Source organism: Sphingobacterium griseoflavum, assembly GCF_014653155.1.
Lineage (GTDB): Bacteria > Bacteroidota > Bacteroidia > Sphingobacteriales > Sphingobacteriaceae > Sphingobacterium > Sphingobacterium griseoflavum.
The window spans coordinates 115,343-173,013 of sequence record NZ_BNAF01000006.1; the positions used below are offsets into that span (position 1 = coordinate 115,343).

Sequence of the window (57,671 nt, forward strand, 5' to 3'; positions counted from 1 at the left end):
CGACCGAATGGAGTGAGCGAGTTTCTAAGGTGTTAATTTCATCTTGTTCTACGTAGCTTGCGCGACGAACCACTTGTCTGGAAACATCGCCCGTCATCTGATCCGAACCTCTCCTCAGATAATTTCCATGCCAGGGGTTAATGAATTTAAGCGCATAGAAAACGAAATCTTTGCTACGCAAGATTGAATCTGCATTTGCTACATTTTTCATCCTTAAGGGGATAACATATCGGTTAGACAAGGCATGGGGATCTGCAAAAAATGCATCGGTCAATGCCACCTGTACGCCGCCCATAATATTGCCGGGCGAGATGATGATTTGATTGGACGTCAGGCTGTAATAGTTGGCAGGAAGAGGCTCAAGTTTTGAACCATTATTGGGAAAATAAAGCCCGTCCAATAAACTGTTAGCCACCTCGACATCGATGACTACATTTTTTTTATTGTCGCGTGTGCCGCCTAGCGTAGCCTTTATTTCCACTTTATGTTCGTTGTCCAATGTGTTATCGACCACCGCATCGTTACCTAGTACGATTGTGCGGACGGGGTATTGATTGGCGAAGTACACGGTTTGGTAATCGAAATCAGGTAATTCGATCGCCTCATTTTTGCAGCTAATGAGGCAGCTTAACAGCATGGTCATTCCTATATTAAATATCTTGATTTTCATCTTTGTTTGCTTTTAAAAAATTGGTTAATTATTCCTATTCCCAGCCCGTATTTTGTACAAGGTTGCTATATTTTAAAATCTCGCTAAAAGGTATCGGTCCATAATACATATGGGGTTGGTAAGATCTTACTTCGACAGCGATCGGCGTATAATTAACACCGTTGATTTGTATTCCGCGCGCCGTTTCGTTCAACGTCAGTTTCCAGCGGCGAAGATCCCAAAAGCGGAAGCTCTCAAAGCAAAGTTCGAGTCGACGTTCATTGCGAATCAACTCGCGCATCTTTTCCTTGTCTGTGCGGCACTCTTCTAGGAAGGGGTCGTTGTTCGTGGTGCCCACACCTGCCCGTCGGCGTATGGCCCGGACAATGTCATACGCGGAAAAGGAATGCGAGCCCATACCCGTCGGACCCCAAGCTTCGTTTGCAGCTTCTGCATACGACAAATAGAGTTCTGTATACCGGATACGTGGTGTATACCGATTCCTACCTACGATATTATTCGGTGTTCTATTGACGTCCATTCGTAGGCCTTTTTTCATGTAGTAGCCCGTACGTGTAGAGGTTTCTAACCTGTTCAATGCATCGTCCGTAGTGGAGTTGATCCCAGTTGTGATTGGCGTATTATTGACGCCCGCTGTATTACCGTTATAAATAATATAGTGCCGTAAGCGAGGGTCTCGTCCCGCATAAGGATCGTTTTCGTTGAAAGTGCTGTTGGGATGATCGATTGGATATCCGTTTGCCATGGGAAATGCGTCTACTAGGTTTTGTGTCGGATTTGTCAATCCTTGTCCATAAAGTGACGGCGGGTAGTTCTGTGCTTCGCGATCGCCGTTATTGGCTTGGACATTTTCCCGCCAAATTATTTCTGGAGGATTGATACCATCGCTTAAACCATCGATCTCGTTGATATTGTTGTAAAATGTTAATCCATTTGCTGGCAAAGCATTAGTGCCGCCTTTGTACTGAATAATATCAGCGGCTGCGTTTGCAGCATCTTCCCACGTCGCGGGATTCGACGCGTGCTGAAAAGCGGGACTGGCCGCCAATAGAGCTGCCCTTGCACGGAAAGATTTTGCAATAAGGCCATTGAACAACTGGCGGCTGTACCGACCCATAACACGGTTATAGGTCGATGCATTTTGCGTGATACCAGCGAAGCGTTCCGGAATTTGCGACGCATGGGCAACATCGCTATATTCAATGGGCAGGAAATGCTCTGCACTATCCAAATCGAGGTATATTTGCTGCAAACAAGCGGCAAAGTTGTCGCGAGGCATGTTAAAATCTGCGGTAGTAGGTAGGAATTCCGTGACGATAGGCACGCCCATCAGCTGTCCGTTGGACGTCGGTCCCCCATGGTTCCGCAGTAGATAATAGTAGTAAAGGGCTCTTAGACCATACGCTTCTCCTCGCAGGCGGATGTTAAAAAGGGCGTTGGCCTCTTCATCTTCAGACCATTTAATTCCCTGCGAGTTTTCCAAAAACTGGTGCAGGTAGAGTAAGGAAGCGTAAGCCTGATTCCAAACACTTAACGGATTATTTGCGGCGCTCCAAGAACCCGTGGCCATTTGTAGGAATGCGTTGGAGCGTTGGTTTGTCACGGCATCATCCGTCGCAAAATCACTCTGGTTGTAGTAGGAGGGAATGGTGCGGTAGGCCGTCGTGACAAAACCTTGTGCGAAGTGCGTATCGATAAACATCTGTTCTGCATTTCGAATATTTTCTGGATCGGGTTCTAACCATTTTTCGCAACTTGCCAAAGCAAGTGCACAAATACCGATCATCAACATGTTAATTTTCATAGAACAATTCGTTTGATTAGGATTAAAAGAAAGCTTTAACACCGAGGTTATAAAACCGCATTTGTGGCGCACTTCCGAAGTTGGTTTCCAGCATTTTTCGCTCGTTGGATAACACGAGAAGATTATCGCCGTTCACATAAATGTTCATCCTGTTGATGACATCTGAACGGTCAAAGAGACTTTCGGGCAGATCATAGGTCAGCTGCACACGATTGAGGTTAAATCTATTTGTTTTGAAAGACCAATACGTAGAATTTTGGAAGTTGTTGCTGCTACCCGTAGTCGTTAATCGAGGATAGGTGGCCGTGCTTGCCGTTTCTTCCGTCCAGCGATCCAGCACGACTGTCGAATACTTCGTGAGACCACCGACCCAAAAATACGGGTTGTTTTTAAAACCTAAACCTCCAGTGTGTCCAGAGCCAAGAGCAAAAATGGTGAAGTTTTTCCATTTAACGGTCAGGTTTAATCCATAGCTGAATGGATTGGCAGCGAAGCCGTTACGGCCCAAGTCAACTTGATCTCTCGTATCAATAATACCGTCGCCATTCACATCGCGGTATTTAATGTCTCCCGGTTTCAGTTCGCCTCCAAAGTTTTGGCGCGCATGCGTCCGTATATCATCCTCATTTTGGAATAATCCTTCTGCAATATATCCCCAAGAAGCGTCGATTGGACGCCCGGTGCGATACTGGTAGCTATTTTCGTAAACTTCGTCTCGCTGCGTGGCTTTCGTGTCGTAGAACATGCCTACAAAGCCTAGGGAATACCCCAATTGACCAATTTTACTTATTATATTTAATGAAAAATCAACGCCTGTACGGAGATCATTATTGAAATTAAGCCATGGCAGAAACTCCCCATTACCCTGTAAAAAGTAGGAAGGGAAGATGGTTGCATTCCCGCGGGTAAGCAAGCCATTGGTGTGTTGTCTGAAGTAGTTGGCGTTTAATTGCAGACTGTTGTTCCACAACCAAGTATCTAACCCAACGCGGAACTCCCGGCGTTCGACGAAGGAGAGGTTGGGGTTTGCGCCGCGACCGGCGAGTACGGTTGCTCCGCCACCTCCGGTCGTTCCTCCATCTCGCCATTGATACCATGCACCCAAGGCTCCTTCCGCCGTGCTATTACCGTAATTCTCGCGATACAAGTAATAGTCAGTGATGTCCAAATCCTGTTTTAGGGAAGCGTAGGATGCCGTTAATTTTAAGTCGTTGACGAACGAAGCCTGATTTTTAAAAAACGTTTCCTCGCTGATGCGCCAGCCTACCGTCACGCTCGGTGACAAGGCCCTTCGATTGTCCATAGGTAGCTTTGCACTATGCACAACAGCGCCCGAGGCATCCAAGTAGTAGCGTTGTTTATAGTGATACCCCAGTTGTATACCGACATTCGTGTTTCGGAAGGGTTGATAATCGCTTCCACCTTGGTTGGTGTCTACATCACTCGAAAATTGTCTCATGTATCCCCATCCCAGTAACGTACCATGTATGTGGTGGTGCTCATTGAACGTTCTCTCGTAATTGAACTGCGAGGTAATCGACATCGTTTGGTAATACAGGGCTGTACCGATAAACTCATTGGTACTATTCCCATCGTTACCAAACTTGGTCAATGAAGTGATAATTTCCGAACCATCAATGGTTTGCCAATGTGGCTGATAGGTCGCATAAGGGACGTTGTATCCTTCGGTATAGCGGGTTGTATAATCCATACTGTACCGCGTACTAAAGCTTAAACCCGGTGTCAGTCCACTCAGATCGGCGTCGGCGCCCACGTTGAAGAGAAACGTGCGGTTTTTATTTTTGATGTATCCAGACGCAATCATTTGTGATAAATCGTTGGTCTGCAGGTTAGAAAGCCCGCCCAGCAGATATTTTCCGTCAATGATGTGATTGCTGTTTTGAACGATAGCTTGAAGATCAGGATTCGAGAGATCAAGCCTGTCAATTGGGACAAAGGGCGCAAAACCATCATGGTTGGGACGAAGGTTGGCGGTAGCAGCCCAAAAATTACCGCGCGCATAATTATTGTCGGAAATAATGGCTACAGCATCGGTAGATGCTTTCAACCACTTGGTCAAATTTACATCGACATTCGTCCGGATATTAAAAGACATATCTTTGTTGTTTTTTGCTTCACCAAGTTTGAGGATGTCATTGACATGGGTCATACCCAAATTGGTGTAATAACGAGCACGATCATTTCCTCCAGAGATTTCAGCGGTTACATCGGATCGAGAAGCATACTTTTTTATGTATTCGTCGGAAAAGAGGTTGAGGTCTGGATAGCGATAAGGATTTGAGCCAAGAGATGTGTTATAGATGGCCTCGGCCGAGTAACGTTCTGTTAAACCATCATTTCGGGAAGCTTCGTTATACAATGTCATGTATTCTGCCGCGTTTAAGTAGGATGGATAGCGTTTGGGTACCAACAGGCCTGTATTCGCGCGGATATCTATGCTCAGCGGCTTTATAGATCCCCGGCGTGTATTGATCAAAACAGCTCCTTTGCTACCAGCACTTCCATATAGGGCTACGCTACTTGCGTCCTTTAGTATCGTGATAGATTCAATTTCCACCATACGCACATCTTCGGCACGACGTGGGATTCCATCGATCAAGATCAGTGGTGTCTGCCCCCATACTGAGCCTGTATATCCTCCTATGAAGCTTTGCAGGTTATCCAAGCTATGGGTCGCATAATTTTTCTCCATGAGCGATGCGACATCAACATGGCTGACAGCACCCAATATATCCCGTTTGGGCATCTTTCCAAATGCCACATGTATCGTGCTGTCCAAAGCGCTGTTCGGGCGACTGCTAGCGACTTCTTGCGCCTGTAGTCCGGCAACCTTCCATAGTAAAGTAAGAAGGATACCCCAAGCTTTTATATCTTTTTTCATCATTTTTTTCAAATTTTCGTTACCATCCCGGATTTTGTGGGAACTCTCCATATATACTCACATCATCAATAAGGAAGGGGAACCAATAATGTCGGTCGGTATACTGTCTTTCAAATAATACGGTCTGCCGATAATTCCGGACGCGGGCATTGCGTGGGTCTGCATAGATGTCAGCATTTGCTGTGGCCCGATCAAACTCAATTCCTTTTTTTAAGGTATAAGGTCGTTCAGATAATAGCAGCCAGCGGCGCAGATCCACAAATCGGTGACCTTCAAAGGCGAGTTCTACCGCGCGCTCGCGACGGTATTCCTCCCGGAAAGCTTCCTGTGAAGCGATAAAGCGCGGAGCAACGTGTCCCACGCCCAATCCAGGTCGATCCCGTATAAAATTGATCGCATCTACGGCCGTTTTTGTATAAGATGGGGCTTTGCCAGTGGGCGAATTATATCCTTCCGAAGCGGCCTCTGCATACATGAGGTAGACATCCGAAAGGCGTAATAAACTTAGTAAAACAGCATTTCCCTCGGCGAAGCCTTCCCATTCATTCATTTGTTTGGAAATGAATTTTGAAAACATATAGCCTGTAAAGACCGCCTTTAAAGGATTGAGCGTTCGGTAAAGGCCTCCGGAAAATAGACTTGCATATTGGCGATATTCGTTATTGCCCACGATTCCGCCGTTATTCACGGTTTTTTCGCCGTCGATCATGATGTCATGGTAAAATCGTGGATCGCGGTTCCGCCAGGGGTATTCCGGATCGTAACCCGACTCGGGGTCAGCCTCCGTGGGATTGGTTATGGGAAGGCCATTCGCCATGCCATAGAAATCTACGTAATTAGCTGTCGGATATACTTTGATTCCAGAATTGTTAATGGTCGGAGGACGATAATCATTGACTTGGTTCCAACGAAATCGGTTATCCGAAACATTCGCTGGGTTTTCCATCATAATGGCTTCGGTATAGCGTTGATTATCCACCACAGCTGAGCCTGGAATCGCGAAATTTTGATTAAAGGTATAGAAAACCCTGGAGTAATGGGAGAACGGTATCAACTGGTAGTATCCCGTGGATTCCACCAAATTAAGGGCTTCCGCAAATACATCGGCGGCACGTTTGCAGTAACCCGTATCGTAGCGCGCCTCACCAGTAGATTCTTTGTTCATTAAAGGGCTTCCGGCAAGCAATAGATTTTTGCCGAGAAATCCCAATGCCATAATTTTATTCGCCCTGCGGTCGTAGTTTCCTATGGACGGCCCGATAGCTGTTTCCCCCCAGGATGCGGGCAGTAAATCGGCAGCTTTACGGAGATCCGCGGCCACTTTTTCGGCTGTTTCATGGTAATTTAAACGAACGATTCGAGGTGCCTCATCGGGCGGTAACACCCGGTCAATATAAGGCAGACCGCCCCAATACTGCATGAGCATAAAGTGAAACCAACCGCGAAAGAAGTAAAGCTGGCCCTCAATTAAACGTCTTTCCTCTGCAGTAGCTTCAGTCAAGAGATCCAGATTTGCCAATCCGATGTTCGCTTTCCTTATCGCGTACCAGGATAGCCCCCAAAGATTTCCTTTATTCTCCCGCACCTGATTGTTGGGGTTTCCGCCGGATTTAAACCAAGAGCCGAAAATAGCGTTATTCCAAGCCCAATAATCCCCATGGTCGATATTGTAGGCAAACAGCCTTGTTTCCGTCGGTTCCCACATTTCTTCATCACCAAAGTTCCAGTTGCTATGGGAGCTTATGGAAGTAATTACTGGCACGCAATTGTACAATTCTTCGGTAAAGCCCTGAAAGTTCCGGAAGTCTTTAAAGGCTTCTGTGTCATCAATATCTGCCAGCGGCGATTTATCGAGGTATTTTTGACACGAAGCCGTGCCGAAGCAGATAGTCAACGCCACGATCGGTTTCCATATATTCTTAAAATAATGTTTCATTTCATCGAAAATTAAAAGGTGATGTCTAAACCTAAATTAAAGCGCCTCACGGTAGGGTAGGCGCCACCTGAAGAGCCAGATGCAAAATTTGATTCCCTGTCGTCAGGCATTTTCGTCCATAACAGCAAATTGTTACCGTTCACATAGAGGCGACATGCATTGACACCAAGCCTATTGGTAACAGCGCTATTCAACGTGTACGCGATTTCGGCATTTTTTAAACGCAAGTACGAGCCGTCATAGATGTAGCGGGTGCCATTTCCACCTTCTGGGACGATTGTTCCCCAGCGTGGGAGCGGAAGGCTGCCCGCCGGATTTTCTCGCGTCCAATATGTGCCCTCTACAAAGGCGACATTAGAACCCGAATAGGTATTGAAGGTAGGGAACTGCACATTTCGGGATACATTGTTTACGCCATAGAACTGCAAAAACAAGCTCAAGCCTTTCCATTCCGCTCCAATACTGGCGTTGTAGGTGTTATGCGGTGATCCCGAATATCCGTATGGAGCAGTGTCAAAACGATCAATAATACCATCTCCATTAAAATCTATGATGTTGTAATCCCCGGGTAGCTTCAGATGGTTGTTGGATGTCCGTTCGGTACTGCCATAAATGTCGTCCCAACTGGCAAGATGACCATGGTCAATATGGCTTCTCGTTTGCCCTAGCTGCCAGCCGGCTTGTTTTTGATAGTTGGGCAACAAGTCTGGGTCGTCGCGGAAAAGCACTTCGTTCACAGCATGCGTGATGTTGGTGTTTATCCATAAGCGGAATCCACTCGCAAATCTTCGGTTAAAATTTAGCTCGAATTCGTAGCCTTTTCCACGCATACTGCCCAAATTAGCTTTAGGCGCCGCTTGCCCGAAATAGCTTGGAATTGCACGTGCGTCGCCATTTATAATGATATCTGTTCTTAAGTCCCGAAAGAAATCGACGCTACCTGAAAACATACCGTTCAAGAAGGCATAATCCACACCGAGGTTACGCTTTTCGACGTTTTCCCAAAAAATGTTTGGGTTGCCTAGATCGCTGATCCGGTAAAATGGGAAGGGTGTATTTTGGATGGGGCTTCCCATTTGTGCATTGCCACCATACACCCATTGATCTCTATATAACCAACGACCACTCACGTTGTCATCGCCAATCTTACCCCAAGATGCTCTAACCTTCAAGTTGCTAATGAATGGCAATTTTTTTATAAATGCCTCGTTGCTTATAATCCATCCTGCCGACAGCGAAGGGAAGAAATCGAAGCGATAGTCCGGCCCGAACATCTCCGAACCGTTGTACGCGCCATTCGCTTCAAAAAGGTAACGCGAATCATAGGCATAGGTGGTACGAAAAACCCAATCTTCGCGGTAGCGCGGAAACATGCTACCGGTTGCAAATTTTTCACGTAAAAACAATCCCATTGCGCCCACCTCATGCTTATGAAATTGCCTATTATAGTTTAGTTGTGCGGAGTAATTGATGCGCCGGTAAGTGGCCCCTTTATCCAAGGCACCGGAAGCGGTAGTCCATCGTATCCGATTGGCGTAATCCAGTTGTGTGCTGCCATCGAACTGTGTTTCCCAAACCGTGTTACCCGTTTCTGGATCGATCCATTTTCGAGGCGGACCGTTGTACAAGTCATTTATCCCTCTTTCATGTTCAACGAAGGTATTATCGAGCGAATAATTTGCCCGTAAGCTCAATCCTTTTGTGAGCATACTCAACTCTTGGTTAATGATGAAGTCGGTGGTCAATTGCGTATTGGTACGCTTTTCCAGTCCTGATACCGCAAGATTGTATACGGAATTAGGAACGTCAGCGTTGCGTAGCGCATACCAAGCCCATGTTCCATCGGCATACACGGGACGCATGGCGTCTGGAGCCGTACGATAAGCCGAGGCCCAATAGGCATTATCGTTATTGGAATCTGCTCCCCAAGGAAATTGGCGAACACCGTTTGAGCCGAATAGCTTCGTGGATAGTTTGGTGGTACGTGTTAGGCTGAAGTCCAAGTTACTGCGTACGTTGACGCGATTGTAGCCATAGTTTGACGTATAGCCCCGGTTGTTTTCGAATGACTTAAATAAATCACCCTCCTTCACATAATCTACCGAACCGAAGTAGGTGACGAACTCTGTACCTCCAGATACGTTAGCATTCGCACCGTATGACATGGCATGTGTGCGGAATAGTTCTTTCTCCCAGTCTACGTTTGCATAGCGATCCCATTCTTCGGCATTGGCCGGAAAGCGGTATTTTAACAGGATCTCCTCTGGCCGCATGTTTCCCCAACCGATTTCTTCGACCAAAAGTTCATTTTCTACGACCCTATTGCGCAGCGCGAGCGCATCGTATGAATCATATTTCGCGGGTAGCCGTGAAGCAACCTTTGCGGTGGTATTGACGCGACCTTGGATCGTAGCTTTTCCGGCTTGGCCCTTTTTTGTTGTGATCAAGATAACGCCATTAGCTCCTTTTACCCCAAAGACAGCCGTCGCCGAAGCATCTTTCAACACGGAAATACTTTCCACCGATCCAATGTCGATAGCACTCATCGACCGCTCGACACCGTCGACCAAGATCAACGGGGCGCTGCTGTTCCATGATGTTTGTGCACGGATCAATATCTCCGGGTCTTCTGCGCCCGGCATTCCTGATGAGCTGGATGTCACAAGTCCCGGTAAATTTCCTGTTAATGCCATGCCTAAGTTTGTCACGCCGCCGGTTCGCTGCAAGACCTCGCCAGAGGTTTGCGTTATGGCGCCAACCAGACTCTCCTTGCGCTGCTTGCCATAACCTACGACTACGGTTTCTTCAATTTCGACGCTTCGGTCTTCTAACACAATGCGGAGCTCGTTTCTACCATTTATTTCTACTTCAATGGATCGGTATCCGAGATTGGAGATGACTAGGGTGTTTTTTCCTGGCGGCACAAGAATGGTGAACGTACCGCTAATGGTTGTAGAAACACCGACGCTTGTCCCCTTGATACTAACGGAAGCGCCCTCAAGAGGTGTTTGTTGTGCATCCAATATAACACCTTTTACCTGCCGTTCTTGTTGAGACATTGACGGCATAGGGCGCGTAAAGCATAGAAAAAGAAGGAATATTGCATATCCATAGTGGTGCCATACTCTTTTCCAACGCCTAATAAGTGCAATGGGAATTGTTTTCATCATAGCATTGACAATTGATTGGTTAGTCTTACGTTTTAGGTCTTTATTGTATAATTTGGGTAGCAATGTTATATCGAGCTGTTAAAAAAGTGCTTTTAAGCCTAGCTCGATATAGGCATTTATGCCTACGGGTCAGGTAAACTGGTTATCATATGTTTATAATTAAATTTGGTTAACGGTGCTTATTTTAAGTCGTCAGAAAACAGAAGAACCATGACATTCTCTGTTTTCTGACAACTCCGAAATAAATGTTTATAATCTGTAATCAAAGGTACAGGGACACCGCTAGCGCTGGTGGTATATATGTCAAAATAAATGATAAGAATGTCTAAAATGCTTTAAAATAGTCTTTTTTAACATATTTGATCGCGGTCTAAAGGTTTTATTTAATATTTTAGACATCAATACCAATCATAGATCATGAGAAAACCGCTAATCATCATTATTTGTATATTTCTTCATTTAACGAGTTTAGGACAAGAGTGGCCAGTTTCGTTTCAGCGGTACTATTCAAAGGATGGCTTATCTTCCAATACGATATACGCGATTCTGCGCGACAGTTATGGATTTATTTGGCTTGGCACAGAGGATGGGCTGACACGGTTTGATGGATCTTCGTATAAAGTTTATCGCTACGATGCAAATGTCGAGGAAGGCCTACAAACCAATCACATCACGTCATTGTGTGAGGATGCGAAGGGTCAGATTTGGATTGGTACGAATGGTGGAGGTTTAAGTTTCTACGACCGAAAGATGGATGAAATTAAAGCATACACGCATACGCCCGAAGGTAGGCCAATCAGTACGGCCATCACGGCACTTTCGACCGATAAAAATGGCAATGTCTGGGTATGTTCCTACGGAGCAGTGTTTGTAATCAATGTGCGTAATCCGAGTCAGCCCTGTTCCGAAGCGTATAAAAAAATCCAACAAATCTTTTCTGGGGCAGTGTCACGTTACGTTTACAGGGATCGAAGCAACAACATGTGGCTTTCTGCAGATGGATCCATTTATAAGTTTTCTAGTGATCTAAAAGCGGTAAAGCACGATGAACTGCTTGAGCAGAACACGTCAAACGCCAACGCTTTCGAAATAACTGCGATCACCGAAGATACACGCGGACGGATATGGGCAGGTTCCGGAAATGGCCTGTTTTACTTGGATCAGGATGGGGCTGTATTTACCCGGTTTAACCATTCGAACGGCAAAATGGGAGCAGATAATAGGATGGTTTATGCGCTAGCTGTCGACGATAAGGGAGGCTTGTGGGTAGGTACAGATAACGGATTGGACGTTATAGATACCGACGATTTCACGGTGCGGACGTTTTTGCCAAAGCCCATGGATATCCGTAGTTTGAGCCATAAATCTATCCGATCGATACATGTAGATCCATACGGTATCTATTGGGTGGGAACATTTCAGGGAGGACTCAGTAAATACGATACCAATCTTAGCCAGTTTAACTTGAAAAGTGTGGATATATTACACGACCAAAGCTCAGGAAAGAACATGATTACGTCTTTCGCAGAATATGGTGACCGCGTATTGGTCGGTACGGATGGAGCTGGGGTATTCCAATATGTCCGTGCATCTGACCATCTGAAGCCCCTCCATATTGGCCGAGCTGCGAATAAAAAGTTCGAGGATCTGACGGTGATGACATTGGAACGCGGCAGCGAAAACCTGTGGATCGGTACCTATCAGGATGGGCTGTTCCAATTGGATCTTAAAAAGGACAAAATAACACATTATCCTGCAGGTGCTCAGGCCAACCAGTTAACCAATCCGGATATCTTCTGTCTAAAATCAGATCGTTATGGCCGACTTTGGATTGGCACAAATGGTGGGGGGATCAATGTTTTGGATGCGGGAGGGAGCATCGCTAAATATACTGCTGCAACTCGCGGCACGCAAGGCTATCCTAATCCGCCGGGGAATTTTATACGTGCCTTCGCGGAAGACAAGCGTGGGAATATGTGGATTGCTACATACGGTTCAGGCGTATCGATGTATAATTCAGAAGGCCGAATCAATCACTTCTTTGACAAAGAAAAAAATAATTTGCCCAGCAATTATGTATTATCCATCCATATCGATGCCCGACAGCGCATATGGATTGGAACCAATGGCAACGGAATCGGTTTATTGAGACCTGGACAAGATCAATTTGAAAGCCTATCTGAAAAAGATGGATTGATCAATGGCGTGATACAGAGTATTGTTGAAGACAAGTCGGGACGAATATGGTTCAGCACCAACAAAGGCTTAAGCTGCTACGATCCTGATAATCGCGTATTTAAAAATTATACCCGATCGGCAGGACTCCAAGAGGGGGCTTTCATGCTGGGCTCCGGATTAATACTATCTGATGGCGAGATGTTTTTTGGTGGTCAGAACGGGTTCAACCATTTTTATCCCAATCAGCTAAAGATGAATACGAACCGCGCAATCGTTGCATTCACAGACCTTAGAATTGACAATAAAATCATTCAGCCTTCGCAAGACGGCATACTGACGCAATCCCTCTTAACGGCACAAGAAATACACCTAGAGCATAAGCAGAACTTCTCTATTTCGTTTACCGCGCTAAACCTGACGGTTCCAGAAGACAATCAATACCAATACCGTCTAGAGGGTGTTGACAAAGATTGGATTCCCGCGGGAAAGGAGCGCAGCGCATATTACACGAACCTTGACCCCGGTAAATATGTTTTTCAGGTAAGGGCTAGCAATAATGATGGTGTTTGGAACGACGAGATCAAGTCCATTGATGTATTTGTTGCGCCACCGTGGTGGCGTACGGCATATGCCTATGTTTTTTATGTGATCCTGTTTTTTGCGATATTATTTTTTATTCGCGATCGCGGCATTAGACGGTTAAAACAAAAATTTGCTTTGGAACAGGAGCGTATTCAAGCCAAACAGCAAATTGAGCAGCAACAACGGGAAGCTGAAACGAGGCATGAGCTCGACCGTATGAAAATAAAATTTTTAACTAATCTTAGTCATGAGTTCAGAACGCCTATTTCGTTGATTGTCGGCCCTGTCGATAATCTGCTGGCCATGGAGTCCTCGAATAAGCGCTCAACGGAGCTTAGCCTAATTAAACGGAACGCACGTCGTTTGCTAAACTTGGTGAATCAACTTTTGGATTTCCGGAAAATGGAAGAACACGAAGTGAAACTCCATCGTGCGGAAGGCAATTTTGTCGCATTTATTGAGGAAGTCTTTCAATCTTTCAAAGATATGGCGATGAGCAAAGGAATCGACTATTCTTTCGCTACAACGAAAAAAGATCTTTATTGCGTGTTCGACCCAGACAAGGTGGAGCGCATATTGTTCAATTTGATAGCAAACGCATTTAAATTCACACCGAAAGGTGGAGATATAGCTGTTTCTTTGATCAACGTGGTTACGGAAGGTGATCAGGTTCGCGTATATGTTCAGGTAAAAGATACGGGAATCGGGATTCCGGAGAAAGAACAACAGGCCATCTTCGAAAGTTTTTTCCAACATGAAACGCAGGGCAACGTGTTGAACCAAGGAACAGGAATAGGACTTTCTATCGTGAAGACTTTTGTAAACATGCACCAAGGCGATATTGAAGTACATAGTTCAGTCGGAAATGGTAGTGCCTTTCTATTCAACCTGCTTTTGGATCGGGCTCGGGAAATTCCTTGCGATAACGTCGTTTCGGAAGAATCGGATCAAATTTATGAAACGGGAAATATGGAAGTTGATGTGATTCAAAAACCTAGCGTATTGATTGTTGAGGACGACGAGGATTTCCGATGCTTCCTAAAAGAGTCTTTGGAACGCGATTATCAGGTTTACGAGGCATCCAATGGAAAAGAAGGCTGGCAAAAAGCCCTATTCCATCACCCCAATATCGTGGTGAGCGACGTACAGATGCCGTTAATGAACGGAATGGAGTTGGCATTAAACCTGAAGCAAGATAAACGAACAAAACATATCCCTGTTATCCTTTTGACGGCCTCACAGGTCGAAAATGGACTGATATGCGGATTGGAATCTGGAGCAATAGACTACATCACCAAACCTTTTGACAATGCTATGCTGTTTGCTAAAATCAACAGCTTGTTGATTTTAAACCAAGCATTCAAAGATGTGTACAGCAGGCAAGTTTCCATGGTGGGCCCCGAATTGGAGATTGTTTCCGAAAAAGATAAATTCCTGCAGAACGTACTCAGTTACGTATACGCAAACATGGACAATCCGCAACTTTCTGTAGAAAGCTTAAGTGCGCATTTAGCAATTAGTCGAGCGTCGCTATACAATAGGTTGCTGGAGTACTCCGGGATGACACCGGTAGATTTTATACGCTCTGCTAAACTGGAACGGGCTGCGCTATTGCTAGAGAAAAGCGATAAGAATATTGCGGAAATTGCTTACGAAACTGGTTTTGCAAATCCGAATTATTTTACCAAAGTTTTTAAAAGTAAATATCAAATGACACCGTCCGAGTTTATATCGGCAAAGAAAACAAAAGTGAAAAAAGTTTGACGGTATGCTTGCATGTGATGTCGGATAAGATATAAGCTGGTTTAAACATTTTTACCTCTATTTTTTTCATATGTTTCAGCCAAAAGACAGTTGATAAGCTACCTTTGGTTATCCTGCACGGCTTAAAATAGCCCTAGAGGTGTAGACCTTTAACATATCAGCAAAAGAAACAGTCGGTATAGACCAACTAAATTTCGATGTCGATAATAGGGGCATAGCAATAAAATGCCTATAAACCGCTAGTCAAAACAGTAAAACCGACTATGATAAAAATAACATGTATAATCTGCGGAGCCATATTATGGTGCGCGACTATGAAAGCCCAACATACAGCGCCGGTAGGATTCGACCTGATAAAGGAAGGTGCTTCTTACGGTGTAGTGGACAGTGTCGCTTATTTTTCTAAAACGGTAGGCACACAACGAAAAGCGATGGTCTACCTGCCGCCCAAATATTCCGACAAGAAAAAGTATCCTGTACTTTATCTTTTGCACGGGATAGGGGGGGATGAAAAGGAATGGCTCAATCATGGCGCGCCGCATATCATTTTAGGTAATTTGTATGCGGATAGAAAAATCGAAGAGATGATTGTTGTGTTTCCCAATGGTCGAGCTATGCTTGATGATCGAGCAACAGGTAATATCATGGCGCCAGAAAAAGTGGAAGCATTCGCTACATTCGAAAAGGACTTACTGCAGGATTTGATCCCTTTTATCGAAGCGCATTACCCTGTGAAGAGCGATCGCGAGCATCGTGCCATTTTCGGCCTTTCTATGGGGGGCGGGCAAGCGCTTAATTTTGGATTGGGAAACCTGGATTATTTCGCATGGGTAGGAGGCTTTTCGTCAGCGCCAAACACGCGTGTCCCTGAACAACTAATGCCAAGACCACAGGAAGCCAAGCAAAAACTAAAGTTGTTATGGATATCCTGCGGTGATCAAGATCGCTTGATCGGCAATAGCAGGCGTACACACGAATACCTCATCGAACATGCTATTCCGCATGTATTTTATATCGAACCAGGTGGACATGATTTTAACGTGTGGAAGAATGACCTCTACATGGTTTCCCAATTGCTTTTTAAGGAAGTAGACTATAATAGGCTGAAGGATATAAGTCCCATTAATTATTCAATGGACTAAATACGTAAAGATCGTACATTGAACGAGTAATCTCAAAAACAACTTATGAACCTAAATCGCGCCATCTTTTTTTCTGTATTATATGCGAGCATATCTTTCTTATGTACGTATCCTGTTTTTGGACAGGGACAAGCTTTGAAATTGTGGTACGATAAACCCGCAAATGCTAAAATTTGGGAGGAAGCCTTACCTATCGGAAATGGCCGGTTGGGCGCAATGATATACGGGATACCCCAGCGCGAAGAACTCCAGCTTAACGAAGAAACAATATGGGCAGGTGGACCCTACCGAAATGACAATGGTCATGCGAAAGGCAAACTTCGAGCGGTACAGCAAATGCTTTTTCAAGGAGAGACACGCGAAGCAGAAAAGCGAATCAATGAGGATTTTTTCACCAAGACGCACGGGATGCCGTTTCAGACCGCAGGAAGCATTATTTTAGATTTTCCTGGCCACGAAGAGTTTCAGGATTATTACCGCGAATTGAACCTAGAGAACGCTGTGGCATTAACGCGATATACCGTCGACGGTGTCCAGTACACGCGAGAGACGTTCTCATCTTTTGCTGACGATGTCATTATCATGCAATTAACAGCCAGTAAAAAAGGAGCATTGAGTTTTGATCTTAGCTACACCAGTATGGCAAAGCATCGGATCTTTAGCCACGCAAACCGTTTAATACTCGAAGGCAGGGGTGACGACCATGAAGGTATTGCTGGTCAGATAGTTTATCAGACGCATGCTGCAGTAAAGTCCCGTGATGGAAAAGTTAGTCTCACAGGGAACAAATTAAGCGTCCGGGACGCTACATCGGTGCGACTATATATCTCTATCGGAACGAATTTCGAGGATTATACGTCTGTAGGAGCTGATCATGTGCAGCGTGCCGATTCCAAATTGCAGGAAGCAATGAAAAACTCTTATAAATCAGCAATTAAAAAACATATAGCGGGCTATGGCAAGCAGTTTAGCCGGTTTAAACTACATCTAGGACAAGCAGAAGAAGCTATGGAGAAACCCACTCCGGTTCGTATACAGGAATTTCAGCGTACACAGGACCCATCACTCGTCACCTTATTGACGCAATTCGGTCGGTACTTATTGATTTGTTCCTCGCAGCCCGGAGGACAACCGGCAAACTTGCAAGGTATATGGAATAACTCAACGCAACCTGCCTGGGACAGTAAGTACACGATCAATATTAATACGGAGATGAATTATTGGCCTGCAGAAGTCACGAATTTATCAGAAACACATCAACCGCTCATCCAGATGGTCAAAGAACTGAGTGAAAGTGGAAAAGGTACCGCGAAGATATTGTATGGTGCCGATGGCTGGGTAGCGCACCACAATACGGACATATGGCGAGTTACGAGCCCAATAGATTTTGCGTCGGCGGGAATGTGGCCTACCGGTGGGACTTGGCTGACACAACATCTGTGGGAACATTATCTATACACAGGAGATAAGTCCTTCCTTCGTCGCATATATCCGGTGATGAAAGGAGCTTCCGATTTTTTGCTGACCACACTTATTCCTCATCCGGCGCATCAGGAAAAGGGCTGGATGGTATTAGCGCCTTCGATTTCGCCGGAACATGGCCCGCTGTCAGCAGGTGTCACGATGGACAACCAACTGGCCTTTGATATGCTGACACGTACTGCACTTGCCAACGAAATATTGCAAGAGGATGTCGATTACCGGAAAAGACTGTGCGCGATGGCTAAGCGTCTGCCGCCGATGCAGATCGGTAAGTATACACAGTTGCAAGAATGGCTAGAAGATCGCGACGACCCGAAAAATGAACACCGACATGTATCGCACCTCTATGGACTATACCCCGGCAATCAGATATCACCCTACCGCACGCCTGAATTATTTGAGGCGGCGCGAAACTCACTTAACTACCGGGGAGATTTAGCTACGGGCTGGTCTATTGGATGGAAAATCAATCTGTGGGCGCGTCTATTGGATGGAAATCATGCGTATAAAATTATCAAAAATATGTTGACGATTTTAAACAGTGACAATAAGGACGGGAGAACCTATCCGAATATGTACACGGCGCATCCGCCATTTCAGATTGATGGAAATTTTGGACTGACCGCTGGTGTTGCCGAGATGCTGCTTCAAAGTCATGATGGTGCAGTGCACCTGTTGCCTGCGCTGCCGAATGTTTGGCATACGGGTGGCGTGTCCGGAATCAAGGCACGTGGTGGTTTCGAGGTCGACATAGATTGGGTGCATGGTGATGTGCAAAAGGTAGTTGTGCGATCTGCTATCGGTGGAAATCTGAGGTTGCGTTCATACGTACCATTGCATGGTAAAGGACTGCAAGAGGCTCAAGGGGTGCACACAAACTACTTGCTTCATCCCGCCATAAAGGGCCTTGACGCGGTTATTGCTTCGGATGCAACCTTAAAGGGGAATACATTGAGGAAAGTTTTTGAATACGATGTGAAGACGGTACCTAACAGAAACTATAGTTTTACAAGGGCGAATTGAAAGCACGATAAACGAAAGCTTGGTACAACACTATCCGTCTTTGTAGACTACGACCATAACAAAAAAAAATAGATATTAAATAACATAGTAACACATTTATATGAACAGGCGAACAGCTAAACTTCGAATTCTGCTATACACAGGTCTTGTTTTCTTTCTGATCGATGTGTATGCGCAGAAGGCATCAAACCCGCTAATTTTTTCCGACGTCCCAGATATGTCTATAATCCGGGTAGGCGACACATACTACATGAGCAGTACAACGATGCACCTAAATCCCGGCTTGCCCTTGATGAAGTCTAAAGATTTGGTCAATTGGGAATTGTTTGGGTACGGACATACGTCTTTACAGGATATGGATGAACTTAATCTACATAACGGCAAAAGTACCTATGGCAGAGGGTCTTGGGCAAGCAGTCTCCGGTATCACAATGGTATGTATTACGTCAGTACGTTTGCGCAAACGACAGGGAAAACTTACGTATACATGACGAAAGACATAGAAAACGGGCCTTGGACCGCTAAGGAGTTCGAACCCATGATGCACGATCACACACTTTTCTTTGAGGGCGACAAAATCTACATGATATGGGGCGGAGGTAAGTTAAATATAGTCGAGCTGGAATCCGACTTTTCAGGTATTAAGCCTGAGACACAGCGCGTGCTGATCGAGAACGCCACATTGCCTAGTACACCGAAAGATAAACAAGGCGGTCTTCCAGCAGAAGGTTCCCAACTTTTTAAAGTCAACGGTAAATATTACCTGTTTAATATATCGTGGCCTCCTGGTGGCATGCGCACCGTGATCGTACACCGCGCCGACAAATTGGAAGGACCGTACGAAGGTCGTGTTGTTTTGCAGGATCAGGGTGTGGCCCAAGGTGGGCTCATCGACATGCCGGATGGTACGTGGTACGCCTATTTGTTTCAGGATCACGGTGCCGTTGGCCGCATCCCTTTCTTGGTACCTGTGACATGGGAAGATGGATGGCCCATGCTGGGAATAGCGGGAAAAGTCCCCCGCGAACTTAATCTACCTGCCAGCAAGGGATTGATACCAGGAATTGTTAATTCGGATGACTTTAACCGGAAAAATGGAGATCCTGCATTGCCGCTCGTTTGGCAGTGGAATCATAATCCGGCTGATGATCTATGGTCGGTAACAGAGCGCAAAGGCTTTTTGCGGCTCAAAACAGGACGTGTTGACGAACATTTTTTACACGCAAGAAATACCTTGACGCAACGGACATTTGGACCTACTTCTACTGCTTCGACCGCCTTGGAGCTATCGAACATGCAAGATGGCGATTTCGCAGGCCTTTCCTTACTACAAAAAAATTATGGTTTGGTAGGTGTGCGCATGGATGGAAACAAAAAGCTGCTAGTGATGATCAACGCGACGACGGGAACAGCGGAAGAAGCTGCACAGATACCTTTAGATAAGCAAAAAGTATACTTGAAAGCCGCATGTGACTTTACCAACAAAAAAGATATAGCGAACTTCTTCTATAGTCTTGACGGGAAAAATTGGATTCCAATCGGCACGCCGTTAAAGATGGCCTATACGATTCCACATTTTATGGGTTATCGCTTTGGCCTATTTAACTACGCCACCAAGGTTGTAGGTGGCTACGTTGATTTTGATTATTTTAAAATCACCCCTTAGTTAATCGCTCTTGTGTTAAAAAAAACGTGATCAATGAAAAAACGCACCTTGTTTTGTGCAGCGTTGTCTATATTTCTCACTGGGAGAGTTTTTGGGCAAAACCCTATTGTGCAAACTACGTATACGGCCGACCCAGCACCTTTAGTATATAACGATCGCTTGTACCTGTACACCACGCACGATGAAGATGAATCGACATGGTTCAATATGAATAACTGGAGGGTCTATTCTACGAATGATATGGCTAATTGGACCGATCATGGCGTCATATTGCGCTATACCGATTTCGAATGGGCCAAAGGAGATGCCTGGGCGGCACAATGTGTGGAGAAAAATGGAAAATTTTATCTCTATGTACCGGCGATATCCAAATTCAATAACAAAGGAGCAATTGGGGTTGCTGTTGGCGATACGCCATTGGGCCCCTTTTATGATCCCCTCGGTAAACCGCTTGTTCAAAGTGACTGGGGGGATATTGATCCGACCGTATTTATTGATGACGACGGCGAAGCACATATGTACTGGGGCAATCCCAAATTAAAATATGTAAAGCTCAATGAAGATATGATCTCCTACAAAGGCAATATTGTCGAAGTTCCTATGACGGAGGCATCTTTCGGGAAACGAGATGGTGATCCAGAGCGGCCATCGAAGTATGAAGAGGGACCATGGCTGTATAAAAGGAACGATCATTATTACCTATTTTGGCCGGGAGGCCCACTACCTGAATTTATCGGTTATTCGACGAGCAAATATGCCGAAGGCCCATGGACGTATGGAGGAATTGTCATGCCTGCGGAAGGCCGAGCTTTTACCAATCATCCCGGCGTAATCGATTTTCGGGGGAGAACGTATTTTTTCTATCATAATGGGGCATTACCTGGAGGTGGTGGATTTACACGTTCTGTTGCGGTTCAAGAACTTCAATTTAACGAAGACGGGAGTATTGACCCGATGAAAATGACGGATGGTATCACCGAAGCAATAGCGACCATCAATCCTTATGAGCTTACGCAGGCGGAAACGATAAATTGGTCAGAAAATGTAAAATCCTTTCAAAACGGGAAAGTGGGCGTATTTATCAAAGCAAAAGTAGATGGAGCGTACACGCGTGTCAAAAGCGTAGATTTCGGACAAACGGGGGCGTCTACTTTTGTTGCGCGCGTGGGTACCACACATAACAGTGGCATTACAATGGAGGTTAGAAGCGGATCAGTAGAAGGAAAGCTATTTGCAACGGTGAAAGTACCTTTAACGGGTGGCGATAACCGATGGCAATTGGTAGAAACAAAATTACGGCAAACGATTGTTGGTAAGCATGATCTCTATTTTGTGTTTAAAGGACAAGTCCCTTCCAATGTGATGTACTTCGATTGCTGGAAATTTGTTAAAGATTAGCATATGGCGAATCATCTAAGCTTTTATAGCATCGGGCTGTTTAACTGTAAGCGCAAATCGTTGTTAAAGATTCTTTGCGCCATGACGGCTGTTATAGCGCTGTGTGTACCGCTATCTGCGAAGGCATCTGTCCGGCTTCCCGAATTGATAAGCGACCGCATGGTATTGCAGCGGGATACCAAGCTTAGCATTTGGGGATGGGCTGATAGCGGTGAAAAGGTAACGGTACGTTTTCGCGATGTATATTATGAGACTGAGGCTGATGCCGACGGCACATGGGCGGTCGAGTTGCCTCCTCAACCACATGGTGGCCCATTTATCATGGAAATCAATGAAATCATTATCCGAGATTTGCTGATTGGCGATGTCTGGCTTTGCTCTGGGCAGTCCAACATGGAAACACCTATTGTAAGACTGGTTGATGCTTATCCCGAGATCAATGTGTCGAACAACCACATGATCCGCTATTTTAAGGTGCCCACGCAAAATAGCGTACAGTCTGTGCAAGAGAATATGGGGAAGGGTGCCAGCTGGCATTCTGCAATCGCATCCGATGTGATGAGCTGGACAGCGCTTGCCTATTTTTTCGCGCAGGAAGCCTATCAGCATACAGGCGTGCCGGTAGGCATGCTGGTTTCGAGTCTTGGTGGTAGCCATATCGAAAGCTGGATCAGCCAGGAAAGCCTGAAAGAATTCCCCTCGCTTTTGGTTGACCGAGATGCGTTGGATAATCTCCGCATCATAGGCCAGGACAAGGGGATCGACAAATGGATAAAGCCCGAATGGAACGATCGCGATTGGGGTAGCGTAGAGATACCCGGCGATTGGCTCTCACAGGGCATTAAGGCAAAGGGGGTTGTCTATTTTAGGAAGACATTTGATGTGCCAAACAATAAAGAAGGACGTCATGCAAAGTTGTATATGGGAACCATGTCCGATAGTGATTCGGTGTTCGTCAATGGCCATTTGGTTGGCGCTACATCATATATGTACCCACCTCGCAAATACGACATACCGGCAGGTGTGTTGCGCGCCGGCGGGAATAACATAACCGTTAGGCTACGCGCAAATGCTGGAAACGGTGCTTTTATTCCCGAGAAAGTATATCAGATAAAAGGAGATGGTTTTGAAGTTGATCTATCCGGCACATGGAAATATAGGGTAGGGATAGACCTTAGTTATGCGAAAAACTATCAAGATCGCCTTCAAAACCTCGGATCTGCTGGCTCTGGGTTATACAATGGCATGATTTACCCTATTCGGGATTATGCGATCAAAGGGGTTATTTGGTACCAAGGCGAATCGAACAGTGGGCAACCGAAATTTTACCAACGCTATTTAGAACTTCTCTTGGATGATTGGAGAACACTTTTGCGGCGCCCAGATCTCCCATTCCTATTGATGCAACTTCCCAATTTTATGGCGAGACAACGACAACCGTCCGAATCCGGATGGGCGGCCATTCGGGAGGCTCAGTTTAAGGTTGCTCTGCAGGATGCTCATACGGCATTGGCCGTGGCATACGATATCGGCGAATGGAATGATATCCATCCACTAAATAAAAAAGATATGGCTAAGCGGCTTTTTTTGGGCGCCCGAAAGCTTGTATACAAAGATAAGATCGTTAGCTCCGGGCCCCTTTATACACAGATGGAGATACAGGAGGACAAAATCGTCCTACATTTTGCGGAAATAGGTGGGGGGCTTACGAGTCGGGATGGTCAATCGCTAAGGCACTTCGCGATTGCTGGTGAAGACCGCAAATTCGTTTGGGGGAATGCAGTGGTCAAAGGAGACCGGGTGATCGTGAGCCATCCGCAGATCAAAAATCCAGTAGCGGTGAGGTATGCTTGGAGCGATAATCCGGAAGCAGCCAACCTCATCAATAAAGAAGGTTTACTGGCCTCGCCTTTTCGAACAGATCAATGGGAAGTACATGATGAACTTAGAAAATAATACGAGTTATGATAAGATATAGATTAAAATGGAAAGTAGCACATAAATCGGCTATATTGGGCGTAGCGATGTTATGCGTCTACCCACTTTTTGGACAGACACCCTCGCCGGCAACAAAAAAAATGACAGATAGATTTGTCCACCGAGCCGCCGGGAACCCGTACTTGCCCCTTTGGGAACATTTGCCGGACGGCGAGCCGCGCGTTTTCGAAGATCCCGATCAACCCGGCAAATACCGCGCTTATATTGTCGGTTCACATGATCTGCGCTACACAAGCTATTGCGGCCCTGATATTCGCATGTGGTCGGCCCCTGTCGAAGATTTATCCAGTTGGCGGGATGAGGGGCCTATTTTCACTTACGAAATCGATGGACAGTGGGATGTCATGTACGCGCCTGATTTGGTAGAAGTGAAACGACGCGATGGGACAAAAGAATACTACTTATACCCGCACAGCCGAGGGCCGAATCGTGAAGCAATGGTTGCCAAAGGCGAACGTCCGGATGGCCCTTTCACGCCGATCAACCTCACTGAGGATGGAACTCGAACGGTATCTGGAAGCATATTAGGTTTTGATCCGGCTATTTTTATAGAACAGATTGATGACCCGAACGATCGCGATTTTAATATCGGATTTAGGGCTTATGCCTATTGGGGCTTTCAGCGATCGCTAGCAGCAGAGTTAGACCAGAACACGATGTATAGCGTTCGTCCAGGTACCCAAGTGATTGATCGCTTCATTCCGGCCAGTGCACGATACGGTGTATTGCGCGATCCAGCAGGAACAATATTCAACCATATCCTCCCCGGCGAGGATCTCGGATCATTTAATTTCTTTGAAGCCTCTTCTATTCGGAAAGTGGGAAATAAATATGTATCGGTTTACAGTGGTTATTCAGGCCCCGAGTATGGCTTAGGGAGCTCCAACTCCACACTCCGCTATTTGGTTGGTGATTCTCCTTTGGGGCCATGGAAAAGCGGTGGCGTGCTCGTAGATTCGCGCGGACCTGTGCTGAACCAAGACGGAACGGCACTGGAAATTACAAACGGTGGACATAATACACACGGCAGTATCGAGTCGATCAACGATCAATGGTATGTTTTTTACCATAGACCACCCAGAAATTTTGGTTTTGCCCGCCAAGCGGTCGTTGCACCTATCCACGTCGAATGGGACGAGGTACCCGTTGCAAAAGGCGGTACGGTACGTATACGTGCGTTTGACCCCTATGGGGATGATTACAAATGGACAGCAAAAGATCGTCAAGGGAAAGAATATACGGGCGCAGAGGTTACCTCCGAAGGTTTTCATATGTATGGCCTTGATCCTTACCAATACTACAGTGCGGGGTATGCAAGCTACCTTTCAAATGTTGGAAGCCAGCAAGATTCGTGGGATATTTGGGATAACCATATGCCTATTAAAGTCAAGAATAGCGATATAATTGGATACAAGTATTTTGGATTTGGGGGCTTGGACAAAGCTCAGCACGGCCTGAAAGCATTCAAGGGAACGGCAGCAGGCAACCAAACGGCTTTCAACTTATTTTTGATACCGAAGACTACGGAGGCCTTCAAGGTGAATGTTTGGTTAGATGGTCCATGGGATAACGCAACCTGGAAAGGGAAAAAGATCGGCGAGATTGCCGTGCCGGCTAATACTATCGCAAAAGAAAGGAGGTTCACGATCGATGTGTCACAGTTTGTAGATGATTTGGAAGAAAAACATGCTGTGTTTCTCGTAGCGGAAGGATCGGGGGATCAGCAACTTTTTGAATTGAGTGGTCTTGGATTTAGTTCGAAAAACACGCCGCTTGCGCGTCCGAAAATTCCGACAGTAAAAATAGCAGTAGACGGGCAAGTTATCGAGTTGCCATCCCATCCGGTCAGATCGACGAACCAAAATGGGATCACAGCGTACGATATCTACGAAACCACCTATAAGCTTCCTCAAAGCTCTACCGCAGTACCAACGGTACGTGCAACGAGCGATCATGACGATGTGAAAATATCTGTTGAACAGGCTTCAGACCGGTTCGGGACTGCTATCGCGATATTTGACTACAATGGTGTCATCAAGACCTACCGCATACATTATTCATCTTAAGAAATAATTAGGGAGTCGTTGCACAGCCCCGCCCATAAAGTATACACTTATGAAATTATCTATGAAGTATCTTTTTCTTGCGCTCACTGCACTTACCTTTTTTGCAAGCTGCCAAAGCACGAAAACGGTGAAATATCCATTTCGGGATCCTGATCTTCCCTTGGAGAAACGTATTGACAATTTAGTGAGTCTGCTTTCGCTTGATGAGAAGGTCGGACTGATGATGAATAGCTCCAAGGCTGTTCCGCGTCTCGAGATCCCCGCTTACGACTGGTGGAACGAAGCCTTGCACGGTGTTGCACGCGCGGGAAAAGCCACCGTATTTCCGCAAGCGATCGGCATGGCCGCTACTTGGAACACAGAAAAGCATTACGAAACGTTTAACATCATTTCTGATGAAGCACGTGCGAAATACAACGAAGCGATCGCAGCGGATGAACGCGGACGCTATTACGGATTATCCTTTTGGACACCGAATATCAATATCTTTCGGGATCCACGATGGGGAAGGGGACAAGAAACCTACGGCGAGGATCCCTATTTGACGACACAATTCGGACTGGCGACAGTAAAGGGCTTGCAGGGCGACGATTCAACCTATTTTAAAACCCATGCCTGTGCGAAACATTACGCCGTGCATAGTGGACCCGAATGGAATAGGCATTCTTATGATGCCGTTGTATCTGAGCGCGATCTGTGGGAAACGTATCTTCCCGCTTTCAAAGCTTTGGTACAAAAAGGTAATGTGCAGGAGGTGATGTGCGCTTATAACGCTTTTGAAGGAAAGCCCTGCTGCGGAAGCGATAAACTCTTGCAGCAGATTTTACGTGACGACTGGGGATTCGATGGCATGGTGGTATCCGATTGCTGGGCCATCAATGACTTTTATGAAAAAGATCATCACCAAACGCACGAAACACCTGAAGACGCCGTTACTGCTGCTGTCATCGCAACGACAGATTTGGAGTGCGGAACTGCTTACGAGCACCTTATAGCAGCTGTTAAGGCCAATTTGATTTCAGAGGCGCAGATTGATGTTTCGCTACGCCGTGTACTGCGCGGGTGGTTTCAGTTAGGCATGTTTGATCCCCCGGAAAACTCACCATGGCACGATCTTTCTTATGATATTGTAGCGTCTGACAAACACCGGCAACAGGCATTAGACGTAGCCCGCCAATCGATGACATTACTCAAGAATGACCGGCAGACATTACCTTTACGTAAAGACCTCAAGCGGATTGCGGTAGTGGGTGCCAATGCGACGGATAGCTTGATGCTTTGGGGGAATTACAACGGTACTCCGGTATCGACGGTTACGATTCTTGATGGAATTCGTCAGAAAGTTCCCGGTACGGAAGTAATTTTCGAAAGAGGAAGCGATTTGGTCGACCCTTGGGTAAAAACTTCACTTTATGATTCGTTTATCGCAAAGGAGAACGGCAAAAAAGGCTTGGAAGTAGCCTTCTACAACAACAATTCATTGGAAGGGGATCCTGTCCTGACCACGATTAACGGTCTCGGTATCGAGTATAGCAATCGCGGAGGCACGGCGTTGGCGCAAGGCGTACATATGGAGCATACATCAACACGTATTTCCGGAATTTTTGTGGCACCCTATACCGGAGAGGTTGTGTTTAAAGCCAATGCATACGATGGGTATGTGTTGAAGATAGACGGAAAGGAAGTTGCGCGAAAGCAGGGCGAATCTGCTATACAGGGCGAGGAGTATGTTATAAAGGTAGAGCGTGGCAAATCATATCCAATCATTATGGAACACCGGCAAATGGGTAAGATTAATATCATTGGACTTTCCGTGTACAGAAAAGAGCGTGCAGAATTTTCTAAACTTACTGCGCGATTGAAAGATGTGGATGCCATCATCTATGTGGGCGGGCTTTCTCCGCAATTGGAAGGTGAGGAAATGTATGTTGACTTTGATGGATTTCGGGGTGGAGATCGAACGGCGATTGATTTGCCCGAAGTGCAACGCGCGTTATTAGCGGCATTGCGCAAGACGGGTAAACCGGTCACATTCGTGCTGTGTACCGGGAGTTCGCTTGCATTGGCGCAGGATGAATCAAATTATGATGCGCTGTTGTGTGCTTGGTATGCCGGCGAAAAGGCAGGAATTGCAGTTGCCGACGTTCTGTTTGGTGATTATAATCCGGCTGGAAGGCTTCCAGTCACGTTCTACAAATCGCTGGATCAATTGGATAATGCCCTAACGAAGGACGATAGTTCCCGGCAGGGTTTTGAAAATTATGACATGCAGGGCCGGACATACCGCTACATGAAAGATAAACCATTATACGCATTTGGTCATGGTCTTAGCTTTTCAAAGTTCCGGTATGATAAGCCTCTCAAGGTGCCAGTGCAGATCGATGGTAAGAACGGACTTGAAATTGTTTTGCCCGTAGAAAACAGTTCTGCGGTAGATGGCGAGGAAGTGGTACAGGTTTATGTACGTCGCAACGATGACCCCAACGCACCGAACAAATCACTGCAGGCATTTCAACGAGTAGCTGTGGCGGCAGGACAAAAAGAACAAGTGAAATTGTCTATCGGTGCAGAAGCGTTCATGTTTTATGATCGTTCAAAGCGAGGCTTAACGCTCAAACCGGGAAATTACACGCTACTGTATGGGGGGACGTCTGATGAGGGAAATTTAAAAAGCGTTAGTGTTCAGGTGCTATAACGTTACCGGAGACAGAAGGGCAGTTCCATGCACGCGGGGAGAAGGCTTGAAAACTGGCCAAATCCACTAGTGATACGTATAGACGCCTACAGCTATAAACAATAATATTTGCCCGTATCAATTTGATGCTGGCAAATATTATTGCAGTTCGTCAATAAGCCGATCGATACATGCTGTTACGCGCCTGCGATCGGATTCGTCTTTAATATTTAATCCACAAAATGTTGTGCCGACGGCTCTAGCGTGCGTATTAAGGTAGTAAATCCCGGCGACAAGCAAGGCAAATAATGGTGTGGCATCCTGCTTGAAATTGTTGATGGAGTTTACCGCATTGATCAACTGGTTACCAAGCTCTTCACGCTCCATTACAATTCCCTTAAGCACATCATTATTCCCCGCCAATTCCCAAATGATCATTTGCTTCAGCAAATCACTTTCGTAAATCTGGTTGAATTGATCATTTAAAATTTCCTTTACGTCTTTTTTATCGAAATTCTCAGGCGCAGCTTTATGATTCAACCAAAAATCCTTCGATCGAAGATATTCCTTAATGAGATTATCAAAATCGCCAAAATGAAAGTATATCAGCTTCTTATCAACCCCCGAGGCAGCTTCCACCTTGGTAACTTTCAATTCTGTGAAGCCTTCTGTCTCCAAAATATGACCCACCGCATCCAATAATTTTTGCTTGGTTTTTATGGCTCTCGCCGACTGCTTTCTTTCCATAGCAATAAAAGTAAAAAAAAAATCGTATCAAAAAATTTATTGCTTATCATATGTAGCGCAAAATTTACATCTTCAGCGATGTACGACTGCCATACACATCTACAGGAATGCATTCTTTAATGATAAAGCGCTAACCTTTGATTGGGATTAATTCACTGATTTGATGCACGGTGCTGTGCGTTTGCGATGCTTGCTGCTGACCGAAAAAACAGCGATTAGCTTTGAAATTTGGGGACAGGAAAGGTTAATACGACGGTTGTTCCTTCTCCTATTTTGCTTTCGATATGGATGCTACCTTGCAATCGCTTTAATATCTTGCTGACCAAGCTTAGGCCGACGCCGGTTCCATCAAAATCGCGTGCGTTTGAACCACGGTAAAATAGTTCGAATAGGTTGGCCATTTCATCTTCGGGAATGCCAATCCCATTGTCTTTGACGTAATATATCGTTGCGCCTTCCCGGAGCTCACTATCTATGCTGATTGTAGGAACGGTTTCGTTTGTTGTATATCTGACAGCATTTCCCACCACGCTGTAAAAAAGTTGTTGTACTAAACTCCCGTCACCAAATACAGGTAGTAATTCGCCAATTTGGAATTGCGCAGACGGAGCATCTAGCGTATTTTTAATTTCTGTACAAACACGCTCGATCACCTCAGACATGGCGACATAGGCATGGGAACTTTCATATAACCTTACCTCATTCACGCGCAACGTGTGATTTAAAATACTTTCCATGCTGCCTATTGATGCGAGGATGGCGTCGCACCATTTATGGATTTCAGAGGAGGGCATGTTTGTTTTTGAACGCATAAACTGTGCACCCATCTTGATGACGCCCAGCGGGTTCTTTAGGTCGTGGGAGAGATTATTGGTTAAAAGTTCCAATTCCTTATTGAATGACATCATTGCATCCTGCTCTTCCAGCAATTGCAGCGCTTTTTTTCGAGGCGTCACGTCGGTGGACGTATGTAAGATCGAAGATGTCCTACCGCTCTCATCTAAAATGGCCTGATACTCAAAGTCAAAGTATTTTATTTCACTTTTCCCATCGATTGTAATTTCTGCAGGATAGGCTGTTGCGCGATACGTTACCCCAGAGTGCCAAACATTGAGCAATAAATCGGTAAAACCTTGTTCGGTGAATGTTGGAAAAACATCACCAAATTTTCTTCCGACGATATCATCAGACTTTCCCCAAACAGCAAGCATAGCTGGATTAACGAAACGTATATTCAAATCCGCGTCGTCATATATCGCAATCCCTTGGGGTGCATTGGCAATAATCCCCAAAATTTGTTTGATGTTATAATTCATAAAGTCGATGATATCGCTAAGATACATAACAAACTTCAAAAACAATTGTTTATTGAAATTTAATAATAAATCCCGGACTTGGGAGGCCCAGGATTTAAACTAATCATTTACCTTATTTTATGAATCATGTATTGAACGCTCGGCAGCGCAAAACGTTTTTAAAAAAATAAAAATGACACTTGCGGAAACCATATCTCCTCGTTTAGGGTTTATCCTATGTGATGGCATCGGTCCAAGCGACCTATCCAAAACGCCTGCTGCAGGAATTTGGGAGACGACGTTTTCAGCCGTGCTATTGAAGGATGTTTTATATTAATTTTATTTATTCTAGCCGCATCTAAGATCCACATGTGGGCTCTTAGGATCTGCTTGGTATTACCGACTAAAAAATGAACATGCAATTTAACAGACAATTTGAACACGAAGTAGGGGCTAAGCGTATTCTTTTCGATGTGACCTACAACCCAAAAACGCATTATTTCGAGGTTTTCGAATCCGGTCAGCAAGAGGGCTATTTGTTGAAATTCGATATGGAAACACGCGCTTGGAGTACCGAAGGGCCCGCAGCGCCAACTATACCTGCCGAGGATCTAGCGCTTTTGGTGCAAAAGCAGTTCGGACATTTCGTCTGATGCGACAATAGGCGTATCGCTGAGACGTATTCTAGCAATTATTGGAAGATCTTAAAACTACATAAGAAATGAAAATATCAAGTAATATTTTGGCAGGTGCTGCTGGTGCCCTTGTCCTCAATGTCATACATGAACTGGTCCGAAAAAACGTGAAGGACGCTCCGCAGGTAAATAAACTTGGGGAAGAAGGCGTCATTAAAATAAGCAAAGCGCTGGGCGGAAAACCACCGAAAGGAGAGAAACTTTACACGGCAGCACTCGGGGGTGACTTGATAGGTAACGCGTTTTACTACAGTGCGGTGGGGAAGGGATCTTCTAAATATATTTGGTGGCGCGGGCTCGGTTTGGGAATTACTGCTGGAATCGGCGCTTTGACATTACCGAAAAAACTAGGGCTTAACGATAAACCGGTCAACGGTTCGACCAAAACGAAAGCATTGACTGTTTTGTGGTATACAGTGGGTGGACTTGCTGCAGCTGGAGCGGCAAAACTCTTGCAAGAACAAGAAGGGGATCCGAGGCCCAAGCAAGCGTCTTCAGCGGAGTTAGAATAGCTATCCCATTTTTTATTTTTTGAACGAAAGCGAACTTCTATGGTTCATATAAAAGCAACCATCCGGAGGTGTTTACATCCGGTGTTCTTATTTAACAACATAAAAAAACAAAATGGAAAATAGAGAAGAAAATCTGTCGGGCCTAGATGCTCTACAAAAAATCCGTACTATTGTTGATGAAGCTAAAACCTGTTTCTTTTGTACTGATATCCGCACAGGTATACCGATGTCCGTGCGACCAATGGCCGTATTGGATGTGGACGATCAAGGTTACCTATGGTTTATTACAGCTAAGGATACGAAAAAAGAAGAAGAGGTGGACCATAATCCATTCGTCCATTTGATGATGCAAACCGGACAGCAAGCGGGCTTTCTGAATCTTTATGGCATAGCTGAGGAACAGGAGGATCAACAAAAGATCGATGAACTATGGAACCCGACGTTGGATGTTTGGTTTGATGGCCCAGAAGATGCTGAAGTTGCGCTACTACGTGTTGAGGTATTGGAGGGACACTATTGGGATAATAAGCACAGTGCACCTGTAGCAGCATTCAAAGGGCTTAAAGCGTTGATTACGGGTAAGCCGGATCAGGAAGATACTGTTCATGGTGATATAACACTATAAAACTTGCCCGAAGGAAGCGTGGGCTTTGCTCCCCAAGCTATTTAATGCTTGGGGAGCTTTTTTATTCTTGTAATATGCTGGCCAATACCTCATTAAAATGGGAAAGAAATGCGTCCAAATCGTCACTCGTACGACTACTGATCAAAAATCCGTCCTGTACGACAGCTTGATCAATCCATTGTCCATGAGCACGTATAATGTCTGTTTTTATTGAAGCTACGGAAGTCAGCTTTTTGTTACGGATACAATCCAGTTCCAGCAGCGGCCAAATGCCATGGCACAGTGTTCCAATAGGTTTGGAATGATCTATAAAGTGCTGCACAAAATCTAGCACGGCAACATTAGTTCGCAAGTTATCGATGCTTAATGCTCCTCCAGGCATAATCAAGGCGTCGAACATCGCCGGATCGGCCTCCTGCAAATGTTCATCAATGGCATATGATGCCCCCCAATCCTTATAGTTCCAAGACCGGACAAATTCCCCTTGCTTAGGTGATATCAAAACGAGCTTACTCTCTTTGTGGGATTTGAAAAATTGTTGCGATCCTTTGACTGCCCATTCGTCAAAGCCATCGGATATCAGGATAGCTATCGTATTTTTCATTCGATTCTTCTTTTGCATATAGACGGTCGACGGCTAAAATAGTTTTCAAAATATGCCGGAAAAGCGGTGAATATACTTAACAAAAAAAAGTGCATAAATTTTATTTTTGCACTTTTTTATCCTGTTATAGTAACCATCACCTAAGCAGACATCTGCCGTTTGTAAACCGATAGCTGCTTTTGTAAAAACTTTCTGGTATGATGGATCCGAGTTTTTATCGTGCCTTCCGGCATACCAAATTCTTCGGCTAATTCGCGATATTTGTAGCCATCCATATACTTCATGAATAGATCATAATAATCTGTGGGCAGTTTCTTTAAAGCGATTTGTATATCGTTCATGACGAATTTTCCTTCTACAGCGTTTTGGGTAAATGGCTCGGAGCAGCCTTCATCGCGGTAACCCACACTTTGGTAATTTTCGTATTGCACCTGCTTTTGGTTGCGGCGATAGTGGTTTATGTAAACATTCTTCATGATCACATATAACCAAGCAACTAATTTCGGATTATTGAAAAATTTATCTAAATATTTGATCGATCTAACCATAGTTTCTTGAACAAGTTCTTCAATCTCTTCGGGATCTTTGGTGAACTTAAATGCAATATTCTTGAGAATCCCTTGGTTTTTTTGTAATGTCAAATTCAGTTGTTTGCTTTCCATGGTATGCATGTTTTAGTGTTCGTTGATGTACAGGGTTATGTACAAAAACGATGCAAACAATATTCAAAAAATACTTTATTAATAGGTAAGGGTGAAGAAGTACTATAAATACCTATCGAGCAGATTATTTTACATAAGCCGTCTTTTCTAGGTTAATGCCCGCTTTAACGGATGTTTTTTATTTAGCCTAAGCGATATGGAAGTTTTAAGCTACCTTTAAAATAACGTATTTGTTAGTATGCCACGGATAAATACCCTCGGGCAAGATTTTTCAACTGTTTTCGATGCAAATATGCGCCATTTACCGCAAAACATATTGATTAACAATATAAAATACGTTAAAGTGCCATGTGAGTCCCCTCGCTTTGAAACTAATTATCGGATAAGCTGTTCATTAAATAAAACACTTGGAATGAGGACTCGCACTATACTATTTCTATTTATGCTAACCTTGTCGGCCTGCAAATCGGAAGATAGGTCTCAAGAACGCGCCTCTTCGACCATCCGTCAATTAGTTTTGTTGCGAACCGAAGGTTTGGCATTAGCTGAATTTGTAGAAGCGAAATCCCAAGATTCAGATGTCATCCAAATGGGCAAGCAGCTCAAATCTTATTACCAGCAAACACATCCCGAATTTTTAAATGCTTGTGCGGGAAATAAGTTAGATTTGGATGACTCAGATTTTGATTCATTATGGACAAGCATAAGCGATCGCTTCCAAAAAAGCAATCAATCTATCGAAAATACTTGCCTCTATTTGTGCGAGGAAAATATCAAAGCATCCATCAATCTCTACGAGGAAATAATCCAGCAACATGAATTTGAAGAAATAAGTTATTTCTCTTTTATTGCCCTGCCAGATCTTTATAATCAACAAGAATATTTAAATAATTTGAGATCTAACATGCGCTTTCAACAAGCCCAGATACAGCTTTGATAGTAAATGTTAATCGCGGTGCTGACGCATAAACATGTCAGCGTGTAATTTAGAAACGACAATAGGAAAACTTAAAATAGATAATATGAGGAAATATTTAATTTTCTGCATAAGTGTACTAGGGACGCTTGGCATAGCAGGTTCAACCGCTACCGCACAAATAGATACGGTAACGAAAGCAACCATCGATCAGGATTTTGTTAATAATGTGATTAGCCTAAATCGGTTTGAGATTGCGCTGGCCAGTCAAGCGATGGAGAGGTCAAGTAGTCAAGATATTAAGCAGTTCGCACAAAAAATTGTGACCGCGCATACACGGACAATGGACGAGTTGGAGCAGGCGGCGGCGGCGAAGAAGCTGGTGCTACCTGATGCAATTGCCGAAAATCAAGCCGATATATTGAAGTCTATGGGAGAACTTTCTGGAGCTGATTTCGACTCTGCTTTTAAAGATGTGATGGTTAAAAGCCATCAAGACGCGATCGCTTTATTTGAACTCGGTTCCGGTGAGAGTGGCATACATGACCCCGAGCTTCGTACATGGGCAGGCGAGCAAATTCCAGCTTTAAAAAGTCATTTAGAAATAGCTAAGGGATTACAGCCTACAGCACCGGAATCGGTGGCTGAAGCGTTGAGTGTTTTGTAAATCATACGGAAACGTATCTAATTGATCTTGGGATTTCGCGAGTTGTTCGCGAAATCCCATTTTTATTAACGATTGATTTTAAACCATTTTAAGGATAGCTAGCAGTTTCCTTTCAAAATATTTTTCCAATACAGGTGCTGATTTGCGTTGGGTACGTTTGATCCAGTTATCCAATTTTCCAACCTCGTAATCGTTTAAAATTCGCGGATGTACATAATGCGATCGTGTTACGGACCTTGTATTTCCCAACGTTGCAGCAACATAATCTATGGTTTCAAGAATGCTTTTTTTACGAGCTGTTATGCTGCTGGGGATTTCCTTTTCGGCCATATGTTTCAAAGCCAATAGACACCCGTTCCAAGTACGAAAATTTTTGCAACTCGCCGATAAGCCCAAAGACTGTTTCAAATAATCGTTAATGTCACCGGATTCCAGCGCTTGAACGTTTCCATGCTCATCGTAATATTGAAAGATACGTTGACCGGGGAGGTCTTTAACCTTCAATAGCATTTTTATCAAGGTTTTTTCTCGAAAATATGCCTCCTGCACAACGCCTTTTTTACCAATAAACTTAAAGAAAACTTTACTCGCGGACAATTTTTGAAGATGTTTGTTTTTCAACGTCGTCAGTCCGTACGAGCCATTTGTTTGTTCATAATGCTTATTTCCCACTCGAAAAGAGGTTCTTTGCATGACCGATACCGCCAAAGCGCATACTTTTTCCTTTGAAAACGTTCGTTTGCGCAAGTCCTGCTGCACCTTTTGTAATAGCACGGGCAAACGCATGCCAAATGCATATAGGTCGAAGAATTTTTTTTCGCTCCGCAAAGCCACCCACTTTGGATGATACCGATATTGTTTTCGACCTCGAACATCGATTCCTGTCGCCTGCAAGTGGCCATTTGCATTGCTGCAGATCCAAACGTCTGTCCAAGCGGGCGGAAGTACTAATGCTTGGATACGTTGCAGGATACGTTCATTTGTGACAGGATTCCCGCTTTTGTCAACATAACGGAATACCTTTCCTTCTGCAACGCGGCAAATCCCCTTATCATTGCACGATACATAGCGTATACCCGCCTCTTGTAGAGCGAGAAGCTCCTCATTACCTTCTAGTACTTCCATACATGTTTTACCGTTTTTTTGAGCAACACACTCCGATACATCTGACCTTTATTGATATAACTGAATATTCAATACAAACGTTTGCTCCACAAATACGCTTTTTTCTAGTTTATCAGGGCAATTTGTGGCTATACAATCGTATTAATACGGGGGGTCGACAGCTATTAATACGTTTTCTCTCCTAATATTGAACATCGTGTGTTGCCGGCTGTTTTACTAATATAAATGCACTTGTAGACTGCTGTTGATACAGTAGAAGGGCACCTTAAAAGCAATCACTAAATTATAATCGAAATGGAAGAAAAGAACGAAATTTATGATCCAGAAGAGCAACGGGACGATACACCGAGGACTGAGGTTCCACGCCCGGCTCAAGAGGAGGTGAATGATAAGCCAGCAGGCAGAGCGATAGCTTGGACAATCGTGATCGCGGTTGCGATTCTTGCTCTGGTCTATTTCTTGTTTTTTTACGAGAGATAATTCCTGGACACTTATTAGAAACAAACAGGACGGCGAGGTTAATCGCCGTCCTGTTTGTTTCTAACATCATCCAATATCGGGTTTGCTTGCTAACTCTCGAAAAAGACAGGGCGATCTAATTTCATTGCGATACGATAGGCTGCATTTACAAGGCCAACATGGCTGTATGCCTGCGGAAAATTACCCCACTGGCTACCATCATCTTCTTGGATATCTTCGCTAAATAGCATGAGGTGGTTACCAAATGACAAGAGTTGCTTGAAAACCTCTTGCGCTTCGTCCAGTCGGCCCACACATGCTAAAGCCTCTACATACCAAAAAGCACATACTAAAAATGTGGCTTTTGGTTTTCCGAAATCGTCGCGGTGCAGATAACGATAAAATAAGCCGTGTTCGCCTTTCAGCTCTTTTTCAAGCTCGATCAAATGTGTTTTAGCTCGCTCGCTGCTGGGATCTAAATAACCCATCATGATAAGCTGCAGCGTGGATGCGTCTACATTGTCACTACCAACGGCATTCATGTACACACCCTTGTCCGCTACAAAGCAGCTTTCGATGTGTGCGCTGGCCTTATCTCTCAGATAAAGAGCTTTTTTTTCCATATCGGCCAAATTGTATTGCTTAGCGATCTTAAGTGCAGCAGTTGCGCCAGCCCATTGAAAGAGGTTTGAATAGCAGTGCCTGTTTTCAAAGTTCCTAAATTCCCATATTCCTGCATCTTTTTCATCAATGGTAGTTTCGATTTTATCCAAGATAAACTCTGTCCAGTCTTTTGTGAACGCTAAATTTTGGTGTCTGAATCGGTGGTCGGTAAAAAGCGGAAGCAGGGCGATCAAGGCCTGGCCGTATACATCGTTTTGAATATGCTCGCTGGCTTGGTTTCCGACACGTATAGGCTTGTTGCCGAGATAACCTTCCAAATAATCCAGCGTATGCTCCTCCAATTTGTGATGTCCAAATATTCCGTAAAGCGGCTGCAACCTTCCCGTATCGGTCTGGGTGATGTTGGCTATATAAGACGCATAGCGTTCCATCTCTTCAAAATGACCGATGTGGCTCAGTGCCTGCAATACATAGTAGCTGTCACGCAGCCAACAGTACCGGTAATCCCAGTTGCGGCCCGATCCAGGGAATTCAGGCAAACTGGTCGTGCTAGCGGCGATAATAGCCCCTGTATCTTCGTATTGGTGCAGCTTTAAAGCTAAGGAAGAACGAATCACTTCCTGTTGATAAAAGGAAGGAATGGACGCATTCTTAACCCATTTACGCCAATACTGCTTGGTACGTTTAAGAAAATCTTCAGCGGTTCGCTCGATTGCAGCCTCGAATGGACTGCCATAAGTGAGCACGAGATAAATGGGTTTACTTAATACATAGGGTATATCGTCGTCGAAAAAGTGGCTGATGGGCATATTCGTCGCCAATCGCATTTTTACATCGGCTCGTTCAAACTGGATATGGTTGCTGCCTCTGAATTTCTCAAACGACTGCTGACCATAATTGAAGACTGGATCGCAGGTAACCTTGATCTTGGGATGACCAGCTATCGGTTCCACCTTGCGAATGAGCATTAACGGTTTGTAGTAGCGCTCATATTGCTCGAAGCGCGGTGCAAAATCGGTTACTCGGTAGCTGCCTTCTTCGGATTCGATAGTGGTGGCTAAAATATTCGTATTCTCCAGATAGTGTTGCGTGCTACTGACGATATCACCACTAGGTAATATGGAGAATTCACCGCCAAGGCCTTTATCCAGTAGACCGCCAAAAATAAACGTGTCTTGAAAGGATGGCCAGCACAGCCAGCTGATATTAGCTGATTTATCCACATGGGCGATAAAGGCACAATTGCCGATGATCCCGGTATTGTATACATGTTTTCTTTCTTTGTGCATGTTAAAATTATTGAAAATGAGCATTGTTACTGTTGCTATCAGCGGTGTCTAGGTTTCCGGTAGCAAAATAGTCAATTAGCGCTACCGCTTCCTCCTGACTCTCCACATAATATTGAGCAGCAGATTTTTTGTTCCCGACCTTTACGGTAATGGCTTGCTCTGGAAGATCATGGAACATATCTTCATCGGTAGCATCGTCTCCTATGGCAAAAATAAAATCAGGTTGGTAATCGGCTACGACTTCCATCGCAGCTTTTCCTTTGTTCAATTCACTGCTTTTGACCTCGATCACTTTATCACCCATGAGCAGTTGCAAACCATGGTGTGGTATGAGATAGCGCAAGCTATCCACGAGCTCTTGCGAACGCAACTGTCCCAAGCCATTTTGCGCTTTTCGATAGTGCCACGCGAGTGAGTACGTTTTCTCTTCAACGATCGCGCCGGCGGTGCGGTTAGCAAATTTATTCATGATATGTTTGACGGGTATTTTCCAACGTGTAGAGATATGGTTTTTTCCGTGCCAGCTATGCTCGGGGTAATTGCTCCATGCGCCATGTTCGGCCACAAGGTAATACTCTTTCTTACCAAACCAGCGCTCTAGCGTTTCGTGAGGACGACCGCTAATGATCACAATCTGGTTCGCCGGATTACTTTGTAGTAATTCTAGGGTGCGGTAAAGCGATTCAGTAGGGGAGGCTGCATCCGCATCTTTGTGAAAGCCGATCAAGGTACCGTCGTAGTCCAGAAAAAACAGCCTTCTTTTGGCGTTTTGATAACGCAGAGAGATGCTGTCCTTTACTTCTGAACGGACACGTCTGGCCATTTCCTGCTTCTGCAAGGTCTTTATCTCGTGGAGACGATTAAAGAAGATCTTAACCCAGTGTCTTACATTGAATTTACGAACGATTTCTATACTGTCTTGCATTCTCCGTTGTTGTTCGTGTTCCGGCATTTCAATGGCCTGTTTCAAAGCTTGGCGTATTTGGTCAATAGAATTGGGATTTACCTGAATGGCTTCAAGCAACTCTTTAGATGCGCCCGCCAATTCACTTAAAACCAGTACGCCATTACTTTCTACCTTGCTCGCTACGTACTCTTTACAGACAAGATTCATGCCGTCGCGAATGGAGGTGACGAGGCAAATATCGGCAGCTACGTACAGTGCTGAAAGCTCTTCCAAAGGATAGGAGTTGTAATAATAGGCGATTGGTTGCCATTCGTTGACCCCGTAAACCGAATTGATGTGGCCTACAGCCCGATCAATTTCATCGCGCAATAGTCTATATTGGGGTACGGTATCCCGAGACGGTACAACCAATTGATAGAGCACAACTTGTTCTCGCAATTCGGGGTGCTCTTGCAGCAAACTCTCATAGGCTTGCAAACGTTCTATTATCCCTTTGCTATAATCGAGCCTATCGATACAAAGTATAAATTTTCTGTTCCGGTAGTATTGCTTTATCTCTTGTGCGCGTTGCTGGATTGATGTGCTTTTCGCTAAGTCACTAAATTTGTCGAAATCGATTCCCATAGGATAAACCTCTGCATACACGCTGCGGCCATCTACAAGCAAACAATTATTTTGAATGGGCAAGCCCAAAAGGTGGGTGCAAGCATTTAAAAAATGCTGGGTATCATTGTACGTATGAAAAGCGATCAAATCGGCTCCCAGCAAACCTTTTATCAGTTCATCACGCCAAGGTATACAACGAAAGACCTCATCGGGAGGAAACGGGATATGCTGGAAATAGCCGATAGCAATAGTAGGATGATCTTCTCGGACTAGTTGCGGAAGTAGCATAAGTTGATAGTCATGAATCCATACTTCATCCTTTTCGTCCGGATCCTGTCGATTGATGACCTCGGCAAACTTTTTATTTACTTGTTGGTAAACGTGCCAATTTTCCGTGTTATAGACGGCGTAGGATAAGCGGTAGTGGAAGATCGGCCATAAGACCTCATTGGAGAACCCTTCATAATAACCCTGCAACTCTTCTTCGGTCAGAAAGACCGGTACAAGGTTCAGTTCGGCAAGTTTTTCCCTAGTTAGTCGTTCTTCTTGTTCGCTTTCCGGAACAAAGCCGGGCCAGCCTACCCAAATATTACCTTCTTGCTGGTAAATGGAGCCAAGTCCGGTAGCTAAGCCGCCTTCGCTGGGAATGAAATGAAGATCACCGTCACGTCGTTCGACCCGAACTGGCAATCGATTGGAAATAATTATTGTTTTCTTATTACGCATATGTTTTGAAAAAATCATGAAGCAGGCGGGTTAGGGTAAGCCATACTTCTTATCAACAGGTATGAAAATAACAAGCCAATCCCCAAAATGTTTTGACATTTCTTAAGGTTGGCTTGATTTTTCAGCATATCGAAACAGATCAGCCCCTTATTGGCTATTATATTTTCAAAATCGATTTAACGATGCGATACCTGTAGATAAAACGTCGTTGTTTTGCGGCAACGTATGTACTTGACCGCCATTTCTATAGGCAATTAGCGCGATACGGTTGATAATATCTGCAAGACTTGAATCATCAGGATTAATTTGGCGATTTTCCAAAGAAATTGTGCCGGCCAAGTTCAATCCTTCCGTTACGAATAAGGACGCGATGCGACTATCCAGCGCATGTTGCGCTATATCCACCACATCTTCCGATGCGAGGCTTTCAGCTTTTGCCCGGGCGAGGCGTTCTACGTCATTGTCCAACGCAAGCTGTCGCTGTCGGTCAATCAAATCTAGCGCGGATTGATGCAAACGCGTTTTATCGGTATGTTCCGCATTCAATGATAAATACTCCTTCTGTAGACACTCGTTTCTACTAAGCGATTGAAATAAGCTTTGGTTTTCGGGCAAAGAAGCTAGGTATAGGGGTAGTTTATACTGTTTGCTGTAGCGCTCCTTGATCTCTTGGTCAATACGCCTAAAAAACCGCGTGTTATCCGTCTCACGCTCCTCCGTAATTTCCATATAACCGTGTATTGCCGCTGATCCTCCGGCTGCGGCATGCAGGTGGTTATCTGTCAAATCGTGTCCCAGTGCTGCCTTCATCGTGGTGGGGATATCGGTATCCAACGCTATCTCCTCGAAGTGGTATCGATTTCCTTCGAACAGCTTTACGTGATTTTTCCCGAGGGCCAGTACCTGAAATGTTCTGTTTTGCTTTGCGAATTCAAACAAGGGTAAAACATAAAAGCACGCATCCATATAGCATACGTTCGGTATGGAAATAGGCAAAAAAATGGTTTCAAATAGCTTTTCCGATGAAAAAATTGCCAACGTGCCGTCTCCTTCGCGAACAAATTCCTTACTATTCAGTAACGACTCGACGGGATGCAGTAAACCATCTAAAATAGGCTCATGTGCTCCATCAGTTTTCGAACGGATCTCCTTGATGCTATTTTTTAACGCTAAAGCATCAAGGTTGCTATCTGCAACACTGCTATGCAACGGAAGATAAATGCTTAAACAAGGTGCTGCATCGCTTGTAGTCAGGGCGTTCAGTAATTCGGCATCTAATGTCTTCATAAATATCTGTTTTTTTAATGAAACGTTACTTTACCAATGAACACATGAGTAGCGTAATGGTTCAAATATACCCGCTGTACGACTTTCTCTGTATGATCTACCGATCACTAACAAGCTCGGCATCGCTATCGCTTTATCGACCGATTGAGCGCTGTTGCCTGTTGAGCGTAAAAAATTAATTTGGAAAATACAAATGAAAGATCGTACCCTTTCCGATTTCACTTTCTACATCAACCTGGGCACCCAACCGTTCGACGATGCGTTTAACGATCGCTAAGCCTACGCCAGAACCATCAAAATTGCTGGAGTTCGACATTCTTTTGAACATATCAAAAACATGTTTGAGTTCATCCTGAGGTATTCCTATACCGTTGTCTTCAATTGTATAGCGCACTTTACCATTTGTTTGCACGCTAAATATATGGACACTGGCATCGGCTTGCTTACTGCTGTATTTAATAGCATTACTGATCACATTAGAAAAAAGCTGGTAAATCAATGTCGGTTCTCCGTGTATCGGATGCAGCTCGCCGATAGTGAACTGACAGTGCTGCGCGGTGTATAATGTCTGACAGTGCGCCACGATCTGCGGAATTAATTGCTCGGTTTGTATGACTGTAGGTTCGTAACGGAATTGTTTTACTTTTGAGCATTCATATATTTTATCGAGCATATCCTCCATCAATTCGCTGGCATCCTTCATATTGTCCGTTAACCTGCCTAATAGTTCGGAAGAAAGACCTTTTTTGCTCTGTAACATCTGCACCGATAATTTGATGACAGACAAGGGGTTTTTTAGATCGTGACTTACGGTGTATGCATAGGTGTCTAATGCGTTATTTAATTGAATGAGTTCCTGATTTAAGGTGTGGATCTCTTGCGATTTACGTAAAAGGCTTTCCCGGATCAGCTTTCTTACACGTTTCATAAAATAAATATCCGATTTGCTCCACGAAGGGGCAATTCCGTTCACCATCTCCTTCCAGGCATCGAAGGACGATCTCGGCGATGGAACGAAAACTTGGTTCTCCTGATCGTAGGCCATAACCTTTTCGGGCTTACCGGCCCACAGCCTTTCTATGGCCTGTTCACGTCTGAACCAAAGCAAGCTATACGTTCTGGAAGAGTCCATGTCCATTTTCACCACCCCAGCAAAGTCAGCATCCGTCACGCCCAGCGTTAGTCCAAATTTCTTGCGGAAGTCTTCACGCTTATAAAAGGACTTTTCGGACTTTTTATTAATAAACGCATGTATTTGACGGACCTGTGTAACTGTTGGCGAAGAGCCAAATACAAATGTCTCACCCTTATTCACCATGGCAAAACCGTCTGCACGCGTAAACTTGCACAATTGTTCGGCAATGTCTGGCATCAGTTCCGGCATACTGCTTCCTAATAGTAACTTTTCCTTCAAAGCCAGCTCAAATTCTTTGACCTGTTTCCCTATATATAAATCATTTTCCTTCTCCATGATCAAATATCGGCTCACAGCATACTTCGTTAGCAACATGGCCAATTGGCGTTGAGATAGATCAATTGCCTTGGCCGACTGATGCTGGCAGGTCACCAATCCCCATAATTTACCATGTGCAACGATAGAAAAACTAATGCTAGCGCGTACGCCAGCATGCTCAAGGTACTGCAGATGGATAGGAGATAGGGCGCGTAATGCGCTTGCTGATAGATCTATTGGTTCATCCTGCAGCGCATGTATGGGATAGGTTGGGCTATGAATATCTGATGTATGGCGAGTGAGTTGCGTCAAATACAAATCGCGAGCCTGTCGCGGGATATCAAACTCCGGGTAGTGAAGCCCTAAATAGCTTGTTAGACCGGGTTTAACCTTCTCTGCAACGACATGTCCACTGTTATCTTCCTTAAATCGATAGGTCATTACCCGATCAAAACCGATTACGTTTGATATACATTGGCATAGGATATCCCATATGGCACTTGTTTGTTCTATTTGCTGTACATAGGATTGGATTTGGATAAGCGATGATATAGCAGTTGACTGTCTTTTTTCAAACTCCAGGTACAGGTGGTCACAATCGCCGTAAATACTGAGATAAAAATCCGAGGTGCCGAGGCTAATTTCATGCACAAATCGTTTGTCCACTGGCTGACCATAGACCGATGTGATGGACGCCTCAATAGCCATCACGGACATAGGTAAAATGTTGTTGATTAGCTGGTTGACAGAGGTTTTTAGGATGCCGGTGGATGTCAAATCCATCCAATGTGAACAGTTCTCGCTTGCCGCCACTATCAACCTTTTGCGATCGGCCACAATCAGAAAGCCGTATTCCTGAATCTGACCACAGAATTGGATAGCTTCATCTTCACACCGCAGCTGGTTGATATGCATATTTATTTAGATTTTTTTCTAAAATACAAAACATAATTCTTTTCAGGAAAAAAATACATTTATTTATCGATGATGTTTTTTTTCTTTCATTAAGTATTTTGCAGCGCTTTAATATGTCTAGTGCAAATACGGTGAGCACGGCGTGATTTATACGCTATCTTCCACTAAAATGAACGAAATTTAAAATCGATTGTCCTAAGGTAGAATTTCATGGGAAATTGAAAGAGCTCGTGAATAATGTTAAAAGATAAAAAAACTTAAAACAATAATAAATTTGATATGAAAAAGTTAATTGTAAATGCTATGATGCTCGGCCTTTTCGGCTTTTTATTCGCCTGTGGAAACCCTTCACATAACAATGATGTTGATACCGCCGACACGATGATGACGGATGGAGTAGAAGGTGTGCCGCCAATGGACACAATAAGACGCGATAGCACGGATACGCTCGGTCAACCCATGCCAACGCCACCTATGAACTAAGCGTAAAGATTTTATGCATTAATTATAAAGCAGGTGATGTACACGGTATGTCACCTGCTTTGCGAAATTACAAAGTGTGTATCCCCCTTACTTGGCCTTAGTGGATGGGCCAATCCTATACAAAGACAGGGGTACTGCTTTTCAATAACATCTCCTGACCTGGACAACTTTAACATTTTTAAGCGGGAGTTTTCAAAAAAAAAGCGTATCAAAACGCTCTTTTTTAGTATTTAATGGAGTGAGTATGCGACGATTTATTTTCTGTACACCTTCAAATTCTTCTTTAAAATTTTTCGTGCCATGTGGATCCTCGTTTTTACTGTTCCTTCAGCGATTTGAAGGTGGTCGGCTATCTCTTGATATTTATAGCCTTCCATAAACATGGTAAATGCAATATAATTATCTTGCGGAAGATTCTTAATTGCGTTTTGTATGTCGTTAAGCACAAATTTCGACTCGCTTTGGTTGCTCGACAATTGTTCGAAGTGAGACGTGTGGGTCAATTCACTCTCAATGGTTCGATACTTTGTTATCTTCCGGTAGTTATTGATGTAAACGTTCCGCATAATCACAAAGAGCCATGCTACCAACTTCGGATGGTTCACGAATCGATCTAAAGAAGATAGTGATCTGATGAACGTTTCTTGCACCAATTCCTCGATTTCGTAAGGATCTTGCGTAAATTTTGTTGCTATCCGCTTCAAAAGTGGTTGGTTTTGTTCGATTGTGGTGTTCAGTAGTTCAGCTCTCATATTTCCAGTCTTTAGTTGTTAAACAATAAATACATTTGAGACATGAAGTACAAATTTGGTGCAAAAAAAGTTTCGGAAATTGATTTATCTGCTTATATGAACACACTTTGCGACAAACACTTGTCACCTTGGATAAATACGCTAAGCCGAATATTTTCAACAATAGACGTCTTTTTTTAGTATAAGGGGACGGATAAAAACGTTCTTTTCGAAAAAATTCTCCAATACAATTTTAGGTGTTTATTTTTTTTCAATAAGTTTTTTCAGCAGTATGGTATCGGCTAGCAAGAAGCCCGCTATGTAGGACGTTTATCTTTTTAAAAAGTTTGTCGCTCATGCAAAAATATGTCAATTTTAAATGCTCGATCTTTATAGGTATTTTTACGTAGTGGTGCCGATATTATTCGGGTATTTTTCCTTAGTTTATAGGTTTGATTTTTGCACTTGAAGAACAGCATATGATGGTGAGTATTGACTTCGCCACATGGTAAGCCTAAGCGGTGATTTATAAAATGACGATAACAAATACGAATACCAAAGATATGTCTTATTCTCCATCGTTTCCTGATGGCCCTTCAGGCGAGCAGTATAATGACCTGCTTGTCTTTTACAACGCATTTAACGATGGGCCTTTCGGATATATGTTTGTGGATCAGAATGCAAGAGCTCTCCATTTCAACAAAAAACTTTCCGAATTACTATGTTTGGAGCCTTCGTCCATCCACCATAAAACTGTTTTCGATTTTATGCTCGATGAGGAGCACGATAGGCTACGCGCGTTTTTGGAGACGGCAGTCGAGCAATTTCAGGAGCCCCTCCGCATGGTTAAGGTGAAATGTGCAAAGAAAATCTTCCGCTTTGTAACAATATATCTCAAAAAGATTGCGGCAACATGGGATGGACGGGATTTATTTGTAATGTTGTTCTTGAAGAATGAATTTAATCCGCTCAGTGCATCGAAAGAGGAAAATGAAGCATTCTATCGGGCAATTATCGAGACACAAGAAGCTGAGCGTGAATTTATTGGAAAAAGTTTGCATGATAGTATAGCGCAAGAGCTGTATGCCATTCGGATAAATCTGCAACGTTATATCATGGACCATGGCCACGAAGAGCAGATTATGCCGATCAAAAAGATGCTGAACGATACGATATTTAAGGTTCAAAATATTTCCAACGATTTGTTGCCGGCAGTGCTTCGGGACATGGGCCTTCAGAAAGCCGTTGATGATATGATATTTCGCTTGACTAGGCCTGATGTTCGATTTTTCGTAAAGATAGATCAGGCAATAGGGGACGAACGTCGCGAAATTCAGTTTTGTGTGTACCGCGTAGTGCAGGAATTGTTCCACAATTCGCTTCGACACAGCCGGGCAAGCCGGATCAATCTGTTGGTGAAGGTGTCCGCAAAGACCATTGTAGTTACTGTAGAGGACAACGGCACGGGCTTTAGCAGCGACGTCAATGCTGCCCTGCAGTTGGGAACGGGGTTGCGCAACATACGCAATCGCATCGCACTTTACGCAGGCACGATGGATATGACCAGTTCGCGCAAAGGAAGCAGAATACAAATAAAATTATACATATAACATTTTAAGCGGTATACATATATGATAAACATTATTCTTGCGGAAGATCATCTAGTCGTCCGAAACGGAATAAAGCTATTGATCGATTCTCAGGACGACCTCACTGTCATCGGCGAAGCAAATAACGGAGAAGAGGTATTGGCGCTGCTCGACGAAGGGCTGCAGCCGGACATCGTGCTTTCCGATATTAGTATGAGTGGGATGGACGGACTGCAGCTGGTAGAACGCTTGAAGCGTGATCATCCCGGAATCAAGGTCATTATCCTTTCGATGATGAACAGTAGCCAACATGTGTTTCAAGCGTTCGATAAGGGCGCTCGTGGCTACCTTGTAAAAAATGTAGGTTACGACGAGTTGCTGTTCGCCATTCAGCACATACATATCGGAGGACGCTACCTTTGTGAAGAGCTTGCAATGATGCTTGTCGATAAGTTGAGCGACGCGCCGGCTGCGGCCGCCAATATCGAGGATCTCATGTCGGAAATGGATATTTCCGATAGAGAGCTAGAAGTCCTCCAGCTGATAAGTGAGGGGTATACCAATGTGGAAATTGCTGATCAATTGTTTTTGAGCAAGAGAACCGTTGAGGGGCATCGACAAAACTTGATCGATAAGACAGGCGTCAAGAATTCGGCAGCATTGATTAAGCTCGCCGTAAAGACAGGATTGATCAAGTAGTAAAGGCTTCGAAAAAAGGCGTTCTGCATCTAGAACGCCTTTTTTATGCATTATTCTTCTGTTGAATCATAGAACTTTTCAAAGCTTGGTAGGATAGGGGTAAAAGCAGAATTGCTGTCAATAAAAATATACTGCTTTCTTTTACCTCAACATCTTGGTAGCAGCCATATGTATAAAACCAGGGAAAAAGTCCCCATGAGGTGAAAGCTATGCGTGTTATCTCTTCATATAGCAATACACCTATTCCGCCGGAAATAAAATAGGGAAGAATAAGAGAGGCAGCGATCCAAGGAACCATGTATCCTTTCCGAACACCCATAATGCTTCCGATCTGGTATAGCCAACTGCCAAAAAGGGCGAGGTAGCAGATCAAAAGAATGCCCACCGTTAAAAGGCTCTGACTTGGCGTGGCATCACATGGAGAGAGTCCCCGATAAGGCGAGCCTAATGGTAGGAGAAAAATAGCGAATACTCCCCAGCCTATCGCATAAAGTAGGCTATGTATAAGGAGGGAGGTCTTTTTTTGTTTCATCAGTATTAGTTTTTTCCTCGTAAACTTTCGTGGTTTTGGATCGATTCGGTCGAAGATTTGTTTTGTAGTAATAAAGCCAGCGCAACAGCAATACTTATGATGATGGCAAAAACGTGAGGAATAGCTTGGGTAACCACGGTATACTTTTTCTCCAAAACGATGATGGTATCGACAAATGGAACAATAGGAGATATCAATAAAGATATCGACAAAGCTTTCGTTTGTTTGCTCCATGCTAATATGCAGATAAGTAGACCCGACAGCAAATCACGTATGCCTTTCATATAATGAAATGAATAGTCGTATTGCTCATCGAAACGTAGACCATAACCCGCTTCCGCAAGTTCAGGAGCTATTAAAAATCTTCCACCTATGAAGATTAAACCGAAACCCATTAGGTAAGCCATTGCGATGGCGATATGCTTTGTCATAATCGTATGTTGATTTAAACCACAAAGCTATGCGGATCTAACGCCGGATTCATGCACCCAAGTTACTAAATCACTTGGCATGCAAAACGCGTCGTCGAATACGGCTGAGTGATTGCGGCTTCACACCTAAATAAGAGGCTATCTGGTATTGCGGCAGCCGCTGCTGCAAGTCTGGATATTCCTTTATGAATTTCTCATATCGAAAGGCAGGACTTTCGGTATACATCGAACTAAGGTCTCTTAACGTTTGTATGAAAACTTGCTCGATGGTAAGTCTGCCAAATCTTTCCCCGCACCTAACGGTTCGATATAGTATCTGTAAATCCGTATAAGAGATTTGCAAAATCTCACAATCTTCTAATGCCTGGATAATTTTAGTCGATGGCGTTTGGGGTATAAAACTTTCGTTGTTGCAGACAAAGTCATCCTCTTTACCGAACGCATAGATTCTGTCATTGCCATCTTGATTCACGTAGTAGCGAACAAGCCCTTTGAGGATAAAGCCGACGTGTTTACAGATCTGGCCATCTGCCAAAAAGAAATCTCCTTTTTTCAAATATTTCTTTTTCCATAAACAACTTATTTCATTGACTTCTTTTGGCGTCAATTCGACAACCGACCTGATTTGTGCGATGAGTTTCTCTGCCATGATACGCCTAACCCGAAAAGATAAACCAAATTTGTTATAAACAGTTTGAAGTTAGTTAAATTTTGGTTTAGATGGTTTTAACTTTCGCAAGATTTACCGTGTTGCCATAATTAGAAAAGTCCAATCCCAGCTGTCGGAAAAATGGGGTACTTACAATAGGCTACCCGTTAGTAACAAAGATCTAGAATCCTTCCAATCGACTTTTCAGTGGATATCTTTAACGCAATCTTTTACAGATGTTGGTTAGAGTCAAAAAACAACATTTCCCAAATTCTTTCTTCCAATAATTGAAAAAAAAGAAGGTGGTTGTTGTAGGAAGGTGAATGTAATGATCGATTCGGAAATGTGCTTATGAACCTGCCTTTAGATAGGTCTTCATTTCAGTTATAATCTCCTGCACAGTTCTAGAATTAATTTTTATTTTCTTCAATACAATTTTATTGGCGATTTCTTTCGCACAATCATAGTCCCCTCGTTGGTAATAGACATGGAAAAGGCCATAAAGAGGTACGAACCTATTAGGACACATATTGCTTGCCGACAGATAAATCTTCTCAGCAATTCCGTATTCTCGCAACATCAAAAAGTTGTATGCGGTTAATATCTCAAGTTCGTAATCACCTAATTTATGCCGAAGTGACAAACAAATCGATTTGCTTTTTTCGTAATTTCCTATCTTATTTAAAATAACGGAATAGTTGTACAAAAAAGTATTGTCATTTTTCTTGATAACGTATAGTCGATCGTATTTTTTTTCTATAAAAGAGTTTAGTGCTTTTCCAGCTATATCATTTAGTTGAAACCATTCCATTTCTACCCTTATTCTTTTAACTTGTAAATAAACAGCGAAGATGGTGAGTACGAATACAGACGCTTTTACGCCAAAAAGAATGCCCCGGAACCGAAACGCCGCTTGAAACAATCGTTCAAAAAAAACTGACTCCAAGATTGTCATTATCAAGATCAGCCATGAAAATGGATACCGAGAAGGGTATGAAAACATACCAAAACAAATGATAGAAAAAGTTGCAAGTGCTAGACATTTAAATAAAAGTGATCCTCGATCGATATCACGCAATATCAAATATAACAAAATGATGATGAAAAGTGTTCCTGCAAAGCCGAAACTAATCAACAAATTCAATATTTCATTGAATGGCATTTTGACATTGTCTGCTAAATCCTTAAAAATGCTGTCGGAATGGCCTTCAAAATAATTTCTTTGAAAGTACATGTATTTTTTTGAAAATCCATTTAAACCGTGCCCAAAAATTGGACTATCTATTATCATGTCAACAGAACACTTCCAAACAAACAATCTACCTAACCCCGAGTTTATGTTAATGAAAAAAAGAGATCCTAAAAGAATTAACGATGCGATGAAAATTTTTTTAAAAGGAATAAATCTTCTATAGACATGTATCGATACTACAACGGTCGTAATTATAGCTGTTCTCGACCGTGTTAATAATACTGCTATTAAAATTAATATAAGTACGATTAAAATAATTTTATTCAAATCTTGTCTAGATTTTCCCAGCAAAATAGAATAACATATGCAAAGAGAAGATGCTAGACCAGCGGTGTTATCAAAATTTCCTCTAATCATATAACGTTCGTTTGACCCTATATTAGAGAAGAATTGAAACATCGTAGAAAATGCTAAAGCAATACCACATAAAGTTATGATTTCAAAAAAATAAAACTTACCTCCACTGAAACCATAAATTCTGCAAAGTAAGTAAATTGGCACGAATAAAGTGAAGAAAAATTGCGAAAACAAATGTTTAGAGTAAATGTCGCCATCTATTATAGCTAAAGTAGGCATCAATAATGCACAAATACAAGCAGAAAAGATGAGAAAATTTACGACCGCATAAATCATCACATGAGCGAAATTTATATAATGAGTTTTCTGGAACATTGTTTTATTATTTCAACATCCACCTTAGATGTAAAAAGGCTGTCTAAAATAGTCAGCCTTTATCTAATTAGTTTAAGGAACCGGTTGTTAGGTATTCGCTTCCGCTTTGTCCAAGCGCACCTCCTGGCACTGATATGCTAATACCCGTTCCGCTACCGTTCAACGTCATAGTTGCTCCATCGCTTACTCCAATAGCGTAACCAAATGCGCAGTGCCCATTTATGCCCGGTGTAAAACTACCAATACTCGTAGCTGCAACGGCTCTATAGCCCGCGTTTGCAGTTTCGTAGTTGCGGGATGAATATGTGGTCATAGATTTCTTACCTTGCGCATTTTTTGTTCCATATACAGTTAGTGTCGCTGTTGCTTGCGCCCCAATACTATTGGTCCAAGTTCGCTTAGTAATTGATTTGCTGAAATAATAAGACAGCGTTCCGTCACCTGAATTCTCGGAGTTCTTTGCAGTAGCTGAAAATGATGCCAGATGACCTTCATTTCTTGATATGCTGGTGGTGAAACTAATGTTTGACAAGAAATCATCGTATATAACAGCTCCTATTGCGTCAGAAACTACACAATTACTTTTATAGAACTTGCCTTGATGTAGCCAATTTATTTCTATCAGTTTTAGTGTATTATCAAATGAAACGGAATTCAAAATTTCACTTTTACGCAGGTTTTTTAATATAGCAATCTCTTTTCTTGATCCTATTTTTTCTATTGTAAAATTCCCCACAATAGCAGTGTCAACCACCGTAATCGGGGAGAAGTCGTTTTCAGAAATCTTAATATTCGTTAACCACTCCAAATCATTTTTTGAGATGCTGTAATCGATAAGTCTTAAACCGTTGGCGTGAAGAATACCAAAGGCCCCTCCTTCATTTTTGGCAAATTCCAATTGATCTTGCCATGATGTAAAAGCCCCTTGATAAAATTCTTTTAACGCTATTGGAGCTTCACCAGGTTCTTTAAGGGCTTTTGAGTTTGAATCGAATGTCTCTAACTGATAATCGCCCGTTTGGGAGCATGACAAGGTCAATAATATCATAGCGAAAAAAATACCGAAAAGGAAAAAATTGATTTTGAAGCCTTTATTGGGAAAAATAATAAAATTCATAACTTAATAATTAATGCGTGCGATGTAAAAAATTGATCTCCTATAATACGTTTCTCCTTTATTTGTTTTGCTATAAGGAGTATCGTTAGTAATGACAGTACCGCTAGGGTGGTTGTCGTATACTATATATTTTACAATTGATAATACAAATCATGATCGGGATATGTTTAATCTAAAATCTTACATCTGGTTGTTTTTATTCTTATCAGTTTATATCGTATCAATTTCCAAAGGCCTAAAAAATTATTGTGTTTAAAACCTAATTTCCATCAATGAAGCATTCTCATAATCGCACTATCAAATGTACGAAATTTTTAACTTTTAAATTAAAAAAAAGTAAATTAAAAATATCATCAAGTTTCAAATAACGATAAATAGTGAATTTTTATTGAATTAATAGCGAGTATGTTTTCTTTTATAAGATTATATTCTCGCAAGGATAGTGCGTATTATGCGAGCTTAAGTGTGAGGAGGATTACAGAAAACGCGGTTTAGCATTTGATGTCTAGGCCGATAGTTTATGTACTAAATCAAAAGATCTAGTCCTTACCTGAATAGCAAAAAATATCGAACACTTGACAAACTCAGGTGCCGGATTTGTGATCCCGCTGGGATATTTTGCGTCGCTCCACCCCGTACGCAAGGCGGCAAAGTGCTTCGCGATGTTCGAACCCATCCCAGCCCTCTGTTCGAACTCCATCGAGGCACAAAAAAAGCCCAATCTTTCGATTGAGCTTTTTTGTGAACCCACAGGTGCAAAACTCGAACTCTTTACTTTGAGATTAGATGTTTTGAAGCCAATTACAGGCAGGTCAAAGCGGACGTTATGCATATATTTGTAGAAAGCGAGATGGAGAGGATAAAGAATAACCCCGATTTACAGCATTTGATACAACAGGAGTGAATTAGTGCCAATTCACCGTTAAACATTAATCCAAATTTTCTATCTTTGTGGTCTGTTATACTATATCTAACATATTATCTGGTCTTACTCGAAAGACACCTCTAAAAACAGAGTGATTAATGCATTGAAATCTTTTGATTTCTAATGCACAGATAATCCTATCGACTTATTTCTTAATCTTAATCTTAAACAAAACAAACGATTATCAAATCGATTGCATGATCACTTTTGCGGTGTATTCAACATTTCAAAATGTGGTGACACAATGAATAAAAATGAATAGTAAACAGTTAATAAGTAGAGATATAGAGCTATTTTACAATAGAGCATCCGAAGAAACTCGACTTGACAAGGGAATGGGTGTATTTGAGTTTGAAAGAATTAAATCACTCATAGAAAAATATATACCAACTTCATCTTCAAAAATAATAGACATTGGTGGCGGTACGGGAAAGTATTCGGAATGGCTTGCTAAAAAAGGACATCAAGTTCATTTGGTAGAGCCAGTTGCAAAACATATAAAAATAGCCCAAAACAGAGCGAATAGATTGAAGAAAAGATTTTCTGTACACTTAGGAGAAGCTCGAAAATTGGAATTTCCAAATAATTATGCAGACCTAATAATACTGCACGGCCCTCTTTATCATCTTCAAAAAAAAGAGGATAGAGATTTAGCCATTTGCGAAGCTAAACGTATTTTAAAAAATAATGGAATTATTTTGGGGTTTGCCATTAACTATACTGCATCAACATTGGTTGGTCTTTTAAACGGCCTAATTCACAAAAAACCATTTTTTGAAATGTGCAAAGAAGAATTAATAAGGGGTATACATAATCCACCTCATGATTTCCCTTGGCTTTTAGCTGAAGCATTTTATCATAATCCCGAACAGCTAAAAGATGAATTTATAAATCAAGACTTAACCTATCTAAATACTTATGCGGTTGAAGGTATGGCATGGCTGGATAAAGAATACTTTGCCAATATGCTGAATAACAAAAAACGAAGAACATTAATGGAACTTATTCAAGTTACTGAAAACGATAGCTATCTTTTATCCTTTAGTCCACACATGATGATAGCTGTGCAAAAAAAATGTAATTATGGAAAATAAAGAAAAATATTACAAAGCATTAATAGAAAATAATGGTCAACTCAATGAAATTGACCTCGGAGAAAAATTAGGACTTAACGAAGATGAAACAAACGAAATAATTGTACAGCTTCTATCTGAACATAAAATTGAATATGCAGAAAACAGAGCTTGTAATTACAGTCTAATGAAAAGGGTAAGAAAGAAAAATAACAGCAGATAATGATGGCTAAATTTTACAATGAAAAACTGTCTAAACTGGAAACGGCAATCAACGAATTGAAGGTTGAAGTTGATTGCCCTTTAAAGCAAATAGAAACCGTTATACATCTTATTGTAGAATGCTTGTCGGGATTAAAGGAATATGTGCTAAAAAGAGGCTTTAAGAACGCTGATGAGGAAATCCGCTTTTTCAAACATCAAAAACCTGTTATCGTTGCTAAACTCATCTATTACAACGCCATTTACAAAATCGAGACAAAGAAACCCTATGGTGCAAAGCCCATACGGAAATACCTCAACAAAGAACTCAAAAAGATAAAGAGGTTCTTTGACAACAACCTCGATTTTTACAAATATTACCGTAGCAATAATTCATTCCTTGACGAGAAATACTTCGTTCGGGGCAAGCATGATATAAAGCTATGGTTGGACACTTATTATTTCCAGTCTGACCACAGCTTTTCTACTTCACATGATTACAAGGTCGCCAAGATAATAGCCAACGATTTGATACAGGTTTACATCGAAGACCAGTTATATCAAAAATTCCAAAAAAATAAATCAAAAACCCAAAAGAGGCTGAAATGGACGGGTAGCAAGGTGGCATTGATAGAATTGATTTATGCCCTGCACTACCAAAGTGTGTTTGACAACGGGAACAATGATATAAGGGAAGTAGCCCAATATTTTGAAAGTGCCTTTGTCATTGACTTGGGCAATTTCTATCAGACTTATTTGGAGTTGAGAAACCGGAAGATGAACCGTACCAAATTCCTTGATGCGCTTAGGTAGGAACTTATACGGCGAATGGACGAGCAGGACGAAAAGTAAAATTTGATAGATTCTAAAATAGTTATGAGACCGACTTCGGAGGGTGTAATTATTACCTGTAAAGGCAAGTAGTTTTGAGGCACAGAATGAATTTCGAGTGCCTCAAAACACAACTTGCTATGTTCAGGTGAACATTTTGAGATGCAGAATTTATTTCGAGCATCTCAAAACATAACTTGCTATGTTCTGATGAACAGGAAATTTTCTTAGTCTTTGAGATGGCTGTCAGTCGAGCTTACTTGTGTTCAAGCCATACAACTGCCTTGATAGATAGCAGGATTGCAGGAAGGCGTGACAGCTTTCGATATATCAACCTGACCTAATTAATTTCTTTATTTATTCGGTAATGAGAGGAGGTGCTGTTTTGTTTCTCTATCACTACCATTTATTCGTTCAAAGGTCGGAGTATGCTATGTTTCGTTTCATGGGCTAAAAAGGTCAGTGTTTAGCTGATACAAGGTTTTGACTGAAAAATACTATCCGCAGGTTGGAGATTTTTTAGCAAACTGAAGGATCGACCTTGTAAAGCGTAAAAACACTGATTTACCTTTGCCCGTGAAAATGAAACGAATAGCATAACTACTTTTAAATGAAATAGTGTAATTAGCTGAAAAACAATAGTTTTGTATTAAAATAAGTACTGGAGGGTTCGATGTTTCCTAAATTTCTGTCATTTTGCGATACACAACATCGAACCCCGAAGATAAATCCAGTGTTAACGTATATCTATCAGAATACCAGTAAATTATAGGTTAATAAAAAAGGGACAAATCTGTTGTTTTCAGATTTGTCCCAAGAGGTGATCCCGCTGGGATTCGAACCCAGGACCCATACATTAAAAGTGTATTGCTCTACCAGCTGAGCTACGGAATCTTCTTTATCGCCAACGATGAAATCGTTGGTTAAAGTGACGCAAAGGTACGTAATTTATCGAATCTTGCAAATTTTCACGGTCTTTATCTTGATGACCGGCGTATTCCTACTTCCAAATGAATCCTTTTGAAGAACTATTAGGCCGCGCTACCTTCTAAATGGATCGCTTTTTTATTCATCCTCCTTACCTAAAAAACGACGGTCTTCTGGTGATAAATTTGAATAAGGCGACCGATACCTGTCCTCTTCCGGAGCATCCTCGTTTGCTGGCATAGGTGCTGCCTCTATTCGCTTCCGACGACGTCTGAATAATATCCCACCCGTAAGCATACCGATGACAAAAAAAGCACCTAAGATTAATAACTTCGATGTGCGAACCTCACCAAAGAACCAAAAACTAGCTTCCTCCCTGTTATTAAATAATATTAGGGCAACGAAGGCAGTTATTATTCCAAATACAATACTTCTTGGTTTCATAAACGAGTTTGAAAGGGGAATGAAATTTGCTAAATAAAAATAGATGCATTTTTTTTGTGCTATCTATTTTGAGCTTCCTGATTTAATTTTGACATGTTACGAAGCAAAATCTAATGGAGCATGTGCACGAATGCCGATAATCCTTTAAAAATTAGGTTTTAGCAAATACTTATCGTAGAAGCGGAAGATATGTTCTACGGCTTCTTCCGCCGTATCGACCAAGCGGTAAAGTTTCAGATCTTCCTCCGAGATATACGCATTGCCAAGCATCGTGTTTTCTATCCAATCGAAAAGACCTTTCCAATATTCTATTCCGACTAGTACGATAGGAAAACGCGCAATTTTTCCTGTTTGAATCAACGTAATGGATTCGAAAAGCTCGTCCATGGTACCAAAACCGCCTGGCATGACGATGTACCCCTGCGAGTACTTCATGAACATGACCTTCCTGACAAAGAAATAATTAAATTCCAACAGCTTGTCCCTATCGATATACTTATTATGAAATTGCTCAAACGGTAACTCGATATTCAATCCAACAGATTT

43 protein-coding genes and 1 tRNA gene (2 of these 44 running past the window's edge) are annotated in these 57,671 nt (G+C 43.1%); 21 read left to right on the forward strand and 23 right to left on the reverse strand.

Annotated elements, in window-relative coordinates:
* The 5 genes in view from IE165_RS09300 to IE165_RS09320 are tightly spaced (at most 34 nt apart) and all read right to left on the reverse strand, a layout consistent with a single transcriptional unit that may run on beyond the window.
* A protein-coding gene (locus IE165_RS09300; RefSeq protein ID WP_189626343.1) for a DUF5627 domain-containing protein crosses the window boundary here: on the reverse strand, window positions 1-670 show its 5' portion. The gene continues 338 nt to the left of window position 1, outside the view; the window shows 670 of its 1,008 coding nt (coding positions 1-670); its start codon is at window positions 668-670; its stop codon lies beyond the left edge, outside the window.
* Between the two features lie 34 nt (window positions 671-704).
* The gene (locus IE165_RS09305; RefSeq protein WP_189626344.1) at window positions 705-2,474 is read right to left on the reverse strand and encodes a RagB/SusD family nutrient uptake outer membrane protein; all 1,770 of its coding nucleotides are present in this window, start codon (window positions 2,472-2,474) and stop codon (window positions 705-707) included.
* A 22-nt stretch (window positions 2,475-2,496) separates the two neighbouring features.
* A complete protein-coding gene (locus IE165_RS09310) occupies window positions 2,497-5,379 on the reverse strand; it encodes a SusC/RagA family TonB-linked outer membrane protein (protein ID WP_229826480.1) in 2,883 nt (960 codons plus the stop codon).
* A 16-nt stretch (window positions 5,380-5,395) separates the two neighbouring features.
* Complete coding sequence (locus tag IE165_RS09315; RefSeq protein WP_189626345.1) at window positions 5,396-7,312, reverse strand: RagB/SusD family nutrient uptake outer membrane protein; 1,917 nt, start codon at window positions 7,310-7,312, stop codon at window positions 5,396-5,398.
* 11 nt (window positions 7,313-7,323) lie between these two features.
* Window positions 7,324-10,482, reverse strand: coding sequence for a SusC/RagA family TonB-linked outer membrane protein (locus IE165_RS09320; RefSeq protein ID WP_229826481.1), 3,159 nt, complete (start codon window positions 10,480-10,482; stop codon window positions 7,324-7,326).
* A gap of 417 nt (window positions 10,483-10,899) precedes the next feature.
* Between IE165_RS09320 and IE165_RS09325 the strand changes: the two genes are divergently transcribed.
* The 8 genes from IE165_RS09325 to IE165_RS09360 all read left to right on the forward strand — a co-directional run bounded on the left by IE165_RS09325 (window position 10,900) and on the right by IE165_RS09360 (window position 28,476).
* Window positions 10,900-15,006: a two-component regulator propeller domain-containing protein gene (locus IE165_RS09325; protein WP_189626346.1), complete on the forward strand. Its 4,107-nt coding sequence runs from the start codon at window positions 10,900-10,902 to the stop codon at window positions 15,004-15,006.
* Window positions 15,007-15,320: 314 nt separating this feature from the next.
* Window positions 15,321-16,148: an alpha/beta hydrolase gene (locus tag IE165_RS09330; protein ID WP_229826482.1), complete on the forward strand. Its 828-nt coding sequence runs from the start codon at window positions 15,321-15,323 to the stop codon at window positions 16,146-16,148.
* A gap of 45 nt (window positions 16,149-16,193) precedes the next feature.
* Entirely contained in the window at window positions 16,194-18,653 is a 2,460-nt protein-coding gene (locus IE165_RS09335) for a glycoside hydrolase family 95 protein (protein ID WP_189626348.1), read from the forward strand.
* 100 nt (window positions 18,654-18,753) lie between these two features.
* Window positions 18,754-20,319 carry a glycoside hydrolase family 43 protein gene (locus tag IE165_RS09340; protein WP_189626349.1) on the forward strand — a complete coding sequence of 522 codons (1,566 nt, stop codon included), beginning with the start codon at window positions 18,754-18,756 and terminating at the stop codon, window positions 20,317-20,319.
* A gap of 33 nt (window positions 20,320-20,352) precedes the next feature.
* Window positions 20,353-21,717: a glycoside hydrolase family 43 protein gene (locus IE165_RS09345; RefSeq protein WP_189626350.1), complete on the forward strand. Its 1,365-nt coding sequence runs from the start codon at window positions 20,353-20,355 to the stop codon at window positions 21,715-21,717.
* A gap of 3 nt (window positions 21,718-21,720) precedes the next feature.
* The gene (locus IE165_RS09350; protein ID WP_189626351.1) at window positions 21,721-23,673 is read left to right on the forward strand and encodes a sialate O-acetylesterase; all 1,953 of its coding nucleotides are present in this window, start codon (window positions 21,721-21,723) and stop codon (window positions 23,671-23,673) included.
* An 8-nt stretch (window positions 23,674-23,681) separates the two neighbouring features.
* The gene (locus IE165_RS09355) at window positions 23,682-25,781 is read left to right on the forward strand and encodes a hypothetical protein (protein ID WP_189626352.1); all 2,100 of its coding nucleotides are present in this window, start codon (window positions 23,682-23,684) and stop codon (window positions 25,779-25,781) included.
* Between the two features lie 49 nt (window positions 25,782-25,830).
* Entirely contained in the window at window positions 25,831-28,476 is a 2,646-nt protein-coding gene (locus IE165_RS09360) for a glycoside hydrolase family 3 C-terminal domain-containing protein (protein ID WP_229826483.1), read from the forward strand.
* Between the two features lie 138 nt (window positions 28,477-28,614).
* Here the strand turns inward: IE165_RS09360 and IE165_RS09365 are convergent, their stop codons facing one another.
* Window positions 28,615-29,202 (reverse strand): TetR/AcrR family transcriptional regulator, encoded by a 588-nt coding sequence (locus IE165_RS09365; RefSeq protein ID WP_189626353.1) that lies wholly within the window; start codon window positions 29,200-29,202, stop codon window positions 28,615-28,617.
* A gap of 215 nt (window positions 29,203-29,417) precedes the next feature.
* Window positions 29,418-30,557, reverse strand: coding sequence for a PAS domain-containing sensor histidine kinase (locus IE165_RS09370; protein WP_189626354.1), 1,140 nt, complete (start codon window positions 30,555-30,557; stop codon window positions 29,418-29,420).
* A 133-nt stretch (window positions 30,558-30,690) separates the two neighbouring features.
* Here IE165_RS09370 and IE165_RS09375 point away from each other — a divergent pair, with 133 nt between their 5' ends.
* From IE165_RS09375 to IE165_RS09390, 4 genes are all read left to right on the forward strand, one after another.
* The gene (locus tag IE165_RS09375; protein ID WP_189626355.1) at window positions 30,691-30,834 is read left to right on the forward strand and encodes a hypothetical protein; all 144 of its coding nucleotides are present in this window, start codon (window positions 30,691-30,693) and stop codon (window positions 30,832-30,834) included.
* A gap of 79 nt (window positions 30,835-30,913) precedes the next feature.
* Window positions 30,914-31,150 carry a hypothetical protein gene (locus IE165_RS09380; RefSeq protein ID WP_189626356.1) on the forward strand — a complete coding sequence of 79 codons (237 nt, stop codon included), beginning with the start codon at window positions 30,914-30,916 and terminating at the stop codon, window positions 31,148-31,150.
* A gap of 68 nt (window positions 31,151-31,218) precedes the next feature.
* Complete coding sequence (locus tag IE165_RS09385; RefSeq protein ID WP_189626357.1) at window positions 31,219-31,704, forward strand: hypothetical protein; 486 nt, start codon at window positions 31,219-31,221, stop codon at window positions 31,702-31,704.
* A 112-nt stretch (window positions 31,705-31,816) separates the two neighbouring features.
* Entirely contained in the window at window positions 31,817-32,329 is a 513-nt protein-coding gene (locus IE165_RS09390) for a pyridoxamine 5'-phosphate oxidase family protein (protein ID WP_189626358.1), read from the forward strand.
* A 61-nt stretch (window positions 32,330-32,390) separates the two neighbouring features.
* Here the strand turns inward: IE165_RS09390 and IE165_RS09395 are convergent, their stop codons facing one another.
* Both IE165_RS09395 and IE165_RS09400 read right to left on the reverse strand, forming a co-directional pair.
* The gene (locus IE165_RS09395; protein ID WP_229826484.1) at window positions 32,391-32,933 is read right to left on the reverse strand and encodes a DJ-1/PfpI family protein; all 543 of its coding nucleotides are present in this window, start codon (window positions 32,931-32,933) and stop codon (window positions 32,391-32,393) included.
* Between the two features lie 140 nt (window positions 32,934-33,073).
* Window positions 33,074-33,595, reverse strand: coding sequence for an RNA polymerase sigma factor (locus IE165_RS09400; RefSeq protein ID WP_189626360.1), 522 nt, complete (start codon window positions 33,593-33,595; stop codon window positions 33,074-33,076).
* Window positions 33,596-33,833: 238 nt separating this feature from the next.
* On the opposite strand from IE165_RS09400, the gene IE165_RS09405 reads away from it, so the two are divergent.
* Together IE165_RS09405 and IE165_RS09410 are read left to right on the forward strand one after the other, a co-directional pair.
* Window positions 33,834-34,532 (forward strand): hypothetical protein, encoded by a 699-nt coding sequence (locus IE165_RS09405; RefSeq protein WP_189626361.1) that lies wholly within the window; start codon window positions 33,834-33,836, stop codon window positions 34,530-34,532.
* An 85-nt stretch (window positions 34,533-34,617) separates the two neighbouring features.
* Window positions 34,618-35,178, forward strand: a complete 561-nt coding sequence (locus IE165_RS09410) for a DUF4142 domain-containing protein (RefSeq protein ID WP_189626362.1) — start codon at window positions 34,618-34,620, stop codon at window positions 35,176-35,178.
* 78 nt (window positions 35,179-35,256) lie between these two features.
* Here IE165_RS09410 and IE165_RS09415 read toward each other — a convergent pair whose 3' ends face one another.
* Window positions 35,257-36,303: a DNA topoisomerase IB gene (locus IE165_RS09415; protein WP_189626363.1), complete on the reverse strand. Its 1,047-nt coding sequence runs from the start codon at window positions 36,301-36,303 to the stop codon at window positions 35,257-35,259.
* A 294-nt stretch (window positions 36,304-36,597) separates the two neighbouring features.
* Between IE165_RS09415 and IE165_RS09420 the strand changes: the two genes are divergently transcribed.
* On the forward strand, window positions 36,598-36,783 hold the full coding sequence (locus IE165_RS09420) for a hypothetical protein (RefSeq protein ID WP_189626491.1): 186 nt from the start codon (window positions 36,598-36,600) through the stop codon (window positions 36,781-36,783).
* A gap of 89 nt (window positions 36,784-36,872) precedes the next feature.
* On the opposite strand, the gene IE165_RS09425 is transcribed toward IE165_RS09420, so the two are convergent.
* From IE165_RS09425 to IE165_RS09440, 4 genes are all read right to left on the reverse strand, one after another.
* Window positions 36,873-38,675: a glycoside hydrolase family 15 protein gene (locus IE165_RS09425; protein WP_189626364.1), complete on the reverse strand. Its 1,803-nt coding sequence runs from the start codon at window positions 38,673-38,675 to the stop codon at window positions 36,873-36,875.
* Between the two features lie 7 nt (window positions 38,676-38,682).
* Window positions 38,683-40,914 carry a bifunctional alpha,alpha-trehalose-phosphate synthase (UDP-forming)/trehalose-phosphatase gene (locus IE165_RS09430; RefSeq protein WP_229826485.1) on the reverse strand — a complete coding sequence of 744 codons (2,232 nt, stop codon included), beginning with the start codon at window positions 40,912-40,914 and terminating at the stop codon, window positions 38,683-38,685.
* A gap of 165 nt (window positions 40,915-41,079) precedes the next feature.
* On the reverse strand, window positions 41,080-42,201 hold the full coding sequence (locus IE165_RS09435) for a baeRF3 domain-containing protein (protein ID WP_189626366.1): 1,122 nt from the start codon (window positions 42,199-42,201) through the stop codon (window positions 41,080-41,082).
* A 175-nt stretch (window positions 42,202-42,376) separates the two neighbouring features.
* The gene (locus IE165_RS09440) at window positions 42,377-44,569 is read right to left on the reverse strand and encodes an ATP-binding protein (protein ID WP_189626367.1); all 2,193 of its coding nucleotides are present in this window, start codon (window positions 44,567-44,569) and stop codon (window positions 42,377-42,379) included.
* A gap of 279 nt (window positions 44,570-44,848) precedes the next feature.
* Between IE165_RS09440 and IE165_RS09445 the strand changes: the two genes are divergently transcribed.
* The gene (locus tag IE165_RS09445; RefSeq protein WP_189626368.1) at window positions 44,849-45,052 is read left to right on the forward strand and encodes a hypothetical protein; all 204 of its coding nucleotides are present in this window, start codon (window positions 44,849-44,851) and stop codon (window positions 45,050-45,052) included.
* A 254-nt stretch (window positions 45,053-45,306) separates the two neighbouring features.
* Here the strand turns inward: IE165_RS09445 and IE165_RS09450 are convergent, their stop codons facing one another.
* Window positions 45,307-45,804, reverse strand: a complete 498-nt coding sequence (locus IE165_RS09450; RefSeq protein ID WP_189626369.1) for an RNA polymerase sigma factor — start codon at window positions 45,802-45,804, stop codon at window positions 45,307-45,309.
* Between the two features lie 512 nt (window positions 45,805-46,316).
* On the opposite strand from IE165_RS09450, the gene IE165_RS09455 reads away from it, so the two are divergent.
* Window positions 46,317-47,393 carry a sensor histidine kinase gene (locus tag IE165_RS09455; protein ID WP_189626370.1) on the forward strand — a complete coding sequence of 359 codons (1,077 nt, stop codon included), beginning with the start codon at window positions 46,317-46,319 and terminating at the stop codon, window positions 47,391-47,393.
* A 21-nt stretch (window positions 47,394-47,414) separates the two neighbouring features.
* Window positions 47,415-48,071, forward strand: coding sequence for a response regulator transcription factor (locus IE165_RS09460; protein WP_189626371.1), 657 nt, complete (start codon window positions 47,415-47,417; stop codon window positions 48,069-48,071).
* A gap of 43 nt (window positions 48,072-48,114) precedes the next feature.
* Here the strand turns inward: IE165_RS09460 and IE165_RS09465 are convergent, their stop codons facing one another.
* The 5 genes from IE165_RS09465 to IE165_RS09485 form a co-directional block, all read right to left on the reverse strand.
* On the reverse strand, window positions 48,115-48,603 hold the full coding sequence (locus IE165_RS09465) for a hypothetical protein (RefSeq protein WP_189626372.1): 489 nt from the start codon (window positions 48,601-48,603) through the stop codon (window positions 48,115-48,117).
* A gap of 5 nt (window positions 48,604-48,608) precedes the next feature.
* Entirely contained in the window at window positions 48,609-49,034 is a 426-nt protein-coding gene (locus IE165_RS09470) for a DUF4267 domain-containing protein (RefSeq protein WP_189626373.1), read from the reverse strand.
* Window positions 49,035-49,104: 70 nt separating this feature from the next.
* On the reverse strand, window positions 49,105-49,683 hold the full coding sequence (locus tag IE165_RS09475; RefSeq protein ID WP_189626374.1) for a Crp/Fnr family transcriptional regulator: 579 nt from the start codon (window positions 49,681-49,683) through the stop codon (window positions 49,105-49,107).
* Between the two features lie 349 nt (window positions 49,684-50,032).
* On the reverse strand, window positions 50,033-51,292 hold the full coding sequence (locus IE165_RS09480) for an O-antigen ligase family protein (RefSeq protein WP_189626375.1): 1,260 nt from the start codon (window positions 51,290-51,292) through the stop codon (window positions 50,033-50,035).
* 382 nt (window positions 51,293-51,674) lie between these two features.
* Window positions 51,675-52,724, reverse strand: coding sequence for a hypothetical protein (locus IE165_RS09485; RefSeq protein WP_189626376.1), 1,050 nt, complete (start codon window positions 52,722-52,724; stop codon window positions 51,675-51,677).
* A gap of 1,179 nt (window positions 52,725-53,903) precedes the next feature.
* On the opposite strand from IE165_RS09485, the gene IE165_RS09490 reads away from it, so the two are divergent.
* From IE165_RS09490 to IE165_RS09500, 3 genes are read left to right on the forward strand one after another with little or no spacing between them, the layout of a single operon-like run.
* Window positions 53,904-54,743: a class I SAM-dependent methyltransferase gene (locus IE165_RS09490; RefSeq protein WP_189626377.1), complete on the forward strand. Its 840-nt coding sequence runs from the start codon at window positions 53,904-53,906 to the stop codon at window positions 54,741-54,743.
* Complete coding sequence (locus tag IE165_RS09495) at window positions 54,733-54,945, forward strand: hypothetical protein (RefSeq protein ID WP_189626378.1); 213 nt, start codon at window positions 54,733-54,735, stop codon at window positions 54,943-54,945. The genes IE165_RS09490 and IE165_RS09495 overlap by 11 nt, the downstream gene beginning before the upstream one ends.
* Window positions 54,946-54,947: 2 nt before the next feature.
* On the forward strand, window positions 54,948-55,736 hold the full coding sequence (locus IE165_RS09500; protein WP_189626480.1) for an RteC domain-containing protein: 789 nt from the start codon (window positions 54,948-54,950) through the stop codon (window positions 55,734-55,736).
* Window positions 55,737-56,575: 839 nt separating this feature from the next.
* Here the strand turns inward: IE165_RS09500 and IE165_RS09505 are convergent.
* The 3 genes from IE165_RS09505 to IE165_RS09515 all read right to left on the reverse strand — a co-directional run.
* A tRNA-Lys gene (locus tag IE165_RS09505) sits at window positions 56,576-56,648 on the reverse strand.
* A gap of 171 nt (window positions 56,649-56,819) precedes the next feature.
* Window positions 56,820-57,125, reverse strand: a complete 306-nt coding sequence (locus IE165_RS09510; RefSeq protein WP_189626379.1) for an LPXTG cell wall anchor domain-containing protein — start codon at window positions 57,123-57,125, stop codon at window positions 56,820-56,822.
* Between the two features lie 144 nt (window positions 57,126-57,269).
* Window positions 57,270-57,671, reverse strand: partial view of an LOG family protein gene (locus tag IE165_RS09515; protein ID WP_189626380.1) — the 3' portion only. Its footprint extends 303 nt past the window's final position; 402 of the gene's 705 nt are visible here — the last part of the coding sequence; the start codon falls outside the window, past its right edge — the gene reads right to left on this strand; the stop codon is at window positions 57,270-57,272.

Coding starts and splice junctions, on each gene's coding strand:
- IE165_RS09385 (WP_189626357.1), top strand. CDS start 31,219: ATGAAAATATCAAGTAATATTTTGGCAGGTGCTGCTGGTGCCCTTGTC.
- IE165_RS09345 (WP_189626350.1), top strand. CDS start 20,353: ATGAAAAAACGCACCTTGTTTTGTGCAGCGTTGTCTATATTTCTCACT.
- IE165_RS09305 (WP_189626344.1), bottom strand. CDS start 2,474: ATGAAAATTAACATGTTGATGATCGGTATTTGTGCACTTGCTTTGGCA.
- IE165_RS09425 (WP_189626364.1), bottom strand. CDS start 38,675: ATGCACAAAGAAAGAAAACATGTATACAATACCGGGATCATCGGCAAT.
- IE165_RS09430 (WP_229826485.1), bottom strand. CDS start 40,914: ATGCGTAATAAGAAAACAATAATTATTTCCAATCGATTGCCAGTTCGG.
- IE165_RS09495 (WP_189626378.1), top strand. CDS start 54,733: ATGGAAAATAAAGAAAAATATTACAAAGCATTAATAGAAAATAATGGT.
- IE165_RS09375 (WP_189626355.1), top strand. CDS start 30,691: ATGACACTTGCGGAAACCATATCTCCTCGTTTAGGGTTTATCCTATGT.
- IE165_RS09365 (WP_189626353.1), bottom strand. CDS start 29,202: ATGGAAAGAAAGCAGTCGGCGAGAGCCATAAAAACCAAGCAAAAATTA.
- IE165_RS09480 (WP_189626375.1), bottom strand. CDS start 51,292: ATGATTAGAGGAAATTTTGATAACACCGCTGGTCTAGCATCTTCTCTT.
- IE165_RS09380 (WP_189626356.1), top strand. CDS start 30,914: ATGCAATTTAACAGACAATTTGAACACGAAGTAGGGGCTAAGCGTATT.
- IE165_RS09440 (WP_189626367.1), bottom strand. CDS start 44,569: ATGCATATCAACCAGCTGCGGTGTGAAGATGAAGCTATCCAATTCTGT.
- IE165_RS09465 (WP_189626372.1), bottom strand. CDS start 48,603: ATGAAACAAAAAAAGACCTCCCTCCTTATACATAGCCTACTTTATGCG.
- IE165_RS09460 (WP_189626371.1), top strand. CDS start 47,415: ATGATAAACATTATTCTTGCGGAAGATCATCTAGTCGTCCGAAACGGA.
- IE165_RS09435 (WP_189626366.1), bottom strand. CDS start 42,201: ATGAAGACATTAGATGCCGAATTACTGAACGCCCTGACTACAAGCGAT.
- IE165_RS09320 (WP_229826481.1), bottom strand. CDS start 10,482: ATGATGAAAACAATTCCCATTGCACTTATTAGGCGTTGGAAAAGAGTA.
- IE165_RS09415 (WP_189626363.1), bottom strand. CDS start 36,303: ATGGAAGTACTAGAAGGTAATGAGGAGCTTCTCGCTCTACAAGAGGCG.
- IE165_RS09410 (WP_189626362.1), top strand. CDS start 34,618: ATGAGGAAATATTTAATTTTCTGCATAAGTGTACTAGGGACGCTTGGC.
- IE165_RS09500 (WP_189626480.1), top strand. CDS start 54,948: ATGGCTAAATTTTACAATGAAAAACTGTCTAAACTGGAAACGGCAATC.
- IE165_RS09360 (WP_229826483.1), top strand. CDS start 25,831: ATGAAATTATCTATGAAGTATCTTTTTCTTGCGCTCACTGCACTTACC.
- IE165_RS09330 (WP_229826482.1), top strand. CDS start 15,321: ATGAAAGCCCAACATACAGCGCCGGTAGGATTCGACCTGATAAAGGAA.
- IE165_RS09350 (WP_189626351.1), top strand. CDS start 21,721: ATGGCGAATCATCTAAGCTTTTATAGCATCGGGCTGTTTAACTGTAAG.
- IE165_RS09445 (WP_189626368.1), top strand. CDS start 44,849: ATGAAAAAGTTAATTGTAAATGCTATGATGCTCGGCCTTTTCGGCTTT.
- IE165_RS09340 (WP_189626349.1), top strand. CDS start 18,754: ATGAACAGGCGAACAGCTAAACTTCGAATTCTGCTATACACAGGTCTT.
- IE165_RS09485 (WP_189626376.1), bottom strand. CDS start 52,724: ATGAATTTTATTATTTTTCCCAATAAAGGCTTCAAAATCAATTTTTTC.
- IE165_RS09490 (WP_189626377.1), top strand. CDS start 53,904: ATGAATAGTAAACAGTTAATAAGTAGAGATATAGAGCTATTTTACAAT.
- IE165_RS09405 (WP_189626361.1), top strand. CDS start 33,834: ATGCCACGGATAAATACCCTCGGGCAAGATTTTTCAACTGTTTTCGAT.
- IE165_RS09400 (WP_189626360.1), bottom strand. CDS start 33,595: ATGGAAAGCAAACAACTGAATTTGACATTACAAAAAAACCAAGGGATT.
- IE165_RS09510 (WP_189626379.1), bottom strand. CDS start 57,125: ATGAAACCAAGAAGTATTGTATTTGGAATAATAACTGCCTTCGTTGCC.
- IE165_RS09315 (WP_189626345.1), bottom strand. CDS start 7,312: ATGAAACATTATTTTAAGAATATATGGAAACCGATCGTGGCGTTGACT.
- IE165_RS09325 (WP_189626346.1), top strand. CDS start 10,900: ATGAGAAAACCGCTAATCATCATTATTTGTATATTTCTTCATTTAACG.
- IE165_RS09335 (WP_189626348.1), top strand. CDS start 16,194: ATGAACCTAAATCGCGCCATCTTTTTTTCTGTATTATATGCGAGCATA.
- IE165_RS09390 (WP_189626358.1), top strand. CDS start 31,817: ATGGAAAATAGAGAAGAAAATCTGTCGGGCCTAGATGCTCTACAAAAA.
- IE165_RS09475 (WP_189626374.1), bottom strand. CDS start 49,683: ATGGCAGAGAAACTCATCGCACAAATCAGGTCGGTTGTCGAATTGACG.
- IE165_RS09450 (WP_189626369.1), bottom strand. CDS start 45,804: ATGAGAGCTGAACTACTGAACACCACAATCGAACAAAACCAACCACTT.
- IE165_RS09395 (WP_229826484.1), bottom strand. CDS start 32,933: ATGAAAAATACGATAGCTATCCTGATATCCGATGGCTTTGACGAATGG.
- IE165_RS09455 (WP_189626370.1), top strand. CDS start 46,317: ATGACGATAACAAATACGAATACCAAAGATATGTCTTATTCTCCATCG.
- IE165_RS09420 (WP_189626491.1), top strand. CDS start 36,598: ATGGAAGAAAAGAACGAAATTTATGATCCAGAAGAGCAACGGGACGAT.
- IE165_RS09470 (WP_189626373.1), bottom strand. CDS start 49,034: ATGACAAAGCATATCGCCATCGCAATGGCTTACCTAATGGGTTTCGGT.
- IE165_RS09310 (WP_229826480.1), bottom strand. CDS start 5,379: ATGATGAAAAAAGATATAAAAGCTTGGGGTATCCTTCTTACTTTACTA.
- IE165_RS09355 (WP_189626352.1), top strand. CDS start 23,682: ATGATAAGATATAGATTAAAATGGAAAGTAGCACATAAATCGGCTATA.